The sequence below is a fragment of the Nesterenkonia aethiopica genome (assembly GCF_039534665.1).
Classification (GTDB): Bacteria; Actinomycetota; Actinomycetes; order Actinomycetales; family Micrococcaceae; genus Nesterenkonia; species Nesterenkonia aethiopica.
Map to the genome: position 1 here is coordinate 1 of NZ_BAAAVT010000014.1, position 56,997 is coordinate 56,997.

Consider the following 56,997-nt stretch of genomic DNA (forward strand, 5'->3'; position numbering starts at 1 on the left):
GTCCTGGTGCGCCGCGCGTTTGGTCGGGTCGCGCCGCGATGTCCAGGCTGCATTGTCGTTCGGGGCGAATGTCGAAGAGACGAGGGCGCCCTGGAGCTTCATCGACTTGCCAACCATGTTGATCTTGCCCTGAAGTGGCATAAGGACTGCTTGCACCTGTTTTTCCTTGCGTCCACCATCCTTCGGTTCGACATGGAGCGCGGCGTGGATCCGCTTGGCCTTTGCGCACCGTCGTGCGAACTCGTAGGCGTCGCCGTCGTTTTCAGACCGAGACCAGATATGCAGCATCCCGAGGGTTCCGCTGATTTTACTAGCAAGAGTTGCAACGAGGTCCTGGGGTTGGCTGGCCCCGGGGTACGTATAGTCCTTCACCTCGATGAGCCAGAGCTCGTCATTCTTAAGGAGTACGATGTCGCACCCTTTGATGCCCCACCCTTTGACGTCGTTGTACTGGGCGCTGTCATCGAAGATGTGCACGGCGTCAGCATTGGGAAAGGTGAAGTAGATGCCGTCAACGAGAACTTCGGTGGACATGCGTATCACCTGGAGAGATAGCGCAGCGACTGCTCGGCTTCAGCCTCGAGCGCTGCGATGAAGTCGAGGTCGTCGAGGTCGTTGGCTGTGCTGACCTGTACGTCGGCACTACTAGCGTCGTCTCCACTCTGATCGCGAGTAAGACCAATGTAGCGTGTGGAGAAGTTCTCATCGGACGAAGACATCTGCAACTCGCGGAGGATGAACATGCTGTGCGTGGCGACGAAGATTTGGGATCCGCTCTTGGCAAGGTGGATCAGTGCGTGCGCGACGGCTTTTTGCGAGGCAGGATTGAGGTTGGCTTCTGGCTCATCCCAGAAAAGGTAGCCGCCGTTCAGGAGAACTCCGGACGAGATGAGGCGCACGATCATCGCGAGTTTCCGGTGGCCCTCGGCGAGCAGCGTAGCCTCCAGATTCCCGATCCCGGGCTGCCTGAGGAAGAATCGGCCACCTTCTTCGAAGACGGTCCCGCCTTGCAAGAGTGCCGAGAAGGGTTTGACAAGTGTGTTCGCGTCTTTGCCGCGTGGTCCCCGCAACGCGGGGATCTGCAACAGTTGGACCGTGTCGCGCCAGGTCTCTTCGAAGTTTGTCTCGCGGCTGTCGTATAGCGCTAGGAATGAGGAACCGAGCGATAGAAGTTCGTGCGTCGGAAGGAAGACGGGGGAGTCAGGGAGGTCCTTGGCAGGGTATGTCTCCGTAGCGACCTCGCGCTTGGCGGTGCTGGCGAAGCTGAAGACGAGGGGGTTACTGATTCCCTGATACTTGATGCCGACCTCGGCGCGGGTGCGGCCACGGGCGCGTCGGGTGAGACGCCCGAGTTGAGTCGGACGAAATACGCCGTCGAGCTTGGCAGCAATTTCGGTGTTGAGATCCCGCTTGGTCAGCTGGTCGGCATCGTGGAGCACCTTCGTGCCTGAATACAGCAACTTAAGGAGCTGAGACTTGCCCGCGGCGTTGTCGCCGACGACCACGTTGAGGTTCCGAGACAGGTCGATGTTCACGTCGTCGAAGGGGCCGAAGCGTGAGGCGGTCAGCTGTGCGATGGGATGAGTCGCCATAGCGCGAGTATACGTGTGCGGGAAGAAGCGATGGCTGTGGTGACTCCCCTGGCGCGCTAGCCTTCCGGCGTGCTCGAGGCCCGCCCGGCCCACTTGCAGTGTGCATCATGCGGCAGAACGTTCAGCAGTTGTGCGATGGACGTGGGCAAGAGAACTCCGCACAGTGTCCGAGGGTCGCTGTGACGACCTCCTCATTCTTCTCATGGCGGAGCTGGAAGATTCTCAGGCCCAGGCGCGTGTTGGACCGTGGGGCGTTGCTTTTCTCACATCTTTCACGAACGCTCCGGGAGCGCGGGCGGTCATGGGGCCATTTCGGCATCGTCGAGGGGGCGCTGGCTCACGCGTCGGTTCGTCGACGTCGACAACTGCCAACGCTGCCTGCTCGCCGCTGACTGCGGCTTCCTGGCTTGACCTCTACCGAACGTCTGAAGGGTCAGGAAGCCCCACCCTGGATGGATGGCCAACATCGAACCCTCCATGCTGGGTCTGCGATTCACGGGAACCGTGGGTGCATACAAGAGGACCGCGGCCGGGCCCGCCCCGCCGTCACCGACTGGCTGTGACGCCCGCCATGTGATGAGATGAAGGCTGTGACACGGGGTGCCGCGCACTGCGGCTGAGATGACACCCGTCGAACCTGATCCAGTTAGCACTGGCGAAGGGATTGTCCGGCATGTGCGGCGCTGATCCGCACGGCGCCAGACCCGGTGACCTCCATCGGTGTCCAGTGCGCATCGCCCGCGGGCCGCCTTCGCCTCGAGACGAGAGGCAACCATGAGCACCGACACGGCACTCAACGACGCCGCACCCACCAGCACCGCGTCCACCACCGAATCCGCCGCCGGCCCCCACGACGGCGCCCTGCCCCTGAGCGAGCAGGTCGTCGTCGTCACCGGCGGCGCCCGCGGCCTGGGCGCGGCCCTGACCGCCGCGTTCCTGCGCGAAGGCGCCCGCGTGGTGGTCAACTACCACTCCTCGCAGTCCGCCGCCGACGAGATCGCCGCCGCCCACCCCGAGCAGGCGCTCGCGGTGCAGGCCGACGTCCGCGACGCGGAGCAGGTCCGCAGCCTGATCAGCACCGCGCGCGAGCACTTCGGACGACCGGTGACCACGGTGGTGAACAACGCCCTGGTGGACTTCGCCTTCACCGGCGATGCCCGCTCCAAGGCCCACGAGATCACCGCCGAGGAGTTCGAGGCGCAGTTCGCCGGTTCGGTGACCGGCCCGCTGAACCTCATCCAGGCGGCCCTGCCCGGGATGCGCGAGGTCGGCCAGGGCAGGGTCATCACCATCGGCACCAACCTCTTCCAGCACCCGGTGGTGCCGTACCACGACTACACCGCGGCCAAGGCTGCGCTGCTCTCGCTGACCCGCACCTTCGCCGACGACCTCGGCCCCGACGGCATCACCGTCAACATGGTCTCCGGTGGGCTGCTGCGCACCACCGACGCCTCCGCCGCCACCCCGGAGGAGGTCTTCGACGCCATCGCCGCGGGCACCCCGCTGCGCAAGGTCACCATCCCGGAGCAGCTGGCTGACGCCGCCCTGTTCTTCGCCTCCCCGTGGTCGCGCGGGGTGACGGGGCAGAATCTGATCGTCGACGGCGGGCTGGTGAAGGGCTGAGCATGGGAGCGGTCGCACCGGAGGTCAAGCTGAACCTGTTCCTCTTCGGCGTCGGGCACCACAAGGCCGCCTGGCGCGCACCGGACTCTGCGGTGGAGCGGCTCGGCGACGTCGAGCACTACATCGAGCTGGCACGCCTCGCCGAGCGCGGAAAGCTCGACGCCGTGTTCTTCGCCGACGGCCACTCGCTGGGCATCGGCGCCGTCGAGGACGGACCCACCTGGTTCCTGGAGCCGCTGACGCTGCTCTCCGCCATGAGTCAGCACACCGAGCGGATCGGGCTGGTCAGCACCGTGTCTTCGACCTTCTGGACCCCGTTCCACGCCGCCCGGCTGCTGGCCAGCCTGGACCACATCAGCGGCGGGCGCATCGGCTGGAACGTGGTGACCTCCATGTTCGACGCCGAGGCGCAGAACCACTCCTATCCGTCCATGCCCGCTCATGCCGAACGCTACGGACGGGCTGAGGAGTTCATCGACGCCGTCACTCGGCTCTGGGACTCCTGGCCGCAGGAGTCCCTGCTCCACGATCGAGACGGACGCTACGCCGACGGCGGCCTGATCGCTCCCATCGATCATCAGGGTGAGCACTTTCAGGTGGCCGGCCCGCTGAACGTGCCGCGGCCGCCGCAGGGCCGGCCGGTGCTCTTCCAGGCTGGGGCTTCGGACCAGGGTCGAGACCTGGCCTCCCGCCATGCGGAGGCGATCTACGCGGCCGCCTATGACGCCGAGGCCGCGCGTGACTACAGCACTGACATCCGGCGCCGGCTCGCCGCCGCAGGCCGCGACCCCCAGGGCACGGCGATCATGCCCGGGCTGGTCACCTATGTGGGCTCCACCCTGCAGGAGGCACGCGCCAAGCAGGCCGCATTGGATGCACTGCTGCCCACCGAGGCCTCGCTCCGCCAGCTCAGCGTGTTCATCGGGCAGGACACCTCGGACTGGGAGCTGGACGCGCCCGTGCCGGAGCTGCCCCCGTTGGAGGAGTTCACCGGGCCGCAGGGTCGCTACGCGACGATCCTGCGGATCATCGCCACCGAGCGGCCCACTGTCCGGCAGCTGCTGGGCCGGCTGGCCGCCGGGGGAGGTCACTGCACCATGGTGAGCACGCCGGAGTCGATCGCCGATGAGATCGAACACTGGGTGGACTCGGGCGCCGCCGACGGCTTCAACCTCATGCCGCCGGCCTTGCCGGGGAGCCTCGAGGACTTCGTGGACCATGTGGTCCCGGAGCTGCAGCGTCGCGGACGGTTCCGCACGGACTACATCGGCACTACGCTGCGAGACCACCTGGGGCTGGCCGTGCCCGAACGGAGCACAGCCGTACCGGCTGCGGCGTTCAGTCCAGCGGGTGGCTGACCGGCAGGTCCTCGGCCAGCAGGTCGATCAGCTCCGCGGTCAGCTCGTCGTCGACGGCCAGCTCGGCGTCGTCGAGACGAGCGATCGGCGAGACCAGCCGCACGGAGGAGGCCAGGAAGACGTGGTCGGCGTCGAGCAGGTCCTGCGGCGTCAGCGGCCCATAGCCGAGATCCCAACCGGCCTTCTCGGCGGCGGCGAAGATCGCGCCCTGGGTGGTGCCGGGGAGGATCCCGGTCTCCAGTACCGGGGTGATGAGGCGGCGGGCTCCGTCCGCGCCGCGGGTGACGATCAGCACCGTGGAGGTCGGGCCTTCCAGGACCTGGCCGTCGGAGGTGGTGTAGATGACGTCGTCGAAGCCGTGGTCCTTCGCCCAGCGCAGGGAGGCCATGTTCACCGCGTAGCTGAGGGACTTCGCCCCCAGCAGCAGCCAGGGTGCGCGCTCCGCCGCCGTGGAGTCGTAGCCGCGGTCCAGCAGCGTCACCGCCACCGGCTGCCCGCGGGTGGCGCGCATCGCGTCGGTCACCGGGGTCAGCAGCGCCCAGTAGGTGCCGGCGAAGGCCGGGTCGTCAGAGGCGGGCTCACCCTCCACACCACGGGTGGCCACCAGCTTGATGGTCAGCTCCTCGGGCAGGGCGCCGCGGGTGCGGTACTCCTCGAGGCCCAGCTCGACGGCGGCCCGCCAGCTGGCCGCCGGCGGGAGGCCGATGTCCAGGATGTCGGCCGACCGGCCCAGACGCTCCAGATGCGCCTCGAGCTTGCGGATCCGCCCGGCCTCCGCATACATGGTCTCGAAGACGCCGTCGCCGCGCACGGCGCCCAGGTCCGTGACCCGCAGCTGCGGCTGGTGCGGGTCGAAGACCAGACCTTCAGGGTGCTCGACGTCGATCCGCACGGCGACGGCGGCGACGGAGTCCTCGTGGAAGTGCTCAGCCATGCCCCTCAGCATAGGGGTCTGGCCGGTGGAGGAGAACATCTGACACCGTAGGATGGTGAGCTGGACGGCGCCCTGATCAGGGCGGAGGGACGCAACAGACAGGGCGGGACGAGCGATGCTGTGGCCACTGAGCGGCCTGGGGATCGAGGGGCTGCCGCAATGGATCGTGCTCATCATCCTCATCTTCGAGGTCGGTGTGCGCCTGGCCGTGCTCGGCATCATCCCGGACAACAGGCGCCCCAACACCGCCATGGCGTGGCTGCTGGCGATCTTCTTCATCCCCGTCGTGGCCCTGCCCCTGTTCCTGATGATCGGCCGCAACAAGCTCTCGGCGCGCCGACAGGAGCGCCAGCGCAGCATCAACGCGGCCCTGCTGGAGGCCACCAGTCATATGGACCTCTCCGACCAGCTGCGGGACAAGGACGAGCAGCTCGGCGCCACGGCGGCCCTGAACAGGAAGCTCGGCGCCTTCCCGCTGCAGGAGGGCAACCGGATCGAGCTGATCTCGGACTACAAGGCCTCCTTCGACTGGATGGTCCAGGCCATCGACGAGGCCGAGGACTATGTGCACGTGCTGTTCTACATCGTCGGTGACGATCCCGAGTACGCCGGCCCCGTCCTGGACGCCCTCGAACGCGCCTCCGCCCGCGGCGTGCAGGTCCGCTTCCTCTATGACCATCTGGGCACCCTGCGGGTGAAGGGATATCGGCGCCTGAAGCGCCGACTGAAGCGGTCCAGCATCGAGTGGCACCGCGTGCTGCCCATCCGCCCGCTGCGCCGCCGGTTCTCCCGACTGGACCTGCGGAACCACCGCAAGATCGTCGTCGTCGACGGCAGGCACGCCCTCACCGGCTCCACCAACCTCATCGAGCCCCATTACCAGCGCCCGTCCGCGGCACGGATGGGACGGGAGTGGGTGGAGCTCAACGCGGTGATGACCGGCCCCGCCGTGACGGGGCTGGACATCGTCTTCGCCTCCGACTGGTATGCCGAGACCGGAGAGAACCTCGGCGAGCACCTGCTGGTGGACCCAGAGGCCGACGAGGCCGCCGTCGGAGGTTCTCTGGCCCAGGTGGTGCCCTCCGGCCCGGGGTTCCCCGACGAGAACAACCTGCGGCTGTTCAACGACCTCATCTACCAGGCCACCGAACGGCTGGTGATCTGCACCCCGTACCTGGTGCCGGACGACTCCCTGCTCTACGCGGTCACCAACGCCGCCCACCGCGACGTCGAGGTCATCCTGCTGGTCTCCAAGAAGGCCGACCAGTTCACCGTTCAGCACGCCCAGCAGTCCTACTATGAGGCGCTGCTCAACGCCGGGGTGCGGATCTTCCGCTACCCGGACCCGGATGTGCTGCACGCCAAGTTCATGATCATCGACGACGACGTGATGGTCATCGGCTCCTCCAACATGGACATGCGGTCCTTCTCGCTGAACCTGGAGGTGACCCTCATGGTGGTCGACGAGCAGAAGGTCCGTGAGGTGGAGGAGGTCTTCGCCTCCTACATGGCGATCTCCAGCGAGCTGCACCTCGAGGACTGGAGGCAGCGGCCCTGGCACGTGCGCTACTTGGACAATGTCTTCCGCCTCACCGCGGCCCTGCAGTGACGTGTCCTCACGGGCGCCTCGACACATGAGGTACCCTCAGAGGCTGTCCGTGCTCAGCTGAGCAGATGCTCTAAGCTGGAAGGCGCTCGCACACCAGACATTCATCCAGGTGAGGCCACCAATGGAGGGGCGATGATCCGAGATCGCACGCCACCGACGACGTCGGCGGCCGGTGCACGGCGCATCGCCATGCCCTCGGCTCTCCTGGCGGCCGTGCTCGGGCTCACCGGCTGCGGCTCGGACGGGGAGGGTTCCGAAGCACGGGACACCTATGCCGCCGTCTCCTCCGCCGAGGATGCCGAGCACGACGACGGTGAGGATACGGCAGAGGACGCCTCCGCGGGGATGAGCGAGAGGGACGTCGACGACGAGGCCGCGGCCCGGCTGGATGCCCTCAGCGAGGATGAGTTCCGCGAGCTGCTGCTGGAGGAGGACGAGCTTCCCTTCGAGCCCGACACCTACGTGGAGGAGTCCGGGGCAGAGTACTTCCACCAGCACATCGGCGTCACCGGGGACACCTACGTCACCGGCTTCGGCGATGAGGAGTGCACCCGGCAGATGGACGGGATCAACGAGCGCCTGGTGGGCCAGGACCCCCAGGACGGACTGATCCGGCAGGCCTCCCGCGCGACGGAGACCGGGGAGGAGCGCCTCTACCTGTGGATGCTCAGCTACGCGGAGGCCGTGGACACCGAGCCCCTCTGGGATGACGTGCTCGACGCCTGCGAGGGCCGTCGTCTGGAGGACGGGGCCGACACCATCGACTTCTCCGCGTTCGCCGCCGCAGGATTCCGCGGGCTCACCATGGAGATGGGCGTGGAGAACGGCTCCGACGTCGTCGAGATGGACGGGTACTCCGCCACCCGCGACATGGGCCGCAACCTGCTGATGATCAGCGCGGTCAACGTGGACGCCGCCACCTTCGAGGACGTCCTGACGGCTCAGGCCGCCAAGATCGACGCCCGGCTCGGCCGCTGAGCCCGCCGCCGGTTGGGCTCGCCTCCGGTTGGGCTCGCCCCGTCCAGATTCCTGAGCCCCTGCCATCTTCACGGGGCGCAGGGATCTGCGGGGGGCGGGAGCGGCGTGCGTGCCCCTCACCGCGAGGGGAACTCGACTCCGAGGGCGCCCAGCACTCCGGCAGACTTCGTGACGACCTCGTCCCACTCGTCGGCCGGGTCGGAGTCTGCGACGATCGCGCCTCCCAGCCCCAGGTGCAGGAGCGCCTCATCCTCCTCCGGGCGCCCTGGGGCGATGACCAGCGTGCGGATCAGCACCGAGAGGTCCGCGGCCCCGGTGGTGCTGAAGTAGCCTGCCACACCGGAGTAGGGGCCCCGCGGCCCGGTCTCCAGGCGCTGCAGGATGTCCATGGTGGAGATCTTCGGGGCGCCGGTCATGGACCCGGGTGGGAAGGCCGCGGCGACGACGTCGGCACGCGGCACCTCCGGGCTGATGCGCGCGCTGACGGTGGAGACCATCTGATGGACGGTCGGATAGGACTCCACGGCACAGAGACGCTCCGTGCGCAGCGTCCCCGGCACCGCGTGGATGGAGAGATCGTTGCGCACCAGGTCGGTGATCATGACGTTCTCCGCCCGGTCCTTCGGATGCGCGGCCAGCTCCTGGCGCAGCCGCGCGTCGGCTTGGGGATCCGCGCTGCGGGCTCGGGTGCCCTTGATGGGCTCCGAGCGCACCGTGCCGGCGACGTCGATGCTCAGGTAGCGCTCCGGAGAGGTGGACAGGACATCCACCGCGCCCGCACCGCCCGCACCGCACAGCCGCAGCAGCTGGGTGAACGGCGCCCGGTTGGCGGCCCGCAGCCGCCGGAACAGGGAGAGTGCGTCCAGCTGATCCGCAGGGGCACGTGCGGTCACCGCCGTGGTCAGACACACCTCGTAGGTGTTGCCCTCGTAGATCTCCCGCTGCGCCCGCGCGATCATCGCCAGGTAGTCCTCGCGGCCGTCCCGGACACTCAGCTCCTGGATCTGTGGGGGCTCAGCCTCCGGCGCCGTCGGCTGCGATGCGGGGGAGTCGGGCCCGGCGGCCAACACCTCGTCCCAGGCCAGCGCCGCTTCGCGCAGCCAGGCCGGGTCCTCGCCCAGGGACTGCACCTCCACCTGGCCCGCGGCGTGATCCAGCACCACCGCATGCGTGGCGCGGAAGAGGTGGGCGTCGTCGGCGGCGGGCCGCGCCGCGTGGGGAGCCTGCTGCTGCAGGTCCGGGGAGCCGACCTCTCGGCGCAGTTCGTAGCCCAACCAGCCGACCCAGCCGAGCTGGAACGGCTCCGGGGGGTCGTCAGGGTGGTCCTCTGCGAGGTCCTCGGGGTGTGTCGCCGCGCCCGTGTGCGGCCAGGCCTGGCGCAGCCACCGGAAGAATCCGCCGTCGTGCCGTCGCCAGGGCGCCAGGGCGGAACCGGGCCGGTGCTCCACGGTGACGCCGCCGCGATGCCGCACCTCCAGGGCGTGCTCGCCGCAGGAGAACGCGAGGATGCTGCGTCGGCTGCGCGCCGGCGCGGCGGTGCGGGCGTGGTCGCTGGAGTCGAGCAGGGCCGCCGGCGCATCGGGCCGGGCGGCGGCGAGGAGGGCGAAGAGCAGGATCGCCGCATCCTCGGGCGGCTGCTGTCCGGGCGGAGGAGCGGGAAGCCGGTGCCGGTGCACCGCCGGCGGGACGACGACCTCGGCGGGGTGGGACTGGACCATGGGAGCGTGTCAGTCGTCCCTGCCGAGGAGCCGACGACGCCGCAGCAGGTGGTGGCCGCCGTCGTAGAGCATCCAGATGCCGACGGCGATCTGCACCACGGACAGCCACGTGGCGCTGTGTCCGATCCACAGGAAATAGGCGCCGGTGGCCGCGATGCAGAAGCCCGCGATCACGGTGAACCAGGACAGGCGGCTGGTCTGGACGGTCCGCTCGGGCGGCTGGCCGGAACGGCGGCGCGAGGGGTCGGCGGGCATGGTCACCAGTCTACTGGCCACCCGATACGATGACGGGCGTGACAGAGGACCCCGTTTCCGCCGAGACTCGCCGCGGCCGGCCCCGCAGCGCCGCGTCCCACCAGGCGGTGCTCACCGCCACGGCCCGGCTGCTGACCTGCGGGGAGTACGAGTACGACGATGTCACCGTGGAGCGCATCGCCGCCGAGGCCGGCGTGGGCAAGCAGACCATCTATCGGTGGTGGACCAACAAAGCCGGCGTCGTGCTGGAAGCCGTGCTGACCGGGCACCTGCGTCTGGACTTCTCTCCGGTCCCCGAGACCGGAGATCTGCGCGCCGACCTGCTGGCCTGGGTGAGCGAGACCCTGGACGAGACCTTCACCGAGGGACACCGCTCGATGGCGCGCAGCCTCATCTCAGCCCTGGTCACCGGAGGGGCGGAGACGGACAGCCTGCTGGCCGCGTCGCAGATCTGGGAGGAGTCCCCGGTGGCGGACCGCCTGCGGGCCGAGCGCGACGTGGGGCGCCTGCGGGCTGATCTGGAGCCCAGTGCGGCGGCCGCGGCACTGGCGAGCCCGCTGGTGCTGCGCCTCATCACCAGCGGCCGCCCGCAGGACTCGTGGGCCCATTCGCTGGTCGACATCGTCCTCGACGGGGCCTGGGCCCGCTGAACCGCGTGCGGCGGATCGGCGGGAGCCGTCGTCTGCGCCCTCATGCTGTGATTCTCCTCACGGATGGCCTCTCTGTGCCCTCTGGGCATTTATGAGACGACTCGTTCCGTTTATTCTGGAGGGGCTGACGCGTGTCACCCGCGTCGTCCCCTCCTGCCCACCCCTCCACGGAGACGGAACCCACCCATGGCAAGACTCCTCCACCGGCTCGGTCTCTTCGCCGCCCGACGCGCCAAGACGGTCATCGCCGCCTGGTTCGCGGTGCTGGCGATCGCCGTGACCTCCTTCCTGTCCTTCGGCGGCCAGCTGACCGACCAGATCACCCTCCCCGACCTCGAGACCACCAGGGTGGCCGACCGGCTCGCCGAGGAGATCCCCGACGTCGGCGGCGGCAGCGCGATCGCCGTGCTCCAGACCGAGGACGGCGCGTCGTTCACCGACGAGCAGATCGAGGAGGTCGCCGCACTCAGCGAGGAGCTCGAGGCGCTCGAGCCGGTGGACGGCGTCACCGATCCCTTCGTGGCCGCCGCTGAGCGCGCCGACGGTGAGGCGGAGCTCCAGGACGCCCGGGAGGAGCTCGACGCCGGTCGTGAGGAGCTCGACTCCGGCACGGAGGAGCTGGAGTCGGGAGAGGAGCAGCTCGACGCCGGCCAGGATCAGCTCGACGATGCCCAGGAGCAGCTGGACGCCGCCGTCGCCGAGGCCCAGGCCGGCGGCTACTACGAGGCCGCCCAGGAGGAGCTCGACGCCCAGCAGGCCCAGCTGGACGCCCAGCAGACCCAGCTCGACGACACCCGCGCCGAGCTGGACGACGCCCGCGAGGAGATCGCCTCCGGAGAGGCCGAGCTCGCCGACGGGGAGGCCGAGCTGGAGCGCGGCGAGCAGATGCTCGAGCTGACTGAGGCGGCGCAGACCGTCTCATCCGACGACGACGTCGCCATCCTGACCGTCACCTTCCCGGAGGAGCTGCAGGCCGTCGGCACCGACAGCCTCACCCTGGTCTCGGACACGCTCGCCGAAGCGCACATCGACGGTGTCGAGATCCTGCCCTCCAGCGAGCTGAACTTCGAGATGCCTCACCTGTTCAGCACCGCCGAGGCGATCGGACTGATGATCGCCGCCGCCGTGCTGCTGGTCATGCTCGGCACCCTCATCGGTGCCGGGCTGCCACTGCTCAACGCCCTGGTCGGGGTGGGGATCGGAGTGGCCGGAACCATGTCCCTGTCCGGCTTCGTGGACATGATGAGCGTGACCCCCATCCTCGGGCTCATGCTCGGTCTCGCCGTCGGCATCGACTACGCCCTGTTCATCCTGCACCGTCACCGCACCCAGATGAAGGACGGCATGGAGCTGCGCGACTCCATCGCGCTGGCCAACGGCACTGCGGGCAACGCCGTCGTCTTCGCCGGGGCCACGGTGATCATCGCCCTGCTGGCGCTCAATGTCACCGGCATCGGATTCCTCGGGCTGATGGGCTCCATCGCCGCCGCCTGCGTGTTCATCGCCGTCCTGATGGCCGTGACCATGACCCCGGCGACCCTGTCGCTGGCCGGGCGCCGCATCCTCGCCCGCCGGGAACGCCGCTACATCGGCCTGCGGAAGGGCCGTCGAATCACCGAGCCGATGAAGACTCCGCGTGCCCTGGGGCTCGCCGCACTGGCGATCATCGGGCTCTGCGTGCTGGCCATCCCCACCTTCTCGCTGCGCCTGGGTCTGCCCGACGCCAGCTCGGACCCGGCGGACTCCACGTCATACCAGGCTTACCAGGCCACTGAGGAGGCCTTCGGCGCAGGGCAGAACGGACCGCTGCTGCTGGTGGCGGACCTCCCCGAGGGGCTCAGCGAATCGGAGGCCCAGGACCTGCAGGTCAGCGTCGCCCAGGAGCTCGACGCCCGTGACGACGTCGCCGCCGTGGTGCCCGCCGCGCTGAACGAGGACCACGACGTCGCCGTCCTCCAGCTCATCCCCGACGAGGGGCCGGCCTCCGAGTCCGTGGAGCAGCTGGTCCACGACCTGCGTGGCCCCGAGGCCCTGACCGGTGAGGCCGTCGACGGCGTCGAACTCTCCGTGGCCGGCATGACGGCGGCGAACATCGACATCTCCGAGGTCATCGCCGACGCCCTGCCCCTGTACCTGGTGGTCGTCGTCGGACTCTCCCTGCTGCTGATGATCATGGTCTTCCGGTCCATCCTGCTGCCGGTGGTGGCCACGCTGGGCTTCGTCGGGTCCTTCGCGGCCGGGCTGGGCGGCGTCGTCGCCGTCTTCCAATGGAGTTGGCTGGGGGACCTGTTCGGTATCACCGAGCCCGGGCCGATCCTGACCTTCCTGCCGATCATCATGGTCGGGATCCTGTTCGGGCTGGCCATGGACTATCAGCTGTTCACCGGCTCAGGGATGCGAGAGGCCTACGCCCACGGGGACTCCGCCCGGCTGGCGGTGCGCAAGGGGCTCCATGCCGGCCGCTCCGTGGTCACCGCCGCCGCGCTCATCATGGGCTCGGTGTTCGCCGGGTTCATCTTCACCGACGAGCCTATGGTCACCTCGATCGGCCTCGCCCTGGCGCTCGGTGTGCTGCTGGACGCCTTCGTGGTCCGGCTGGTGCTGGTGCCGGCCCTGCTGCACCTGGCCGGCCCCGCCGCCTGGTGGCTGCCGAGGTGGCTGGATCGGATCCTGCCCGATGTCGACGTCGAGGGCTCTGCGCTGGAGCGTCAGGTCCTGGAGGTGGACGAGTGGAGCGGCGCCGGCGGTTCCGCCGACGCTGCGGAGCAGGACTCCTCGCGGGTGCCGGAGACCGCCGACGCCGGGCGCTGACGTCCCGCCCCCACGCATCGAGTGGCCGAGAATCCCCTCATCTACCCGGTGACACGCCGTGTCGCGGGGTCAGATGCCGGGATTCTCGGCCACTCGATCTCGGGGGAGGGGGCGGCTCAGGCGGAGCCGCGAGGGTCGACGTCGTCGTCCCCGGCGAGCGGCTCCTCCAGCAGCTCGAACACGCCGTCGATGATCCGGTTCGGCCGGAACGGGAAGTCGGCGATGTCGGCCCGGCTGGAGAGGCCGGAGAGCACCAGGATCGTGTGCATGCCGGCCTCCATGCCGGCGACGATGTCGGTGTCCATGCGGTCGCCGATCATGGCCGTCTGCATGGAGTGGGCACCCAGGTGGTTCAGGGCGGAGCGGAACATCATCGGGTTGGGCTTGCCCACCACGTAGGGGTCGCGCCCGGTGGCCTTGGTGATCAGTGAGGCGATCGCGCCCGTGGCCGGGAGGACTCCCTCGGAGCTGGGTCCGGTGGCGTCCGGGTTGGTGACGATGAACCGGGCGCCGTCGTTGATGAGCCGCACGGCCTTGGTGATCGCCTCGAAGCTGTAGTTGCGGGTCTCGCCCACCACCACGTAGTCCGGGCTGGTCTCGGTCATGATGAAGCCGGCCTCGTGCAGGGCCGTGGTGAGTCCGGCTTCGCCGACCACGTAGCAGCTGCCCTGGGCGTTCGACTCCGGCGAGATCTGGTTGGCCAGGAAGGTCGCGGTGGCCAGGGCGGAGGTCCAGATCCGGTCCTCCGGGACGACCAGCCCCGAATGCCGCAGCCGGGCGCTGAGGTCCCGCGCAGTGAAGATCGAGTTGTTGGTCAGCACAAGGTAGGGGAGGTCCTGGCGGCGCCACTGCTCCAGCAGCTCAGCCGCCCCCGGAAGGGCCTCGTGCTCACGGACGAGCACGCCGTCCATATCGGTCAGCCAGCATTCCACAGAGTCACCGTTCATGGCCTCATCCTATGCAGTCTGCCTGCCCCTGCCCAGGACGCAGGTCACGTACCCGTCTGCGAGCCCGTCCCTCTCGTCGCCCGCGCCCGCGCCGGTCCTCGTGCCCTTGACGGGACTCGAGCCTCTGTGGTTCATTAGTGCAGTAATGAACCACAGAGGTAGTGGACTGGACTATGCTGGGCGGGCTCCTGAAGGAAGGTGAGGCAGTGGAAGAAGGTCGCGCACTCTTCGTGCAGATCGCCGAGCAGATCGAGGCGTCTGTGCTGGACGGCACGCTCTCCGAAGGGGAGCGGGCGCCGTCGACCAATGAGCTCGCGACGTTCCACCGCATCAACCCCGCCACCGCCGCCAAGGGGATCAACCTCCTGGTGGACCGCGGAATCCTCGTCAAGCGACGGGGTCTGGGCATGTTCGTCGCCGAGGGGGCCCGCGAGGTCCTCCGGGCGGAACGTCGGCAGCAGTTCGCCGAGAACTACCTCGAACCCCTGCTCGTCGAGGCCCGGGCGATCGGGCTGACCACCGAGACCGTCCTGGAGATGATCCGCAGCCGCGGATCTCGCTGACGGTCACCACAGGAGAGGAGGCGCCCCATGGGCACCGCCATCGACGTCCGCGGAGTCACGCGGCGCTATCGGAGCACGACGGCACTGGATCAGGTGTCCGTCAGCTTCGAGAAGGACATGATCCACGGGCTGCTGGGCCGCAACGGGGCCGGCAAGACCTCGCTGATGTCCGTCATCACCGCGCAGGACTGGCCCAGCGAGGGCGAGATCCGCGTGCTCGGCCACCGGCCGCAGGAGAACGAGCAGGTGCTGCCGAACATCTGCTTCGTCCGGGAGGAGCAGCAGTACTTCGACGACGCCAAGGCCCACCACGCCTTTCGGGCGGCCGCGATGGCGTTCCCGAACTGGGACCAGGAGCTCTGCGACCGACTGGCTGAGGAATTTCGGGTGCCGGAGAAGACCCGGATCAAGAAGATGTCCCGCGGGCAGCGTTCCGCCGTGGGGGTCATCATCGGGATCGCCAGCAGGGCGGAGGTCACGTTCTTCGACGAGCCCTACATGGGGCTCGACGCCGTGGCGCGCCAGCTCTTCTATGACCGCCTGCTCGAGGACTACGCTCAGCATCCCCGCACGATCGTGCTGTCCTCGCATCTGATCGACGAGATCGCCCATCTCATCGAGAACGTGGTGCTCATCGACCGCGGCCGCATCATCCTCGACGAGCCCGTCGAGCAGCTTCGGGACCGGGCGGTGACGCTGGTGGGGCGCGCCGACGCCGTCGCGGAGATCGCCGCCGGACGAGAGGTCCTCCACGAGGAGGCGATGGGCCGCATGGCCCGGGCCACCGTCCTGGGAGCGCTCGATGACGGAGAGCGTCGCCGGGTGGAGGAGCTGGACATCGACATCGTGCCGGTGTCCCTGCAGCAGCTGGTGGTTCGACTGACGGCCCGCGAGCAGAAGGAGGGGGCCCGATGAGGTCGACGATGCAGCAGACCACCGAACCAGAGACCATGGACGGAGCGAAGGAGCGCAGCATGGCCCCGACGACGACGACGGCGCAGCAGGCCGGTCGACGCGACGCTGACGCGCGCGAGCATCAGAAGTCCGGGCACTCCAGCTACGCCCGAATCCTCCCGGCCTTCCGGCTGCAGTTCGTGGTGCCGCAGCTGATCTGGGTGCCGGCCATCGTGCTGGCGGCTTCCTGGGGCCTGGCCGTGGGTATCGGACTGTGGATCTCCGCACTGGTGGACGACCGGGTGCCGGTCGAGGAGCCCATCTATACCGGCGCCGCGCAGGCCGTGCTGTGGTGCCTGGTGTTCATGGCGGCCTATTCGGGCACTCATACGTTCCCGTTCGCCCTGGCGCTGAGCTACAGCCGCCGCGTGTACCTGATCGGGGCGCTCCTGGCGTTCCTCGCCGTCTCCCTGGGCTATGGGGTCGCCGCAGCCGGCGGGGCCGCCCTGGAGGAGGCCACGGACGGGTTCGGCGCCCATGTCTACGTGTTCGCGCTGCCGTATCTGCTGACGGACGGGTTCATCGCCCTGGGGGCGATGGCGACCACGGCGAGCATGCTCGTGATGCTGGCCGGCTTCGGCGCGGCGATGCTCTATAAGCGGTTCTCCGTGACCGTGACATGGACGGTCATCATCGGTCTCGTGGCGGTGCTGGCCGTCGCGGCGATGCTGCTCTGGCAAGCCGACGCCTGGCCGACCGTGTGGCAGTGGATGACCGAGCAGACTCCCTGGCGCATCGCCGGATGGCTGGTGACGCCGGTGGTGGCGCTGGCCTTGGTGGACTATTGGCTGATCCGTCGCGCCACGCCCTGAGGCCGACGGCGGTGTGCCGTGTGGAGTGGGGCAGCGCGGCGCCGCTGAAGCCCTGCGAGCAAGAGAGAACCCCGAGCTGACCAGCGTGAGGGGGGACGCATATGAGCGGTCAGCTCGGGGTTCTCGAATCACTCGCACCTTGATGAGGTGATTCCTACTCTAGGAAGCCACCTTGATGGTTCCCCCGATAATCCCTGGGAGTTTCCTGGGAGTAGGTGACCGGTGGGTGAACTTCGCTGGCACAGGCTGCGTCACAGTGCATCGCACCAGGTCAGGGGCGTGAAGCTGGGACGCTGTCGGGCGCGGTGATCTCCCGCACACCAGGGACTCAGCCCTCTGCGGCTTCCGGGCGAGGAGTGCCGGGGTGAAGCATGATGTGGCCGCCCTCGATGGTCACCAAGTGGGTCCGGACCGGGGTCATCGCCGGAGGGGTCTCGGGGGTACCGGTGCGCAGGCAGAATGCGGAGGCGTGCATGGGGCACTCCAGCGTGCAGTCCTCCACGAATCCGTCGGAGAGTGAGACCGACTCGTGGCTGCACTCGTCGTCCAGGGCATAGAAGCCTCCGTCCTCGGCGTGCACCACCGCGATGTCTGCCTCATATCCTGAATCTTCGGCGTCGACACGCATGACCTCGCCCTCCTCCAGGGAGTCCATAGGACCCAGGTCGAGAGGGGTGCGGACGACGTCGGCGTCGGGGGACTGGGGCATCAGGGGGCCTTTCCACGGGATCGGGGGCGCCGGCGGGCAGCCGGCGGGCTGGGGTGTCGTGCGGGGATGTGTGAGGTGTTGTGCGGGGCCATTGTCTCAGGGTGGGGCATCGGTGATCGCCATGCGGGCCGGTGCGCAGCGAGCCGACGGAGGAGGAGGGGCCGTCAGTGGCCGCGCAGGCGCTCCAGCTGGCGGCGCTCACGTTTGGTGGGACGCCCGGTGCCCCGTTCGCGGACGGGCAGTCCGACGTCGCGGGGCCGGATCCGCTCCTCCGAGTGGTCTCGGTAGGCCTTCTGGGCCACGGGGGCACCCACGCGCTTGGCGGGGGTGTGCACGACCTCCAGGACCAGCTCGTGTCCGGGGCGGCGCACTCGCACCACCGTGCCGGGTGTGACCTTCACGGAGGCCTTCACCGGGTCGCCGTCGATCTTCACGTGTCCGGCGCGGCAGGCGGTGGTGGCCGCCGAGCGCGTCTTGAAGATCCGCACCGACCACAGCCAGGCGTCCACACGGACCGGTGCTGTCGGGGCATTGTCAGCCATAGGACCAGTCTACGGGGTGGCCCTGGGGTGCAGCTGGCCCTGCGGCAGGGCAGGTGGTGCGTGGCCTGGTGTGTTCGCCCGGGAGCAGACAGACGCAGACCCCGTGTCAGAAGCGCAGAGGGGGGGACGCTGCTGCCTGACACGGGGTCTGCTGAATCACTCGCACCTTGAAGAGGTGCCCCCACACTAAGGAGCGACCTTGAAAGGTCAATGGACACTTCCTGGGAGTCTCCTGGGATTTTCTGTCCGGGGGCCTGTGCTGGGTGGGCGGGTGGGCTCAGGGGCGCCGTCGGGAACCTGCCGGCGGGGCGTGTCAGGGTCGTCCACGGTGTGTCACGTTCTGATTACGATGTCGCTTCAGTCCCCGGTCAGGCTCCCGTCGAGCAGGGCCGGAGTGGAATAGTAGGGAGCCGAGGGCAGTGCGGCGACTTCGACGATTGTCCTGCGGTAGTGGCATTCGACTCCCGCACTGCCCTCCATCCTCGCTCCCGGCGCATCCCTCCCGGTGCCGGGAACAGCGTCGAGCCGGATCGCCACTCCGCAGACCGGCCGCTCGGAACGGCGGCGTGCCTCACCGAGCTGACCTCGGAGGACTGCGGTTTCGGGGCCTCGCTCACCCCCGGAAGAAACCTCACAGGCGCGCCGCCAGGGTTGAACCTGAGGTCGAAGCTTGCACAAGAACTCCTTGCTCTCGCCTGTTCGGCTGAGGTTACAGTGGTGCCGACCTGGCGCAGGACCGGTCCCGGACGCTTCCCATCGTGAACGGACCGAACCCGCATTGACGGCCAGGTCGCCTGCCAGCCTGACGGACGACTGTGACCAGCATCCCCGCACGGCGCTGAGAGGCCCGCTCGGGTCCGGTGCTCCCATCACCGGACAAGACCCGAGATCGGCTGACCACGCTGTGTGCGCATCGTCTTGAGGGGACCGTTCCCTGTGAACGTCTAGTGAGGAATCCGCTGTGCCGAAGAAGATCTCGACGGCCGTCGCCGGCTCGCTCGCCGTCGGCCTGACCCTGCCGCTGCAGACAGGCGTCGCCCATGCCGCGACGTCGCCCGCCCCGCCGACCGTGCCGGGGGCCCCCGGTCATGGCTCGCTGGCCTCGACCATGAGCCTGGCCGAGCTGCTCGACGGTGTCGACGTCTCCGCCGACGCTGCGACCCCGGCCCCTGTGACGACGGCTGCCGTGCCGGCGTCGAACGCCCCGACAACTGACGACGGCGAGGTCGCCTCGGCGCCAGAGCCGGGCCTCCACCAGCCGACGACCTTCCTCAACGCCCGCACGGGTCCCTCCATGGATGCCGAGGTGGCCTTCGTGCTCGAGCCCGATGAGCTCGTGCAGGTCACCGGCGAGGAGCAGGGCTGGGCCGCGATCGACCACGACGGTGAGACGCTCTACGTGGGGCCGAGCTACCTGAAGCCGGCCACGGCCGAGGCCACGACTTGGCTGAACCTGCGTGGCGGGCCCGGCATGAGCCACGAGGTCCTCCGCGTGCTGGACCCCGGCTTCCCGATGCAGGTCCTCTCCGGACCCGAGGACGGCTGGTACGAGCTCACCGTGGCGGGCCAGACCGGCTGGGCCTACGGCGAGTACCTCTTCTTCGGGGCCGGCTCCGCCCAGAGCGTGGGTGGCGCCGACGCCGAGGCGCCTGCCGAGGCCCCCGCATCCGAGGAGGCGACAGAGTCTGGTGAGGATGCCGAGACGTCCTCCCACAGCCTGGACGACTACCTGCCCGGGACCCGCGGGCTGGTGGAACAGCTGGCCGCCCAGGAAGGACTGAGCCCGGAGGCTTTCTTCCAGCAGCTCCTGGCCGACCCTGATGTCCTCGACGACGACGGCGTGCTGGACCACGCGGCGCTGCAGGCCCGTCTGCCCGAGGCCGAGCCGGCCGGCGAACCCGACCCTGGTCCGGCGGAGGAGCCCGCCCCGGAGCAGGTGGACGTCGCCGACAAGCCGGCAGAGAAGCCTGAAGCCGAGCCCGACGCCGAGCCGGCCGCCGAGGATGAGGCTGAGGCCCCGGACGCTGACGAGGAAGGCTCGCAGGGTTCCCTGGATGACTATCTTCCCGGCACGCGAGGCCTGGTGGAGCAGCTCGCACAGCTGGAGGACACTGAGGCTCAGCGGCTCTTCGATGAGCTGATGGCCGATGATGCGTTCCTGGATGAGGATGGTCTGCTGGACCATGACGCGATCCAGCAGCGTGTGGATGAGCTGACCCCGGAGCCGGAGCCGGAGCCGGAGTCGGAGGCCGAGGATGAGGCTGACGCTGACGACGAGGCTGACGAGGCTGACGAGGCTGAGGCTGACGATGACGAGGCCGATGATGAGGCCGATGACGAGGCCGAAGAGAGCGCGCCGGCTCACAGTCTGGATCAGTATCTGCCGGGGACTCGCGACCTGGTGGAGCAGCTGGCTCAGCTGGAGGAGACCGAGGCTCAGCGGCTCTTCGATGAGCTGATGGCCGATGATGCGTTCCTGGATGACGATGGTCTGCTGGACCACGAGGCGATCCAGCAGCGTGTCGATGAGCTGACGCCGGAGCCGGAGCCGGAGCCGGAGCCTGAGCCTGAGCCGGAGGCTGAGGATGAGCCGGACGTCGCGGACGAGGGTGACGCCGACGACGAGGCCGATGACGAGGCCGATGACGAGGCCGAAGAGAGCGCACCGGCTCACAGTCTGGATCAGTATCTGCCGGGGACTCGCGATCTGGTGGAGCAGCTGGCTCAGCTGGAGGAGACCGAGGCTCAGCGGCTCTTCGATGAGCTGATGGCCGATGATACGTTCCTGGATGAGGATGGTCTGCTGGACCACGAGGCGATCCAGCAGCGTGTCGATGAGCTGACGCCCGAGCCCGAGCCCGAGCCCGAGCCCGAGCCGGAGCCTGAACCCGAGCCTGAGCCTGAGCCGGAGGTCGACGAGCCTGAGTCTGTGGTGGCCGGCCACACGCTGGACGACTACCAGCCTGGAACCCGCGGTCTCGTGGAGCAGTTGGCGGAACTTGAGGGGGAGGACCTGCAGAGTCTCTTCCAGACGTTGATCGGGGACGACTCCTTCACCGACTCATCCGGTGTGCTCGACCACGCCGCCCTGCAGGCTCGCGTCGACGAGCTGACGCCGGAGCCCGAGCCTGAGCCTGAGCCTGAGCCTGAGCCTGAGCCTGAGCCTGAGCCTGAGCCGGAACCGGAGCCCGAGCCGGAGCCCGAGCCGGAGCCGCAGCCCGAGCCGCAGCCCGAGCCGGAGCCGCAGCCTTCGGGGTCGCCCTCCTACAACTCCGTCTGGGACCGCCTGGCCATGTGCGAGGCCACAGGCGATTGGAGCATCAACACCGGCAACGGCTACTTCGGCGGCATCCAGTTCTCGCAGCAGTCCTGGGAATGGGTCGGCGGCAGCGGTGCCCCGCATGAGGCCTCCAAGTACGAGCAGATCGCTCGAGGCTATGAGCTCTGGAAGATCCAGGGCTGGGACGCCTGGCCCGGCTGCAAGGCCAAACTGGGGCTCTCCGGCGACCCGGGCGGCGTCGAGAACTACGAGATGGGCAGCAACGCCCGCACCGCCTCCAGCTCCGCGAACATCTGGAACGCCAGCTTCAGCGTCCCGCTGCGCGAGGAGGCCGACTCCTCCAGCGAGAAGCTGGCCCAGATCCCGCGCGGCGCCGACGTCGAACAGCTCGGCACCGACGGGGACTGGATCCACGTGCGGTTCACCGACGACGGTGAGGCGCTCACCGGCTGGGTGAACACCGGCTACCTCTCTCACGCCTGAGAGTGCTGGCGGTGTACGCTGGGACCGCTGAGTTCTCAGCGACATCGTCTGCCCTCTGTGGCACCCCATGCGACGGCTGCGGCGCCCTGTGCGCCGCAGCTGGAGTGTGAATCCTGTGCGTCGCTGACCACAGTCCTGCATGACGGCGTACGGCGCCGGCACAGCTCTTCAGTTCGCGGGAAGAGCCGTGCCGGCGTCGTCGTCGTGTCAGGCCCTGCTCCTGCATCCAGTGGCCGAGAACCCCGGCATCTGTCCGCTGGCACGTCGGTCAGGGGCCCGAGGTGTCGTCATGCGTGACCACTGGATGCCTGCTGCGGTCGTAGACTGCAGGCGATCCGTCGGAAAGGGGCCGCATGTCGCAGGAGATACGACCGCTGGAGGCGCTGGCCGACCAGCTTGAGCAGGTCTCGGCCGGCTACGCGGCGAGATTCGGGCTGCATCGAGACGGGGACTGGTTCATGCTCAAGCTCCAGGAGGAGTTGGGAGAGCTGACCTCCAGCTACGTCGCGCTCACCGGCCGTGCTCGACCTCGTGAACGCGACGACGCCGCCGATCGCCAGGCCTTCGAAGAGGAACTGGCTGATGTGCTCGCTCATGTCCTGTTGCTGGCCCGACATGCAGGGATCGACGCCGACCGCGCAGTGGACGACAAGTGGCTGCGGTGGTTGGGCGACTCTGCCGACGTCTGACGTGCCACCCCACCCATCCAGTGGTCACGAATCCCCGCATCTGCCCGATGACACGCCGGTCAGGAGCCCGAGATGTCGTCATTCGTGGCCACTCGATGCAGTGAGTACCTGTCCTCACCGGCGGGGCAGCAGCGCCTCACGCCAGTGCTTCTCATGCGCACGCACATAGGAGGTCACCGCGGACCAATGCGCGCCGTGGCCCGTGAGGTACATGCTTCCCCACGGCTCGCGGCCACTTGCGTGGGACTCGCACAGCAGCCGGTGCATGGCCGCCGTGCGGTCGCCCATGGCTTCGGGGAGGGCGGATCGCAGCGTGCAGTCCGCGCCGTATCCGTCGACGAACGCGGCGAGTCGGGCAGCCGCCGCCTCCGGATCCTCCGCAGGGTCGTTCGCGGTGAAGGCCTGTGCGGAGTAGGCCAGGTCCCAGAGCCGACTGCTCGGTCCTGCGCCGTCCCAGTCGATGAACACGAAGCGCTCGCCGATGACCAGGTTCCAGGGGGCGAGGTCGTTGTGACAGATCAGCTCGTGCTCCCGGGCTGGGATGACGTTCTCCCAGGGCGCACCCTCGGCAGGACGGTGCTGTGCGGCGACGTCGTGGATGCGCCGCACCAACGCGCCCACTCTGTGCAGCTCGTCAGAGGTGAGTCGACGAGCCTCGACCGTGGGACCAGGGATGAACTCCAGGATCTGGCGGCCTCTGCTGTCCCGGCCCAGCACCCGGGGCACGTCGACGCCATGGTTCCCCAGATGGGTCAAGAAGGCGTGGACGCTCGCCGTCGCAGAGCGCCACGGTTTGCGGACCGTGCCACCGATCTGGACGACGCCGTCGCTGACATTGCCGCCGGTCAGCGGCTGCTCAAGATCCACAGCACCAGGCTAGTGCGTCGCCCCGACCATCCAGTGGTCACGAATCACGGGATCTGCCCGATGACACGCCGGTCAGGAGCCCGAGATGCCGGGATTCGTGGCCACTCGATGCGGAGGTGTCAGCGGAAGCGGACCTCCACGGCCTCGCCGTGGGCGGGAAGACCCTCAGCTGCGGCCAGCGCGGTGACGTGGCCTGCCACCTGGTCCAGGCCGTCCCTGCCGTAGTGGATGACCTGCTGGGAGCGCAGGAAGCTGGTCACGTTGAGCCCCGAGCTGTAGGCCGAGGCGCCGCCGGTGGGCAGCACGTGGTTGGAGCCTGCGCAGTAGTCGCCCAGCGACACCGGAGTGTAGGCGCCCAGGAACACCGCGCCGGCGTTGTGGATCCGGTCGGCCAGAGTGGCGTCGTCGCCGGTCATGATCTCGAGGTGCTCGGCTCCGTAGGCGTTGGCGACGTCGACCGCCACGTCCAGGGAGTCGACCACCAGCACCGCCGACTGCGAACCGGTCAGAGACTGCTTCACCCGGTCAGCGTGCGGGGTGCGTGCGGCCTGCTCCTCGACGGCGGTCATCACCCGTTCCGCGAAAGGCATCGAGTCGGTGACCAGCACCGCGGCGGCGAGCTCGTCATGTTCTGCCTGGGAGATCAGGTCCGCGGCCACCAGAGAGGGATCGGCGGACTCATCGGCGAGCACCATGATCTCGGTGGGCCCGGCCTCGGCGTCGATGCCCACCACGCCCTGCACGGCCCGCTTGGCGGTGGCGACGAAGATGTTCCCCGGCCCGGTGATCAGCTTCACCGGCGGGCACACCAGGTGCCCGGCGGCGTCGCGGGCGCCGTAGGCGAACATTCCCACCGCCTGAGCGCCGCCGACGGCGTAGACCTCCTCGATGCCCAGCAGCTGGGCGGCGGCCAGGATGGTCGGGTGGGGGTAGCCGCCGAAGTCCTTCTGCGGCGGCGAGGCGATCGCCAGGGAGCGGACCCCGGCCACCTGGGCGGGCACCACGTTCATCACCACTGATGACGGGTACACCGCCTGGCCGCCCGGCACATACAGGCCCACCCGCTCGATCGGGACCCACCGGTTGGTGATCCGGGCATCCGGCCCGGGGGAGACCATGGAGGCGGCCGGCAGCTGGGCGGAGTGCACCTCGCGCGCGCGGGTGATCAGCGTCTCCAGGGCGGCACGGACGGTGCCGTCCAGGTGGTCGAGAGACTCCTCAAGCTTCCACTGCGGCACCCGCAGCGCCGGCGGGCGGACGCCGTCGAACCGTTCGGAGAGCTCGGTGAGGGCCTCCACGCCTCCGTGCCTGACCTTCTCAAGGATCGGCGCCACGGTCTCGACGGTGGCCGAGATGTCCTGCTCGGCGCGGGGCAGCACGGTGCTGACGTCCGCGGCGCTGCCACGGAGATCCTTGAGGGTGAGCATGTTCCTCCTTGGGACCGGTCGGATTCACCGCCCATTCTCCCCCGGGGAGGCGCGGGACGCAGAATCTCATGACGCCGCCGTCGGGCGAAGCGACCGGGCGGCATGCAGGCTGTCACATCGGCTCACGTCCGGTTGCGCTCCAGGTGTCGGTGACACCATGCTGGATGATCGCGGTCCGGCAGTCGCCGACCGCCCACCATCCGACGCCCCGAGGAGTGCCGTGACTGCGGAAGAGACGCTCGAGCCGACACCGGACGAGGATCTGAACACCATCGTCGAGGACAACGTCCCGGACGGGGTCCAGTCGCTGATGGCCGATGCCGGACCCATCCTGGGGATCTTCATCGGTGTCGCCGTCACCCTGGTGGTGGCCCTGGCGATCACCGTGGCCTCCTCGGTGGTGATGAAGCAGATCTTCCGCCGCACGCCGGAGGCCACGCGGGCCATCAACCGCACCCGGCTGCCGCTGTTCCTCACGCTGACGGTCTTCGGCACCCGGGTGGCGGTGCGGATCGCGGCCACGGAGGAGTCCTGGCAGCCGGCGGTGTCGTTCGTGCTGTTCATCCTCATCGTGGCAGGCATCGCCTGGTGGGCCATGCGTGTGGTGCGCATCGTCGAGGCACTGGTCCTGGCCCGTTACGCCGGTGACGGTGAGATGGAGGACCGCCGGGGGCGTCGCCTGCGCACGCAGGTCTCACTGATCCGCCGCATCCTCACCGCGGTGATCATCACCCTCGCGGTGACTGCCGTGCTGCTGATGATCCCGGAGGTCCGGGCGCTCGGAGCCGGGCTGCTGGCCTCGGCAGGTGTGGTCTCCGTGGTGGCCGGCCTGGCGATGCAGTCCACGCTGAGCAACGTCTTCGCCGGAATCCAGCTGGCCTTCACCGACTCGATCCGCGTCGGTGACGTCATCGTCATGGAGGACACCTTCGCCACCGTTGAAGACATCACGTTGTCGGTGGTGGTGCTGAAGGTCTGGGACGAGCGCCGGGTCATCTACCCCTCCAGCTACTTCGTAGCCACCCCGTTCGAGAACTGGACTCGGGTGGGCACTGAGCTGTTCGGCACCGTGGAGCTCGACGTCGACTGGCGCGTGCCGATGGACCAGCTGCGTGCCCGGCTGAAGCGCCTGCTGGAGTCCACCGACCTGTGGGACGGCAAGGACTACTCGGTGCAGGTCACCGAGGCCACCGGCGGCATGGTCAAGGCCCGTGTGGTGGTCTCGGCCCGCAACTCCGGCGAGCTGTGGGATCTGCGCTGCCTGGTGCGGGAGGACCTGGTCAACTACCTGCGCGCCGAGCATCCCTACTCGGTGCCCACCCAGCGCATGCTGCTCTCCCACGAGGAGGCCCTCGACGGTGCGCCCCACCATGTGCGCACGGGCCAGTTCAACCAGGTGGGGGACGACGACGGCGCCCGCCGCGGCGACACCCGCGAACAGCCCGTGGTGCCCGGCACCCCCGAGCGGCGCCCCGAGGATCACGCCGGCGCCTGGCGGCTCAGCCCGGAGGAGCAGGAGCTCCTGCGCCGGTACGGCTCCGCCGGCCACCAGGCTGAGGAGACGGCACAGGAGACGACCCGGGAGACGACCGGGGCGACGTCCGGAAGGGCGGATGCCTCGCACGCCGCGGAGTCGGAGCATACGGAGGAGACCCCGCTGACGCAGGCCGGCGAGGGTGCCTCCGTGTTCACCGGCTCCATCACCGCCGTCGAACGCAACCGCGAATTCTCCGGCCCCGGTGAGGAGGCGTACCGGGAGCGCCGGGAGCGTCAGGAGGACGGCGCCCTGGAGGAGGACGGCACGGAGCCGCGCGAGAAGCACAGAGCCCGGCCCGACGACGGCGACTGAGCCGCCGCGGACGGCCGTCCGGCTGCGGCGAGGCCTCGGGTGTCGCCCCAGGTCACGTGGTGGTGTCGACATGGCATCAAGCCGATGACAGCGGGCGCTGGGCGGTTCCCGCGCGTCGCGACATCCCGGTACGGTGGCCGGACCTGTGCCCCCGACCTGGAGCTGAGTGATCACGATGGTTCCCCGAGGACCGGACGCGCGCCGCACGCCATGGCACGACCGCCCCGCCGCTCTGCTGGGAGCGGGCCTGGTGGCGCTGAGCCTCGCAGCCTGCGGCCCCGGCGACGAGACTCCGGATGAGGACCCCGACTCCGTGGTGGAGGAGGAGACGGACCCGGACGAAGCCCCGACAGATGACGACGCCGATCCTGACGATCCCGATCCTGATGACACCGCTGACGACGTGCCCGAGCCGGAGGAGGTCGAGGCGCCTGACGCAGCCGAGGGCCCTGATGCAGAGGCCCCTGAGGCGGAGTACCGCGAGCACCGGGAGGGGCTCAGCGACGACCGCTTCGACACCGAGCCGCGGGAGAGCGCCGGATTCCCGGACGCCCTGGTCCCGCCGCCGGAGGATGAGGACCTGCTGCTCGGTGAGGTCAGACTGGGCGCGCATGACGGCTACGACCGTGTGGTCTTCGACCACGCCGGCACCGGCTTCCCGGGGTGGCGGACCGAGTATGTGGACGAGCCCACCCAGCCGGGCAGCGGGCACCTCATCGAGATGGACGGGGACGCCTACCTGGCGGTCCACGTCACCGGGCTGTGGCCCGGCAACGCGGGAGAAGACCAGGGCCACCTGGTGATGGAGACCGACTGGGCGCACCTGGACACGCTCGTGGAGGGCACCGCGACGACGATCGTCTTCGAAGGCGCCGCCAGCTACTACATCTCCCTGGACCAGGTGCGCGACTACGACGTGTTCGCCATCGAAGACGGCTCACGCCTGGTCATCGACATCCTGCACTGACAACGGCGCCGGACCAGCGTCGGACCAGCGCCGGCCCAGGTCACTTCTTCAGCGGATTCCGTCCGTTGAGCTGCATGCTTCCCGACGGCGCCGGCGTCTGCCCGTCGGAGCCCTGCCCGCTGGAGCCCTGCCCGCTGGAGCTCCGCCCGCCGGCCTCGGGCAGCGGAGTCCTCGGCACCTCGGAGGTCGGAGTCTCCGAGTCGGCCACCTCCACGGCACCGTCGGACGCTTCGGCGCTCTCCTCGCCGCGACCGCGGCTGTCCTGGGCCTTGGCGGCCTTGTAGGCGTCCACGGTCCGGATGGCTTCGGTGGTCGGCTCGGCGGTGCCGTCGTGGTCGCGCCGCGGGCCGCGCTCCAGCTGGGCGATCGCCTCACCTTCGGTGGGCGCACCCACCCGCCGCTCCATGGCCCAGCGGACCATCGAGTCCGGGACGAACTTCAACGAGGCGGTGAGCATCTGGTAGCTGCGCGACGGCACGCAGGTGGAGGCGCCTTGGGCGTTGGCTGCCAGCGCCTCCCGGACGACGTCGTCGGCGTCGAGCCACATCCACCGTTTGGCGCCCTTGACCTTGATTCCGGAGCGTTCGTGGAACTCGGTGCGCACCAGGCCCGGGCACAGAGCGGTCACGGTGACCCCGCGGCCGCGCATCTGCTGATGCACGGCCTTGCTGAAGTTGATGACCCACGCCTTGGCCGCCGAGTAGGTGCCGGTGGGGGTGAAGCCTGCCACCGAGGCCACGTTGATGATGCGGCCTCCGCGACGTCGGACCATGGCCCGTGCGGCGGTGTGGGTGAGCTCCATCGTGGTCTGCACGTGCAGGCGCAGCAGGTCCCGCTCCTCGTCGAGGTCGGACTCGAGGAAATCTGTGGGGAGGCCGTGCCCGGCGTTGTTCACCAGCAGGTGCACCGGGTTCCGCGCGTCCGCCAGGCGCTCCTGGACGGCGCCGACGCCGTCGTCGGTGACCAGGTCGGCCACCAGGACGGTGGCGCGCACCCCGTACTGGGAGGCCATCGATTCGGCCTGGGCTCGCAGGCGGTCGGCGTCGCGGGCCACGAGCACGAGGTCATAGCCCTGGGCGGCGAGCTGGCGGGCGAAGGCCGCACCCAGCCCGGCGGTGGAGCCGGTGATCAGAGCGGTGTGGGAACTCATGTCAGTATCCTAGATCGACAGGCTCCATGGGTCGGACCCACACGTTCAGCCGGTGTTCAGCTCCACCGGCCGGGAGCCTGTGATGGCCGTCAGCGGCGGCCAGGCCGCTGACGACCCGGACAACATGACACGAGATCGGGACATTGTTACCGCAGCACCGTGCTGCGAAGGAGGGGTTCACCGTGCGCTGGCGACAGAGGACCGAGTGGGGGCCGAGGTCGCTCGGAGACGACGAATGGGCCGTGCTCGAGGCGCAGATCGACGCCGACGACCTCGAGGCCGTGGAATACGCCGTCGAAGAGCTCACCGGATTCATGGACGCGTTCCGGGAAGACGTGGACGGCCATCCCATGGTGGGGGTCACCGACGGGCAGCTCAGCGTCACTCAGGAGTACACCGAGAACCGCCGGGGGCGACGGGTGCTGCAGGTGACCTTCTACGCCTCGGGCCCCGTGGGGGTGGCCCAGCCGCACGCGTTCGACCGGCTCGGCTCCGCGGCCGGCTCGTTGGTGGACCATCTGCAGGCGGATGGCATCGTCGTCTCCGAGATCCGCTGGTCCGAGCACCCCTATCGGAAGCGCGCATTCTGAGCCCCCGTGCCCCCGTGCCCCCGTGCCTCTGAGCCTCTGAGCCTCTGAGCCTCTGAGCCTCTGAGCCTCTGAGCCTCTGAGCCTCTGAGCCTCTGAGCCTCTGAGCCTCTGCCGCTCAGGCGCCGTCGTAGGAGGGCGCGGTCGGGCGGCCCTTCTCCACGATCTGCGCCAGCATCGGGCACACCAGCACGGTGATCGCCCCGCCGGTGACCATCACCGAGGCCACAGTGGGGTCGATCAGCTCGGAGGGGACGGCGATCTGTGTGACGGCCACGATGATCGGCAGGCCCGTGGAGGCGTAGAGCCCCAGCGCGAGGCGCTCGCGGACGGTGCCCAGTCCGGAGTGCGTCTCGGTGAGCTGTTCGCGCAGGAACACCGGCAGCCCGCGCACCACGAGGATGGCCACCACGAAGCCCAACAGCATGGGCCACTGGGCGACCACCGACCCCAGGTCGATCCCCATGCCGCTGGTCACGAAGAACACCGGGATCAGGAAGCTGAACCCGATGACCTCCACCTTGTGCACCAGCGTGTGCCCGTGCTCGGGAGCCATGCCGGAGAGCACGGCGCTCAGCAGCATCCCGGCGGCGAAGGCACCGAGGGCGACGTCGAGTTCCAGCACGGCGGTCAGCAGCATCAGCGTCAGCAGGATCAGCACGGTGAAGCGCAGCGTGGTCTGCATCGTGGTGTTCGCCCCGACCGCCATGGCCCGCCCCAGCAGCGGAATGCGGGTGAACAGCCGGTGCGGCACCAGCACCACGACGACGGCGGCCGCCGCGAACCCGACCAGCACCAGCGCCGCCCCGAGCGTGCCCCGGGTGGAGAGCAACAACGACATGGCCACGATGGGTCCCAGCTCGCCCAGCGCCCCGTGCAGCATGGTCGCCCCGCCCAGGGGTGAGCCGGCGGCGCCCGAGTCCTTGAGGATCGGCAGCAGGGTGCCCAGCGCGGTGGAGGTGGAGGCGATGGCGAACACGATCGCCACATGCGTCTGCCCCTGGGTGACCAGCAGGCCTGCCCCGATGCCCAAGGCCAGGCAGATCACCCAGGTCAGGGCGGCGGCGCGCCCCTGCCGTCCGCGCATCTGGCCGGTGTTGATCTCCAGTCCCGCCAGCAGGAACAGGAACCCCATGCCCAGTTCGCGGAGGAAGCCCACCGCCTCGGTCTGCTCCGCCAGCTGCAGCCCGAAGGGACCGATGAGCATCCCGAGCAGCAGCAGCAGCCAGACGACATCGGGGATCTTGCGGCGCGTGGCCAGCGCCAACAGCGGGGCGAGGAACGCGGCCGCGACGATCCACCAGGTGGAGAGCAGATTCTCCACGAGCATGTGTTCACCCATGCAGCAGAGCCTACGCGCGGATGCGTCCGTGGGCCTGCGTCGGCGCCGCGGAGGTCAGATCTCGCCGAGCCTGCGCAGGTGGTCCAGCTGGGCGGCGGCGATCCGTGTGGTGACCCGCTGCGGGACCGGGCTGTCCTCGCCGTACAGCATCCGGCCCAGCTGCTCCGGGTCCTCGGGCGCAGCGGGTGAGGAGGCCGTCGTCGTGCCCTGCCGGGCCTCCGCGATGAGCGCCCGGACCTGATCCAGCCGTTCGTGGCGGTGCGCCAGGTACCGGCGGGCGGTCTTCGCCAGCGACGGTTGGGCGGGGCCGTGGGCGGGCAGCATGAGCGCGTCACCGTAGCCGATCAGACACTCCAGGCTGGCCAGGTAGTCGGTGAGCGTGCCGTCCGGGTGGTCGAGCATAGTGGTGCCGCGGCCCAGCAGCGTGTCACCGGTGAGCATCATCGCGGCCGGTCCGGCGGGCCCCGGGCCGAGACGTTCGTCCCCGGACTCGGCGACGAGCTGCGCCTGCGGCAGGAACAGGCTCACGGAGTCTGAGGTGTGGCCGGGGGTGTGCACCAGCTCCACCGCCGCCCCGCCCAGGTCGATCCGCTCGCGGTCGCTCAGCGGGTGCGGGAAGAGGCCGTCGGCGCCGGGGAGGCATTGCTCGGGGTCGAATCCGCGGACCGGGGCGCCGGTCCGTTCCGCCAGGGCCGGTGCGGCTCCGGTGTGGTCCCGGTGGCGGTGGGTCACCAGGATCTGGGTCACCGTTCGCCCCGCGACGGCGGTCAGGATCGCCTCGACGTGCTCCGGGTGGTCCGCCGGCCCCGGGTCGATGACGGCGAGGGCGTCCCGGCCGGCGAGCACATAGCTGGTGGTGCCGTCCAGGGTCATGGGAGACGGGTTCTCACAGAGGAGCCGCTGCACGGACAGCGGCGCAGCGGCAGGTCGGGACGTCGTCGTCGAGGTCATGGCACCACTGTAGGACGGAGGGGAGGTGGGACGCGTGGCGACGCTGTTCCACCGGATGGGGTGACGTCGTAGGCTGGCCCCATGGCACCCGCACAGGAGCGCACCACGGAGAGCGCTGACACCGTTGACCCGCAGCCCACCGCCGGCACGGAGCATTCCACCGCCGGAGCGTATGTGACCGGTGAGGAGTTCACTCGGGACACGAACTACATCGAAGACCGCGTGGTCGCTGACGTCGACGCCGTCCGGGCCGCTGCCCGGGAGGAGAGCTCGACCATCGGGGACCCGCGGATCGCCGGGCTCACCGAGGGGGCCGAGGCCTGGCCGGTGGAAGCCGGTCGGTACCGGCTGGTGGCGGCGCGGGCCTGCCCGTGGGCGCACCGGTCCATCATCGTGCGCCGGCTGCTGGGGCTGGAGGACGTCATCTCCCTGGCCACGCCGGGGCCGGTGCATGACGTCCGCTCCTGGACCTTCGACCTCACCGAGGACGGCCGCGACCCCGTCCTGGGTACCGAACGGCTGCAGGAGAACTACTTCGCTCGGTTCCCCGACTACCCGCGGGGCATCACTGTGCCCGCCCTGGTGGACATCCCGTCCGGCGGCGTGGTCACCAATAACTACCCGCAGCTGACGTTCGACCTCTCCACCCAGTGGCGGGCCCACCACCGCGAGGGTGCGCCGGACCTGATCCCTGACCACCTGGTGGAGGACATGCTGCCGGTGATCAAGCGGATCTTCACCGAGGTCAACAATGGGGTCTACCGGTGTGGATTCGCCGGCTCCCAACGTGCCTACTCGGAGGCCTACGAGCGGCTCTTCACCGCCCTGGACTGGTTGGAGGAGCGGCTGGCCGACCGCCGGTACCTCATGGGTGACCACATCACCGAGGCCGACGTGCGGCTGTTCACCACGCTGGTGCGCTTCGACCCCGTCTACCACGGGCACTTCAAGTGCAACCGCACCAAGCTCACCGAGATGCCGAATCTGTGGGCCTACGCGCGGGACCTGTTCCAGACGCCCGGCTTCGGCGACACGGTCGACTTCGACCAGATCAAGCGCCACTACTACGTGGTGCACGAGGACGTGAACCCCACGCAGATCGTCCCGGAGGGACCGGAGCTGGGGAGCTGGCTCTCCGCCCACGGGCGGGAGCGGCTGGGAGGGTCTCCCTTCGCCGAGGGTGCGACGGCGCCCGGCCCGCTGGCCGCCGAGGAGGTCCCGCCCGGGGCGAATCCGCTGCACGGCTGAGCCGGCGGTGCCGCACTCATCGAGTGGGGGATTCTTCGCGGTGCGCGTCCGGATCCGGCCCTCTGGTCACGAGAATTTCCCCGACGGATGCGCGGCTCGGCGCCGGCGGCGCTCGCCTCAGCGGTAGGTGCGGATCACTTGGGAGTCGTCCTGGCCGATCAGCCCGGCCTCGGCGGCCTCGGCGTACTTCGCCTGGGCGGCACGCAGCAGCGGGGCGTCGAGATCGTGGGCGGCGGCGATCTCCGCCACCAGCCCGGAGTCCTTGACGAAGATCCCCACCGCGCTGCGCACCTCCGGATCACCCCCGGCGAGGCTTTCGAGCATCCGGGGGCCACGGTCGGCGAGCATCCAGGACGCCGCCGCCCCGGAGGAGACCGCGTCGAGGACTGCCTCCGGCTCCAGGCCGAGCGTCTCCGCGAGGGCCAGGGCTTCGGCGGCGGCGACGATGTGCACCGAGCACAGCAGCTGGTTCACGGCCTTGAACGCCTGCCCGCGTCCGACTCGCTCGCCGCAGTCGACCACGGTGCCCATGGTGTCCAGCAGATCACGGTTTGCGGCGACGTCGTCGGGTGCGCCGGAGGCGAAGAGCCGCAGCGCGCCCTTCTGGGCCCCGGCCACACCGCCGGTCACCGGCACGTCCAGCAGCCGGATCCGGCGCGCGGCAGCGGGAGCCTCGAGGGCTCGTACCGCCTCCGGGCCCACCGTGCTCATCACGAGCAGGCTGGCCCCCGGGCGCATGCGCGCCAGCAGGCTGGGTGACGCCTCGTCGTCGCCCAGAACGGCCGCTTCCAGCTGCTCCGGGGTGGCCACCATGACGACGACGGCGTCGGCGTCCTGCGCGGAGTCGGGAGCCTCCTCCGTGGCCAGGCCGAGCTCAGCGGCCAGTGTGCGGCGGGCGGGGGAGGGGTCCACTCCGGTCACCTGATGGCCGGCGCGAGCGATCTGTTCGGCCATGGGCAGGCCGATCGCGCCGACACCGACGAAGGTGACGCGCAGGGCGGGCTGGGGAGAGGTGGTGGGTGTGGCGCTCATGGGTCGCTCCTGACAGATGGTGGGCGTGATCCGCTTCACAGGACGGCGCCTATGATGTTAGCGTATGTGAACCTAGCGTGCGAGGTTCACAGATCGCAACATCCGGTGTCCGCCGTCGCGGCGCCACAGGGCCCACCAGAGAGCAGAGTTCACCAGAGAGGGGCGCAGGATGCCGCTTCGACTCGGCGTCATCGCCGATGACTTCACCGGCGCGACCGACATCGCCGGTTTCCTCGTGGCCGCTGGGCTGCGCACCGTTCAGCTGAATGGGCCTCTGCAGCTCAACGAACCTCTGCAGCACAACAGTCCCGTCGAGCCCGACGGGTCGCCCCGGGCCCAGACCCCGCAGGACGCGCACGGCTCGGCGGCGGATCTCGCCGCCGCTCTCGGGCTGCCGGCCGACGTCGATGCGGTGGTCATCAGTCTGAAGTCGCGGTCCATCCCGGCGTCCGAGGCCGTCGCGCAGAGCCTGGACGCGTGCCGTCTGCTGGAGGCTCTGGGAGCAGAGCGGATCCAGTTCAAGTACTGTTCCACCTTCGACTCCACCGCGGAGGGCAACATCGGTCCGGTCACGGACGCGCTGCTCGATCACCTGGGGGAGGACCTCACCGTGGTGGTGCCGGCCCTGCCCGTCAACGGACGCACCGTCTACCAGGGGAATCTCTTCGTCCACCACCAGCCGCTGCACGAGTCCGGCATGCGTGACCACCCCGTGACGCCGATGCGGGACTCTGACCTCCTGCGGCTGATGGAGGCGCAGAGCGCCGGGCGTGCGGTGAAGGTGCCGCATGCCGTCGTCGCCCGCGGCCCCGAGGCGGTCCGTGAGGCGCTGCAGGAGGCCCGGGTCGACGGGGCCCGGTACGCGGTGATCGACACGATCGACATGGACCAGCTGGACATCATCGGGGCGGCCGTCCAGGATCTCCGATTCGTGACCGGCGGGTCCGGGATCGGCTCAGGCCTGGCCCGCAGCCTCACTGGCGCGGCGTCCGGAGTGCCTGGTGCCGGCTCCGGTGGCACGGAGGCCTGGGGCTTCACCTCCGGAGCCGCCGTGGTGCTCTCCGGGTCCTGCTCGGAGATGACCAACCGGCAGGTCGAGGCATACCGCGCGCAGGCGCCGAGTCGAGGCGTCGACGTCGACCAGGTCATCGCCCGCGGCGCGGAGTACGCCGCGGAGACCGCCGCCTGGGTGCAGCAGACCCAGCACGACGCCGAGACCGCCCCGCTGGTCTACGCCACCGCCCCTCCGGAGGAGGTCCGCGCCTGGCAGGACCGCCACGGAGCCGCCCGGGTCTCCGCCGCCGTCGAAGAGTTCTTCGGCCGTGTCGCCGCCGCCGCGCGCGAGGCCGGCACCACCCGGTTCATCGCCGCCGGTGGGGAGACCTCGGGGGCCGTCACCCAGGCGCTGGGCGTGGACGGCTTCGAGGTCGGCCCGCAGATCGCCCCGGGTGTGCCCTGGACACGGACGCTCGCGGACGGCCCGGACCGTCTCGACCTCGCGCTGAAATCCGGAAACTTCGGGGACGAGGACTTCTTCGCCGCAGCTCAGCGGATGGTTCCCGCGACCGCCGCTGACCCCACCCCTGACACTGCCTCCGGGAGATGACATGACCCGCTTCGCCGCCAATCTGAGCATGCTGTTCACCGAGCTGCCCTTCCTGGACCGTTTCCAGGCGGCCGCCGACGCCGGCTTCACCGGCGTGGAGTACCTGTTCCCCTACGACCACGACGCCGCCGTCGTCGCCGAGGCCCGCCGCGCCGCCGGAGTGGAGCAGGTGCTGTTCAACATGCCCCCGGGCGACTGGTCCGTCGAAGAGCGCGGCCTGGCGACCCTGCCGGGACGGGAGGAGGAGTTCCGCGCCGGCGTGGAGACAGCCCTGCAGTACGCGCACGTCCTCGGCTGCCGTCGGCTGCACGTCATGGCCGGGGTTCCCGGAACGGATGCGGGGTCTGCACAGCAGATCCGTGAGCTGTACGTGAGCCGTGTGCGGTACGCCGCGGAGCAGGCCGCCGCCCACGGGGTCACCGTGCTCGTCGAGCCCATCAACACCCGTGACATGCCCGGCTATCACCTGGATTCGGTGGAGCTGGCCCGGGAGATGATCGCCGAGATCGACCACCCCGCGGTGGCCCTGCAGCTGGACCTCTACCACGCGCAGATCATCCAGGGTGACCTGTCCGAGCTCATCCGGGCCACGGCGGACATCACCGCGCACGTGCAGATCGCCTCGGTGCCGGACCGCCACGAGCCCGACGGAGGGGAGCTGGACCTGCAGCACCTGCTGGGCGTGCTGGACGAGGTCGGCTACACCGGGTGGATCGGAGCCGAGTACCGGCCCGCCGGAGAGACCACAGCCGGGCTCGGCTGGCTCCACCGGTTCCAGGGGGAGGCCCGATGATTCCCGACGAACGCCGCCGTCGCCTCCTGCACCTGGTCGAGGAGGAGGGCTCGGCCAGCATCGCTGCGCTGACCCAGACGCTCGGGGTCTCCCATATGACGGTCCGCCGGGACATCCGGCGCCTGGAGGAGGCCGGGCGGCTCGTCTCCGTGGACGGCGGGGTCGCCCTGCCCTCGCGCATCGCCCTGGACGCGACCCACCAGACCAAGCTCGGACTCCGGCCCGCGGAGAAGGAGGCCATCGCGGCGCGAGCCGCCGCCTTGGTCGGCGCGGGCGACGTCGTCTACCTCGATGCCGGGACCACTATGCTCGCCCTGGCGCGCCGACTGGTCCGGATGGCCGCCGACGGCGCCGACGGTCCGGGCGACATCATCACCAACGACCTGGCCGTGGCCGCCGCCGCGGGGGAGCACCCGCAGGCCCGGGTCCATGTGCTGGGCGGCCAGCTCGACAGCGCCAACCTCTCCACGCAGGGCCCTGTGACGGCCGCGGAGATCGACGGCTACAACATCGACATCGCCTTCGTCTCCGCCTCCTCCTTCGACCTGCGGGGACTCTCGGTCCCCTCGGATGCGAAGACCGTGGTCAAGCGCGCGCTGGTGGAGAACGCCGCCCACAGCTACCTGGTCACCGACAGCAGCAAATACGGCCGGGTCGCCGCCTTCAAGGCCGTGCCCCTCGGCGCCTTCGACGGCCTCGTCTCCGACCCCGAGCTGCCCGAGGCCGCCCGGGAGCGTGCCCGCGATCTCGGCGTGGACCTGCTGCTGACCGACCCGCCCCACTGACCGACCCGCCCCCACTGATCGACCCGCCTTTGAAAGGACCACCCATGAAAGCCCTCGTCACCGGAGGGGCCGGCTTCCTCGGAAGCCGTGTCATCACCGCCCTGCTGGAAGCTCACGATGCCGGCCACCTCGCCGTCGAGGTGGACGAGGTCGTCTCCCTGGACCTCGCCGAATGCCCCCTCGACGATCCGCGAGTGCGCTCCGTGGTGGGCGACGTCGGGGATCCCAAGGCCCTGGCCCAGCTGGTCGACGCCGAGACCTCGGTGATCTACCACCTGGCTGCAGTGCTCTCCGGCGGCTCGGAGGACGACGTCGACCTCGCCCTGGAGGTCAACGTCGACGCCACCCGGAACCTGCTGGAGGCCGCCCGCGCTGTCGGCACCGCCCCGCGGTTCGTGTTCACCAGCTCCATCGCCGTCTTCGGCGGGGAGATGCCCGACGTCGTCCCCGAGACTCAGGGGGTGCAGCCCGAGTCCACCTACGGGGCCACCAAGGGGATCGGGGAGCTGCTGGTCAACGAGTACTCCCGCCGCGGCTTCGTGGATGCCCGCATCTGCCGTCTGCCCACCATCTCGGTGCGACCCGGTCGGCCGAACACCGCCGTCTCCTCCTTCGCCAGCGGCATCATCCGCGAGCCGCTCCAGGGTGAGGAGGCGGTGTGCCCGGTGCCGCGGGACACCCGGCTGTGGCTGTCCTCCCCGGACACGGTGGTGGCGAACCTGGTGCACGCCGCCCGGCTGAATCCCGAGCACCTGCCTGCCTGGCGGGTGCTGAACCTGCCCGGGGTGACCGTCACGGTCGCCGAGATGCTGGACGCCCTCGAAGCGGTCGGCGGTGCTGAGGCCCTGGCCCGGGTCTCCCATGAGCACGACGAGCGGATCAGCCGCATCGTGAGCTCCTGGCCCGGAGCCTTCGACGTGGACCGGGTCCTGGCGCTGGGCTTCCGCCCCGACGCCAGCTTCGAGGACGCCGTGCGGCAGTATCACGCCGAGTTCGTCGACTAGATCGAGGCAGCCGAGTCCATCGGCTGAGAACAGGACTCCGTCCCGGTCCCGGGACGGTCGTGTGTCAAGGAGGACACCATGACAGAAGAAGCTGCAGGTCTCACGGAGATCACCGCCGTCGTCGGCCTCGCCGCCGCCGTCGCGCTGCTGATCTTCCTGGTGCTGCGGACCAAGGTGCACGCGGTGCTGGCCCTGGTCATCGCGGCCTCGATCGCCGGGCTGGCCGCGGGGATGGCCCCGGCCGCCGTCGTGGACGCGATCACCACCGGATTCGGTGCGACCCTGTCGACCATCGGTCTGGTGATCGGACTGGGCGTGATGATGGGCCGGGTGCTGGAGGCCTCCGGCGCGGCCGAGAAGCTCGCCGTGACGCTGATCCGCTGGCTGGGGCGCAAGCGAGAGGAATGGGCGCTCGCCGGGGCCGGGTTCATCATCTCGATCCCGATCTTCGTGGACAGCGCCTTCGTGATCCTCTCGCCGCTGGTGAAGTCGTTGAGCCGCACCTCGGGGCGCTCGCTGCTGACCCTGGGCATCGCGCTCGCCGGCGGGCTCACCGTCACCCACCATGCGGTGCCGCCCACGCCGGGGCCGTTGGGCGCGGCCGGGATCTTCGGGGTCGGCGTCGGGGAGATGATCCTCTGGGGCGTGGTCCTGACCATCCCGGCGCTGCTGTGCGTGGTGCTCTACGCCAAAGTGATGGGCCCGCGCATCGAGGCGATGATCGAGGCTGACACCGGGGAGAAGCTCTCCCCGCAGGAGGCCTTCGCCGAGTTCGAGGAGCGGGCGGAGGAGCGGGAGCGCGAGCTGCCGTCGCTGGCGATCTCGGTGATGCCGATCTTCGCGCCGATCGTCCTGATCTTCCTCAACACATTCTCCACCAATCTCACCGAGGCCGAGGTCATCTCGCTGCCGGACTGGTTCGTGCAGACCGCCGCCTTCCTCGGGAACCCGGTGATCGCGCTGCTGATCGGTGTGCTGATCGCCATCTACGGTCTGACCCGCGGGCAGGACCGCCAGGGTACGATCGCGGACCTGGAGAAGGGCGTGGAGTCGGCCGGCATCATCCTGCTGGTCACCGGTGCCGGTGGTGCCCTGGGTGCGGTGCTGCGCGAGTCCGGCACGGGTGACGCGATCGGACAGTGGGCGGCCGGACTGGCCCTGCCGGCGGTGCTGATCCCGTTCGTCATCGCCACGCTGGTGCGCGCCATCCAGGGATCCGGGACCGTCGCGATCATCACCGCCGCCTCCATTTCGGCACCGATCATGGCCCCGATGGAGGTGAACATGGTGCTCGCCGCCCAGGCCGCCTGCCTGGGTTCCATGTTCTTCGGGTACTTCAACGACAGCCTGTTCTGGGTCGTCAACCGTATGCTCGGAGTCAAGAACGCCAAGCACCAGATGCTCACCTGGTCGGTCCCGACGACGATCGCCTGGGGCGTCAGCCTGGTCACCCTGCTGGCGGTGAGCGTCGTCGCATGAGAACCGGGTGGGGTCGAGATGTGCCGGATCGAGCGGGAAGGACCACTGCGTGAGTGACTCTGAGCTGCGTCGGCAGCTGGTGGAGATCGGGGCGAGCCTGTTCGACAGGGGGTTCTCCGTGGGCAGTGCGGGAAACCTGAGCGTGCGCACCGCCGATGGGTTCCTCATGACGCCCACCAACTCGTCCTTGGGGCGGCTGAGCGTGGATGAGCTGGCGGAGCTGGACCACCGGTGGCGGCATGTGGGAGGTCCACGGCCCTCCAAGGAGGTGGTCATGCACCGGGCGGTCTATGAGACTCGTCCCGAGGCGCAGGCCGTGGTGCACCTGCACTCCACCTACGTCACCGCAGTCAGCTGCCTGGCGGAAGACGGCCCGACGATCCCTGCGCTGACGCCGTACTTCGTGATGCGGGTCGGCCGGGAGGTGCCCACGGTGCCGTACTACCGTCCCGGATCCGCTGAGGTGGACGCCGAGCTGCGAGCCGCGGCGGCGCAGGGTCCCGCCGTGATCCTGGCCAACCACGGTTCCATCGTGGCGGGAGAGACGCTGGAGTCGGCCTCGAACGCGGCGGAGGAGCTGGAGGTCTCCGCCCAGCTGGCGTTCCTGCTGAGGGATCGGCAGGTGCGGCCGCTGACCGAGGACCAGATCCAGGAGCTGCTGGACTGAGCTCGGCCGCGGCTCATCGATCGGGGGATTCCTCGTGGTCCCAGGGCCGGACCAGCCCTGGGACCACGAGGAATCCCCCGATGGATGCTGCAGAGCCTGGTGCGCGATAGTGTGATGGGTGGTGTCCCAACGTCTTCCGAGGAGCTCGTGCATGTCAGCGTCAGATGAACTCGACGGCCCGTTCGAGAAGCGGTTCGTAGCCCTGGGCGACTCGTTCACCGAGGGTGTCGGGGACATCGACCCCTCCAGCCCCAACGACTGCCGGGGATGGGCCGACCGGGTCGCCGCCCAGCTGATCGCGAATGACCCCTCCTGGGGATACGCCAACCTGGCGATCCGGGGCAAGAAGCTCACGCAGGTCATCGACGAGCAGCTCGAGACCGCGCTGGCGATGGAGCCGACCCTGGTGACCCTCTACGCCGGCGGCAACGACATCCTGCGGCCTGCGGTCAACATCGACGGACTCATGGCGCGGTACCGCCACGCGGTGAAGAAGCTCGTCGACACCGGCGCCCGGGTGGTGCTGTTCACCGGCTTCGACTCGGCCAAGGCGCCGCTGTTCAACATGACGCGCGGGCGCACGGCCATCTACAACGAGCACGTCCGCAAGATCGCCGACGACCTCGGCACCGACCTGGTGGACTTCTGGCACATGAAGCAGTTCCAGGACTGGCGCTACTGGGACGTGGACCGCATGCACCTGGGCATCGCCGGGCACACGGAGATGGCCAAGCAGGTCCTGGAGGTCCTCGGCGAGACCGATGAGATCGAGGACCCCGAGATCGACGAGCTGCCGCCCCAGACGCTGGTGGAGCGGACCGTGGACCACGTCAGCTGGGGCCGGGAGCACCTGCTCCCGTGGGTGAAGCGTCGGGTGACCGGCCGCTCCTCCGGCGATGACATGTCCCCGAAGTACCCGGAGCTGACGTCCCGCGTGTGGTGACCCCCTGCCGAGGACTCCGGGCATCGTGTCCGGGTCTCCTCAGGGTCGTCTCCGGGTTCCCTGTCGCCCGGAGGCGATGTCCTCCCGCCTGCGCCGGCGCCTAGTGTCGGAGGTATGGAAAGACATGACTCGGGCAGGCCGCGCGGCGGCCTCGCCCTGACCCTGCGGTGGCTGTTCTCCGCCGTCGTGATCCTGCACGCGCTGATGGTGCTGGCCCAGCCGTTCCTGGCCGGCGGATCCCTCGACGGCCACGCCGTGCCGCTGCTGGCCCACGCCGCCGTCGGCGGCACCCTGATCCTGGTCTCCATGGTGCTGGTGGTGCTGGGCGTCCTGGCCTGGATGCCGGGCGGAGGCAGCGCCTGGGCGCCCGTGATGGCCCTGGGGCTGGTGATCCTGGAGATCGCACAGGTCTCGCTCGGACACCTGCACCTGCTGAGTATCCACGTGCCGTTGGGCGTGGTCATCACGCTGCTGGCCGCTGGGCTGTGCCTGGTGGCGCTGCGAAGGCCGCGTCCCCACTCCCGGCGCACCCGGACCACCCTTCCCGCTCGGCACGACGTCGACCCGGTGAGCCACCCCCTGGCCCGCCCCGTCCCGACGGGAGGTCCCCATGGTTGAGATGGACCGTCGCCACCTGCTGCGGTGGGGAGCCGCCGGCGGGGGCACCGCGGCGCTGGCCGTCGTCGCGAGCCTCTCCGGCTGCGGGTTCGCGGAGATCCGCACCCCCCGCAGCACCGCCGGCCAGGTGGACTTCCGGAACCCGCTGCACATCCCACCGTTGGCGGAGCCTGTGATCGACGAGCAGAGCGACGACGGCGCTCACCGGATCTTCGAGCTCACCGCGCAGACCGGCAGCTCGCAGATCGTGGATGCCGGGCCCACCGAGACATGGGGGATCGACGGCGACCACCTGGGTCCGACCCTGCGGGCGAGCCGCGGCGACTTGGTGGAGATCCGGTTCGCCAACGCGCTGCCGGAGGCCACCAGTCTGCACTGGCACGGTATGCGCCTGCCGGCGGAGGCCGACGGCGGCCCACACCAGATGGTGGAGCCCGGTCAGACCTGGGAGCCGTCCTGGCGCATCGACCAGCCGGCGGCCACCCTCTGGTACCACCCGCATCCGCATGGGCAGACGGAGGCTCACGTGCACCGGGGGATCGCCGGGATGTTCATCCTCGACGACGACGAGGAGCAGGCGCTGGACCTGCCGCGGGAGTACAGGGTCGATGACGTGCCGCTGATCCTCCAGGACCGCAGCTTCGACTCCGCGGGCCGGATGGTGGAGACCTCACATCGGAACAACGGCATGCTCGGAGACACCGTGCTGGTCAACGGGACGGCGGAGCCCGTCCTGGACGTCACGGCTGTGCGCACCCGGCTGCGAGTCCTCAACGGCTCGGGGGCGCGCAGCTACGCCGTCGGGTTCGCCGACGGAAGGCCCGTGACGATGATCGCCTCCGACGGCGGCCTGCTTCCGGCTCCGGTGGAGCTGGACAGAGTCACTCTGACTCCTGGGGAGCGTGCCGAGATCCTGGTGGACATGGAGCCCGGGGAGGAGGCGGTGCTGCGCTCCTTCCCGCAGGAGCTGGGCATCACCCGGGGCATGGCCGACACCACGGGGTCCCGGGATGAGCTGGACCTGCTCCTGCTGCGCGCCGCGACGACGCTGCGCCCGGCACCGCCGATGCCGGAGCGTCTGGTCCCGCTGGAGTCGTTGGAGGAGCGCGAGGCGGGCACCGTGCGCGGCTTCGAGCTGCGCACCAACCGGATCAACGGGCGGCTGATGGACATGGACCGGATCGACGAGGTCGTCACGGCCGGGACCATCGAGATCTGGGAGGTGTGGAACAGCCACGGCCAGCCGCACAACTTCCATGTCCACGACGTCCAGTTCCAGGTGCTCACCGTGGGCGGGCAGGCCCCGCCGCCCGAGCTGGCCGGCTGGAAGGACACCGTGTACCTGCCTCCGCATGAGCCGGTGCGGCTGATCATGCGTTTCGGCGAGCACACCAGCACCGAGGTCCCGTACATGTACCACTGCCATCTCCTCTGGCATGAGGACCAGGGCATGATGGGCCAGTTCGTGGTGGTGGACCCTGGAGATGAGGACGACGTCGACGTCGCGCCGCGACTGGATCAGCCGGACCTCGGCTCCGCTGAGGAGCACGGGCACTGAGGTTGCGCGAGGGGCGCCTCAGCGCACCCCGCGCATGAGCCGTACCAGCTTCGGCGAGGCCACGGCCAGAGCGGCGCCCAACACCACGCACACCCCGCCCAGGGTGATGAAGTAGGCGACCTCCTGGCCTGCGGTGTAGAAGCCGGCCAGGATGCCCGCCAGCGTGGTGCCCAGGGCGATGGACAGGTAGAACAGCGCCAGCATCTGGGTGGTGAACGCCACCGGGGCCAGCTTGGTGGCCACGGACAGGCCGATGGGACTGATCAGCAGCTCCGCCCAGGTGACCAGCAGCAGGATGCCGACCAGCGCCAGCAGCGGGGTCCGCTCCAGGGACTCCAGAGGGATGAACAGCAGATAGGCGATGCCGATCACCACCAGCGCGCCGCCGAACTTCAGCGGAGTGGAGGGCTGCCGGTCTCCCATCGTCGTCCAGAGGGCGGCGAAGACTGCGGCGAAGAGGATGATGAACAGCGGGTTGATGGACTGCACCCAGCTGGCGGGCATGTCCCAGCCGAAGATGCTGCGGTCCAGGCGCTGCTCCGAGTAGACGGCGATGAACGTGAACTGCTGTTGGAACAGGGCGAAGAATGCGGTGGAGGCGATGAACAGCGGGATGAAGGCCACTACGCGGCTGCGTTCGTCGCGGTCGACCTTCGGTGAGGTCAGCAGCACCACGAAGTAGATCACCGCGGCCACGATCACCACTCCGGCGATCACCGTGGCCAGGTTGGCCGCGGTGAGCACGCCGGTGGCGAAGAGCCCGGCGATCAGCACGACGGCGGCCAGCGTCCCGAAGCCGTACCGGCGGCGCAGCGCGGCCGGCAGCGGGTTGACCACCGCATGGGCGGAGTCCGGGAGCCGGCGGCGGCCCTGCGTGTAGACCACCAGCCCGATGACCATGCCGAGCGCGGCGGCGCCGAAGCCCCAGTGGAATCCGATGCGGTCCTGCAGCAGCCCGGAGAGCAGCGGGCCGATGAGCCCGCCGATGTTCACACCCATGTAGAAGATGGAGAAGCCGGCGTCGCGGCGCGGGTCCTCACGGGCGTAGAGGGTGCCGACTAGAGATCCGGCAGCGGCCTTCACCCCGCCGGAGCCCACGGCCACGCAAAGGAGGCCTACGGAGAGGCCGGCCGCACCTGGCAGCACCGCCAGGGCGATGTGGCCGATCATCACCAGCACCGCCGAATGGAACAGCGTCCGCTCGGCGCCGATCAGTCGGTCGGCGATCCAGGCGGTGAGGATGGTGGAGAGGTAGACGGCGCCGCCATAGGCACCGACGAGGCTCAGGGCCAGCCCCTGGTCGATCCCCAGGCCGCCGTCGGCGACCGAGAAGTACATGTAGTAGGCGAGGATGCCCTGCATCCCGTAGAAGGAGAAGCGCTCCCACAGCTCGACCGAGAACAGGTTGAACAGCATCCGCGGATGCCCGAAGAAGGTCTTCCCCTCATCCGCCGCGGGGACCTGCGACGGGTTCTGATGAATGGTGGTCATTTTTCCCATGGAATCGCATGCTGAGCTAAAGCGCTAATCCGGACGTTTCCTGGATGCTCGCTCGCCAGGGGTGATGTCGGCACGATCGCAGGTCAGAGGCGATCAGGAGGGGGTGGACGGCGCGACGGAGTGACGTGCGAGACAGCTGTGGCCGGCCTCGTCACCCGAGGCCGGCCACAGCTGCTGCGTGGGGGAGAGGCAGGGGGGATGCGCTCAGCCGAGCACGGCGGCCAGGGTCTCCTCCCAGAGGCCCAGGGCCTCGTCCACCTCGGCCTCGGTGACCACCAGCGCGGGGATGAGGCGCACGTTCTGCCCATACATGCCGTTGTTCAGCAGCAGCAGGCCGCGCCTGGCGGCCTCCTGCTGGACCGCAGCCGCCGTCGCCCCGTCCGGCTCGCCGTCGGCGTCGACGAACTCCACCGCCAGCATCAGGCCGAGTCCCGTCACCCCGGCCACCCGGGCATGCTGCTCACCGATGCGCTCCAGGCCGGCCCGCAGCTGGGTGCCGCGGGCGGCGGCGTTGTCCACCAGCCCTTCCTCCTGGATGACCTCAAGCGTGGCGGCGGCTGCGGCGCAGGCCACCGCATTCGCCCCGTAGGTGCCGCCCTGGGAGCCGGGCCAGGCCTTGGCCATGAGGTCTTCGGAGGCGGCGATGCCGGAGATCGGGAAGCCGGAGGCGATGCCCTTGGCGAACATCATGATGTCTGGGGAGACGTCGAAGTGGTCCTGGCCCCAGAATTCGCCGGTGCGGCCGAAGCCGGTCTGCACCTCGTCGAGGATCAGCAGGATGCCGTGCTCGTCGGCCCGCTGGCGCAGGCCCTCGAAGAATCGGCGGTTCCCGGGCACGTAGCCGCCTTCGCCGAGCACCGGCTCCACCAGGAAAGCCGCGGTGTCCGACGGCGCCGACTGGGTCTGCAGGACCAGGTCCAGCTCCCGCAGGGCGAAGTCCGTGGCCTGCTCCTCGTCGAAGCCATAGGCCCGGTAGTGCGTGGGGTTCGGGAAGGGGGAGACCACCACACCGGGCATCAGCGGGGCGAAGCCGGCCTTGAACTTGGTGCCGGAGGTGGTCAGCGAGGCCGCGGCGACGGTGCGCCCGTGGAACCCGCCCTGGAACACCACGATGTTCGGCCGTCCCGTGGCCTGGCGGGCCAGGCGCAGTGCTGCCTCCGCGGCCTCCGAGCCGGAGTTGGCGAAGAACAGGGAGTTCAGCCCTGCCGGCAGCACCTCGCCGAGGCGTTCGGTGAGACGCTGCAGCGGCTCGTGCATGATCGTCGTGTACTGGCCGTGGATGAGCTTCCCGACCTGGGCCTGCGCGGCCTCCACCACCTTCGGGTGGCAGTGGCCCGTGCTGGTCACCCCGATGCCGGCGGTGAAGTCCAGATGGCGCCTGCCCTCGGCGTCGTAGAGGTTCACGCCTTCGCCGTGGGTCGCCACCACGGGGGTCGCCTGCTTCAGGAGGGGGGAGAGAGCCGTCACCGGTGCACCTCATTCTGATTGTTGACAATCCGTCCGTGGCCTAGGCTACTCGGTGGGGGTGCGGATGTCAGCCCGTGGCCGGGATGGCCATGGTCGGCGTCGTCGCACCCGTGACCGGCCCCGCGGGGCGGGCGTATCGTGAGCACCACGTCGAGAGACCGCGTGTGAGGCCAGGCGAGAGGCCTGGCTGCAGATCTAGCGTGAGAAGGAGTCCAGATGACAGGCACCACCGCTGAGACCGTGACGCCGCACCGGGAGGCCGACGTGGTCGCCCAGGCGCCGAAGCAGCTGTTCATCGACGGCCAGTGGGTCGACGCCCGGGGAGGGCGCACGCTCGACGTCGTCGACCCCTCCACCGGAGAGGTGCTGTGCGCCGTCGCCGACGCCAGTGAGGAGGACGGCTGGGACGCGCTGAAGGCCGCCGAGCGCGCACAGGCCGATCTGGCCGCCCTGCCGCCGCGCAAGCGGTCCGACATCCTCATGCGCACCTTCGAGCTGATCCATGAGCGGATCGACGACCTCGCCCTGCTGATGACCCTGGAGATGGGCAAGCCGCTGGCCGAGGCCAAGGGGGAGGTCGCCTACGCCGCCGAGTTCTTTCGGCATTTCGCCGAGGAGGCCACCCGCATCGACGGCGGCTACCAGACGGCCCCCGCCGGCGGCTCGCGGTTCCTGGTGACCCGCCAGCCGGTGGGGCCCTCGATCCTCATCACCCCGTGGAACTTCCCGCTGGCGATGGGCGCACGGAAGATCGGGCCCGCGATCGCGGCCGGCTGCACCTCAGTGACCAAGCCCGCGGCCCAGACGCCGCTGTCCATGCTGGCGCTGGGTGAGATCCTCTCCGAGGCCGGCGCTCCGGCCGGCTCGGTGAACATCCTGGCGACCTCCACCTCCGGGAAGGTCATGGAGCCGCTGATCCGCTCCGGCATCGCCCGGAAGCTCTCCTTCACGGGCTCCACCTCGGTGGGGCGGAAGCTGCTGGAGCAGTGCGCGGACCGGGTCCTGCGGACCTCCATGGAGCTCGGCGGAAACGCCGCGTTCGTGGTCTTCGAGGACGCGGACCTGGATAAGGCTGTCGACGGCGCCATGCTGGCCAAGATGCGGAACTCCGGGGAGGCCTGCACGGCGGCCAACCGGATCTTCGTCCACCGCAGCGTGATCGAGGAGTTCGGTCGCCGGCTCACCGAGCGGATGTCCGAGCTGACGGTCGGCCGCGGCGTCGACGACGGTGTGAAGGTCGGCCCGATGATCGATGCGAACCAGCGGGACAAGGTCGACGAGCTGGTCCAGGACGCGATCTCCGGCGGCGCACGTGTGCTCACCGGTGCCGAGGCGCTCGACGGCGGCGGATTCTTCTACCGGCCCACTGTGCTCACCGACGTCCCGGAGTCCGCACGGATGCGGGATGAGGAGATCTTCGGGCCGGTGGCGGCGCTGACTCCCTTCGACAGCGAGGAGGAAGTCGTGGCCGCGGTGAACTCCACCGAGTACGGCCTGGTCAACTACGTCTACACCGAGTCCCTGCGGCGCGGACTGCGCGTAGCCGAGTCCGTGGAGTCCGGCATGGTGGGGCTCAACCAGGGCGTGGTCTCCAACCCGGCCGCACCCTTCGGCGGGGTCAAGGAGTCCGGGCTGGGTCGCGAGGGCGGACCCACCGGCATCGACGAGTTCCTGGAGACCAAGCTCATCGGCATCGCGATGGACTGATCGGACTCATCACCGCCTCGAGTGGCGGATTCACTGCGGCGGTCGGGCGCGATCGGCGATTTCGCAGCAGTGGATCCGCCACTCGACGTGTGATGGGGCGTGGGGAGCTGGGCTAAGGGCGTGGAGTTGCCTCGAGAGGGGGCTCGCCGTCGTCGGGAATGGATGCCGCAGCACCTCTGTTGGACAGGACATGAAAAGTTGAGTCGACTCGACTCAAGTCAGTTTGACACCACGATTCCCGGGGTGGATACTTGAGCCTGGTTCACTCAAGCAGACCTGCGCTCCACCCCGGAGCGAGACCGTCCATCGAAGGGAGTCCCCTCATGTCCCGTGCAGTCGGCATCGACCTCGGAACCACCAACTCCGTCGTCGCCGTCCTCGAAGGTGGCGAGCCCACCGTCATCGCCAACGCCGAGGGCGCCCGCACCACCCCGTCCGTCGTCGCCTTCTCCAAGGACGACGAGGTCCTCGTCGGCGAGATCGCCCGCCGTCAGGCCGTCAACAACCCGGACCGCACCATCGCCTCCGTCAAGCGCCACATGGGCACTGACTGGAAGAAGGAGATCGGGGAGAAGACCTACACCCCGCAGGAGATCTCCGCCCGCACGCTGATGAAGCTCAAGCACGACGCCGAGTCCTACCTGGGCGAGGACGTCACCGAGGCCGTCATCACCGTGCCCGCCTACTTCAACGACGCCGAGCGCCAGGCCACCAAGGAGGCCGGCGAGATCGCGGGCCTGAAGGTCTCCCGCATCGTCAACGAGCCCACCGCCGCCGCGCTGGCCTACGGACTGGACAAGGGCAAGGAGGACGAGCTCATCCTCGTCTTCGACCTCGGAGGCGGAACGTTCGACGTCTCGCTGCTCGAGGTCGGCAAGGACGAGGACGACTTCTCCACCATCCAGGTGCGCGCCACCGCCGGTGACAACCGCCTCGGCGGCGACGACTGGGACCAGCGGATCATCGACTGGCTGGTCCAGCAGGTCAAGAGCAAGGAGGGCGTGGACCTCTCCAAGGACAAGATCGCCGTGCCGCGTCTGAAGGACGCCGCCGAGCAGGCGAAGAAGGAGCTGTCCTCGGCCACCTCCACCGACATCAACCTGCAGTACGCCGCCATGACTGAGAACGGCCCGGTGCACGTCAACGAGACGCTGTCCCGCGCGAAGTTCCAGGACATGACCTCGGACCTGCTGGACCGGACCAAGAAGCCGTTCCAGGACGTCATCACCGAGGCCGGCGTGAAGGTCTCCGAGATCGACCACGTCATCCTGGTCGGCGGCTCCACCCGTATGCCCGCCGTGGCCGACCTGGTCAAGGAGCTCTCCGGCAAGGAGGCCAACAAGGGCGTCAACCCGGACGAGGTCGTCGCCGTGGGTGCGGCCCTGCAGGCCGGTGTGCTCGCCGGTGAGCGCAAGGACGTGCTGCTGATCGACGTCACCCCGCTTTCCCTGGGCATCGAGACCAAGGGCGGCGTGATGACCAAGCTGATCGAGCGCAACACCGCGATCCCGACCAAGCGCTCCGAGGTGTTCTCCACCGCCGAGGACAACCAGCCCTCGGTGGCAGTCCAGGTCTTCCAGGGCGAGCGCGAGTTCACCCGGGACAACAAGGCCCTGGGTACTTTCGAGCTGACCGGCATCGCCCCGGCTCCGCGCGGTGTGCCGCAGATCGAGGTCACCTTCGACATCGACGCCAACGGCATCGTCCACGTCTCTGCCAAGGACAAGGGCACCGGCACCGAGCAGTCCATGACCATCACGGGCGGCACCTCCCTGGACAAGGAGGACATCGACCGCATGGTGGCCGACGCCGAGGCCCACGCCGAGGAGGACAAGAAGCGTCGCGAGGCCGCCGAGCAGCGCAACGCCGCCGAGACCACCGCGTACTCGGTGGACAAGCTGATCAAGGACAACGAGGACAAGCTCCCCGCCGAGGTCAAGGACGAGGTCCAGGCCGACGTCGACGCCCTGAAGAAGGCGCTTGAGGGCGAGGACAACGATGACGAGATCAAGTCCGCCTTCGAGAAGCTGCAGGCCTCCCAGACCAAGCTGGGCGAGGCGCTGTACTCGCAGGCCGGTGCTGACGCCGCAACCGACGGCGCGCCCGCCGGCGACGCCTCCGGCGAGGACGAGGACATCGTCGACGCCGAGGTGGTCGACGAGGACGCCGACGAGAAGAAGTGAGAGGTCGTCCCTGATGGCAGAGCAGGACCAGAACCCGGAGCGGGACGGCGCGGACCGTCCTGAGTCCGAGGAGCCGATCCGCTTCACCGACAAGCGCCGGATCGACCCGGAGACGGGCCGGCCGCGCCACGTGGAGGGAGAGACCGGCGCCGAGGAGAAGGAAGCCGCTGCGGGCTCCGGCACAGCACCGGCCGACCCGGTGCAGGACCCGCTGGCCCAGGCCGAGCAGATCCTGCGCGACCTGCCGGCCGAGGATGCCGAGGACTCCGAGGCCGGGGATCCGGTGAGCGTCGCCGACGCCGCCGGAAGCCCGGACCCCGGAGCGGACCCCCTGGTGGCTGAGGAGCCGGAGCTCGAGGAGGTCCCCGCGGACCAGTCGAGCGCCGGTGACCGCGAGGCCGAGCTGCAGGCCGACCTGCAGCGGCTCCAGGCGGAGTACGTCAACTACCGGCGCCGCGTGGAGCGGGACCGGGCCGTGGAGCGGGACCGCACCGTCGGTCACGTCATCACCGGCCTGATGCCGGTGCTGGACGACATCCACGCCGCCCGGCAGGCCGGTGACCTGGCCGACGGGCCCTTCGCGGCCATCGCCGCGAAGCTGGAATCGCTGCTGCAGCACCAGGGCCTCGAGCGCATCGACGAAGAAGGCGTGCCCTTCGACCCGTCGGTCCACGAGGCGCTCATGCAGCAGCCGCACCCAGAGATCCCCGCCGACCACGTGGCCGCGGTGCTGCGGGCGGGCTACCGCCACGGCGACCGTGTGCTGCGCGCGGCCCAGGTGATGGTCTCCACCGGCCCGGCCGAGTGAGCCGAGCCTGACTCTCCGTGCCGACGGCCCGCACCGGGCCGTCGGCACGGATCGGCCGACGCCGTCGTCGCGGAGCGTCGCAGCCCACGACGTCGGCATACAGACAGCGCACCACGCGCAGGCCCCGCCCGGCGGGGTCGCAGAAGAGAAGCAGGGAGGGAGGCGCCGTGGCCTCGCAGGATTGGATCAACAAGGACTTCTACGCCATCCTGGGCGTCTCCAAGGACGCGTCCGAGGACGAGATCAAGAAGGCCTACCGGAAGCTCGCCCGGACGTACCACCCGGACAAGAACCCGGGGGACGAGGCCGCTGAGCAGAAGTTCAAGGATGTCTCCGAGGCCCACACCGTGCTCTCCGACAAGCAGCAGAGGGAGCAGTACGACGCCATCCGGGCCATGGGCTCGGGCGCCCGCTTCTCCGGAGCCCCGGGCGGCGCCGGCGGCGCCTCCGGATTCGAGGACATCTTCGGCGGGCTCTTCGGCGACGCCGGCGGCTTCGGCCGCGGGGGTCGAGGCGGCCCCGACTTCTCCGACATCTTCGGTGGCATGGGCGGTCGGTTCGGCGGCGGCTTCGGCGGGGGCGCCCCGGCCAAGGGCGCCGACCGCACCGCGAAGACCACCATCTCCTTCGCCGGGGCCGTCCGCGGCACCACGGTGGGTCTGCGCGAACCGGACGGCAACGTCATCGACGTCCGGATCCCCGCCGGGGTGAAGGAGGGCCAGAAGGTCCGCGTCAAGGGCAAGGGCCAGCAGGGACCCGGCGGCGCCGGCGACCTGCTGGTGGAGGTGGCGATCACCCCGCACCGGTTCTACGAGCGCGACGGTGACGACATCCGCATCCACCTTCCCGTCTCCTTCGACGAGGCCGTGCTGGGCACCACCGTCCAAGTGCCCACCGTGCACGGGGAGAAGGTGCGGATCAAGGTCCCTGCCGGCACCACCTCGGGCCGCACCCTTCGGCTGAAGGGGCACGGGGTCCGGCGGAAGTCCCACCAGGGGGACATGCTCGTCGTCGTGGACGTGCAGGTGCCCCAGGACCTCTCCGAGGAGGCGGTGGAGGCCGTGAAGGCCTACGCGGAGGCGACTCGCGACGTCGACCCCCGCGGCGACCTGGACGCCCGGGCCGCCCTGTGACCGGGCCCGCCGCTGCGGGATGATGGAGAGACGAGACCGACCCGCCCCGGCGCGGCCGGGCGGGAACGGAGGAGGTGAGCAGCAGTGGCCAGGAGACGTCGCTCCGAGATCGCCGGGGAGGACCCGCGGCTGATCGAGGCGGAGCACCGGCATGCTCCGCTGTTCGTCATCTCCGTGGCCGCCGAGCTGGCGGACATGCACCCGCAGACGCTGCGCCAGTACGACCGCATCGGCCTGGTCACCCCGCGGCGCCAGGGCGGCCGGCACCGTCGGTACTCGCCCTATGACATCGAACAGCTCCGGCAGATCCAGCAGCTCTCCCAGGAGGGCGTCTCCCTGGAGGGCATCCGGCGGATCATCGAGCTGCAGAACCGTGTGGAGGAGCTCGAGGAGACCGTGGAGGAGCTGCGCTACGAACTCCGCGAGGCTGAGCGGCACTCCACCAAGCCACGGGTCTTCGCCGTCGGCCCGCACGGCGACGTGGTCACGGTGGCCCGAGGCCGCCGGGCCCGCACCAGCACCCAGGCGCTGGTGCTCTGGGACCCGCGCCGCCGCTGACCGGGTGTGTTGCCCGAGTACCCGCCCCGCACACCCTGTCCCGCCCACCCCGTCGAGCGGTGATCTGTGCGTCAGGAGGGGTCAGGGGCGGGCGGCGACGTCGGCGAGCAGTCCCGCCAGCAGCGCCGTCTGCGGCGCGATCTCCGAGACCAGAATGTGCTCATGGACCGCATGCGGCCCTTCGCCGACGGCACCGAGGCCGTCGAGGACCGGCAGCCCCAGGGCGGAGACGAAGTTCGCGTCGGAGGCTCCGCCCACCGCGGCCGGGGTGATCCTCCGCCCCAGACCTGCGGCCAGGCGCTCCACCCGGTCCATGGCCGCTCGGGAGGCCGGGGTCGGATTCATCGGGGGCCGATTGGCATCCACCGCGATCTCCAGTCGCAGCCGAGGGTCGGCGGCATGGGGCTGCGGCAGCCGCAGGGCGCGCAGACCCTCGGCCACCCGGTCCTGCTCGGCCGCTTCGGTCACGCGCACATCCACCTGGCAGGTGGCCTGACCGGCCACCACATTGCGGCTGGTGCCCCCGTGGAAGGTGCCCACGGTGACGGTGGTCCCGTCATCCGGGGAGGCCAGGGCGACGATGTCGGGCACGACGGCGGCCAGCGCGTGCACCGCACTGGCCCCCTTCTCCGGTTCCAACCCGGCATGGGCCTGCACGCCGTGCACGGTCAGGTCCGCGAAGACCATGCCCTTGCGGCGGTCCTTGGGCTGACCGGCCGCACTGGGCTCCGGCACCAGTGTCAGCGCGGACTGCGCCGCGGCGGCCTCGATCGCCGGGCGCCCCGCGGTCGAACCGATCTCCTCATCGCCGGTGAGCAGCAGCCGCAGCGGAGCATGCGGCACTCCGAGCTCGCGCAGCGCGCGCACTGCCCAGAGGGTCTGGACGATGCCGAACTTCATGTCCAGCACGCCCGGGCCGGTGAGGCGGTCGCCCTCGGCGGTCAGGGGCCAGCCGGTGATCGTGCCGGCTGGCCAGACCGTGTCGTAGTGGCACACCGAGAGTACGGAGCTCTCCAGCTCCGTGATCTCGCCGCCGTCGACGTCGCGTCCCGGCCACCGCAGATCCAGCACGTCGCCGTGGACGCCGCCGTCGGTGCGGGCCTCGGCCTGCGGCTCACCGAGGCGTTCCACCGCCAGGGTGCGGATCACCTCCAGCCCGGCGTCGAGCAGCGCCTTGTCATGGCTGGGCGTCTCCGCGTGCACGATGCGCCGCAGGTCCTCCAGGAGGTGCTCCTGGTGGGTGGCGGCGTGGTTCCGCAGCGCCGGCATCGGGATGCCGGCCACGGCGTCGGGGCGGGCAGACGTCGTCGGGGTGCTCTCCATCGGGGTCCTGTCTCTCCTGGTCATGGTCGTCTCCTCAGCGCACCGGCACTCCGGGCCCGAGCGGGATCCCGAGGGCCCACCACAGCACGAAGAACAGGAACCAGGCGCACAGCAGCGCCACGGAGACCGGCAGCGTCAGGGAGACCAGGGTGCCGATTCCGGCCTTCGGGTAGTACCGCTGCAGATACCCCAGCACCAGGGCGAAGTAGGGGCTCATGGGGGAGATGATGTTGGTGGGGGAGTCCCCGATGCGGAACAGCATCTGGGTGACCTCCGGGGAGGTGCCCACCAGCATGAGCATGGGCACCAGCACCGGGGCCATGAGGGTGTACTGCGCAGACCCCGAGGTGATGGTCAGGTTGAACAGCGCGACCAGCAGCACGACGCCGGCGAACATCACCACCACGGGCAGGTCCAGCCGCTCCAGCAGGTGGGCGCCCTCGATGGCCAGCACCATCCCGATGTTCGACCAGCTGAAGTAGGCGATGAACTGGGCTGCCGCGAAGAACAGCACCACCACGCCGGAGAGCTCCTTGATGGAGCGTCCCATCAGCTCCGGGATGTCCCGCGGGCGGGTGATGGTGCCAGCTGTGACCCCGTAGGTGACGCCCACCGCCAGGAAGGCCAGCGCGATCGGCACGGCGATGTCGGTCAGCAGCGGGGAGTCGAGCACGTCCCCGCTCTCGGCCTGGAACGGCGAGCCGGGCAGCAGCAACAGAGTGAAGTACACCGCAAGGAAGCCTGCCAGCGCCAGCAGGGATGCGCGCAGCGCCGCGACCTCTCGGCGGGTGTAGGTCAGCAGGGAGACCTCATCGGTGATCGCCGTCCCGCGACCGCCGTCATCGAGGTCCCGGCCGGCCGCCAACACGGCGGTGGCCGCTCCACCGGTGGCGTCCTCCTCATGCTTCATGCGTTCGGTCATCCTGACCAGCAGCAGCTCGGTGACCAGCGTGACCACCAGGGCGAGCACCACGGCTGAGGCCGCGGAGAAGAAGTAGTTGGCCACCGGGGAGACCACATGATCCGGGTCGATCAGCTGGGCCGCCGAGGTGGAGATCCCGGCCAGCAGGGGATCGCTGGCGGTGATCAGCAGGGACGCGTTGTAGCCTGCCGAGGCGGAGCCGAAGGCGACGACGGCGCCCAGTACCGCGGAGCGGCCGCTGGCCTTGAACGCCGCCGCCGCCAAGGGGATCAGGATGACGTAGATGGCGTCCGAGGCGACCGAGCCGGTGACACCGGCCAGGGCGACGGTGAAGGTCAGCCAGCGGCGCGAGACCCGAGAGACCACCACCCGGATGGCCGCGCTGATCAGGCCCGAACCCTCAGCCACCGCGACGCCCAACATCACGGTGATGATCAGACCCAGCGGCGGAAAGGTCACGAAGTTCTCCACCGCATCGGTGACCATGCGCTGGAACCCCTCCGGCGTGAGCAGGCTCTGCACGGCGATCTGCTCGCCGTCGGCCGGGTTCTCCGCGCCGACTCCCAGGGCCTCCAGGATGGCGGAGAGGACCACCACGACCACGGCGAGGATGATGAACAGCCAGAACGGATGCGGCAGCAGGTTGCCGAGGCGTTCCACGACCCGCAGCGCCCGGACCAGGAATCCGGGGCGATCGCCGGCGCTGCGCGATCTGCGGGAGCGGCGGGTCGGGGTGACGGTGGTGGGCTCTGACATGGCGATTCCCTTCCGCCGGCCCCGGGGTCCAGGGGTCTTCCGGCGTGACGACCTTGCAGATCGCGCCAGTCTAGTCAGAAGGTGGTGATTCGGTAAACGAACCATCTCTGCCCGGGAGGGCCCTCCGGTGGGGAATTCCTCGAGGTCGCCGCGCAGATCAGCGCGATGCACCTCGAGGAATTCCCCACCGGATGCCGGAGTCGCCGAGCTCAGCGCTGCGGCGCCGGGTCCTCCTCGGGCTCGACGGCCTCGGAGCCCGCCGACCCGCCGTCGCCCTCGGAGCCGCCCGGGCCCTGATCTTCGCTCGCTGCCTCTGGCCCGTCGCTCGCTGCCTCGGCTGAGACCACCGGGATCGAGGAGGTCGCCAACGACGTCGCCGGGGAGTAGTTCTCCATGTCCCCGTGCCAGTCCTCGTCCTCCTCCGGGGTCCAGCCGTCCTCCCACGTCCCGGTGGTGAAGTCGTAGCCGATCGGGTCGCCGTTCTCGTCGGTGCGCTGGTACCACTCGGTGTACATGTCGTCCTCCGAATCCACCCCGGCGCCGGCGCCCAGCCCCGGCTCGGTGGGTGCCACCTGCAGGGTGAAGTCGTCGCCGTAGCGGTCCACGCCGTCGATCACCGCGTCCCGCAGCGCCTTCTCCGCGTACTTGGTGCGCAGGGCCCGCGGGTCGGTGCGCACGTCGCGCAGCCACGCGATCATGATCAGCAGCATGATCACGGCGAAGGGCACCGCCGTGACCGTCACCAGGGACTGCAGCCCCTGCAGGGCGGTGTCCCCGCCGGTGAGCAGCATGACGACGGCGACGCCGGTCATCACCAGTCCCCAGAAGACCACCACGGACTTCCGCGGGTTCAGGTCGCCGCGGGTGGAGAAGATGCCCATCACCACGGAGGCGGAGTCGGCGGAGGTGATGAAGAAGATCGCCAGCACCACCATGATGACCGCCGGCAGCCACTCCACATACGGCAGGTGGTCGATGATCGTGAACAGCACCTCGGCGGCGGGCATCTCGTCGTTGAAGCCCTCCAGGCCCTCCCGGTACATCCAGATGGAGGTTCCGCCCATGATCCCGTAGGCCACGAACAGCAGGGAGCTGGGGATCAGGATGACGCCCAGGATGAACTGGCGGATGGTGCGACCCCGGGAGATGCGGGCGATGAAGACCCCGACGAAGGGCGACCAGGAGATCCACCAGGCCCAGTAGAACACCGTCCAGGCGGACTGGAAGTCCATGGTCTCCTGACCCCAGGAGGCCGAGCGG

The 56,997-nt window shown here is 69.6% G+C and carries 48 protein-coding genes and 1 riboswitch (1 of these 49 only partly in view); of the genes, 29 read left to right on the forward strand and 19 right to left on the reverse strand.

All coding sequences use genetic code 11. The features are described 5' to 3' along the window. Both ABD658_RS11085 and ABD658_RS11090 read right to left on the reverse strand, forming a co-directional pair. Positions 1 to 534, reverse strand: a 534-nt coding sequence (locus ABD658_RS11085) for a hypothetical protein (protein WP_344744555.1), incomplete at its 3' end; no start/stop codon positions are given. Between the two features lie 5 nt (positions 535 to 539). Continuing rightward, complete coding sequence (locus ABD658_RS11090; RefSeq protein WP_344681494.1) at positions 540 to 1,592, reverse strand: AAA family ATPase; 1,053 nt, start codon at positions 1,590 to 1,592, stop codon at positions 540 to 542. Between the two features lie 586 nt (positions 1,593 to 2,178). Continuing rightward, positions 2,179 to 2,274: riboswitch (TPP riboswitch) on the forward strand. A gap of 92 nt (positions 2,275 to 2,366) precedes the next feature. Here ABD658_RS11090 and ABD658_RS11095 point away from each other — a divergent pair. Together ABD658_RS11095 and ABD658_RS11100 are read left to right on the forward strand one after the other, a co-directional pair. Further along, positions 2,367 to 3,215, forward strand: a complete 849-nt coding sequence (locus ABD658_RS11095) for a 3-oxoacyl-ACP reductase (RefSeq protein WP_311025198.1) — start codon at positions 2,367 to 2,369, stop codon at positions 3,213 to 3,215. Between the two features lie 2 nt (positions 3,216 to 3,217). Further along, entirely contained in the window at positions 3,218 to 4,573 is a 1,356-nt protein-coding gene (locus ABD658_RS11100) for an LLM class flavin-dependent oxidoreductase (protein ID WP_344681492.1), read from the forward strand. Here ABD658_RS11100 and ABD658_RS11105 read toward each other — a convergent pair. Beyond that, positions 4,554 to 5,507, reverse strand: a complete 954-nt coding sequence (locus tag ABD658_RS11105; protein WP_344681490.1) for an aminotransferase class IV — start codon at positions 5,505 to 5,507, stop codon at positions 4,554 to 4,556. The two genes, ABD658_RS11100 and ABD658_RS11105, sit on opposite strands and share 20 nt — an antisense overlap. Before the next feature lie 115 nt (positions 5,508 to 5,622). Between ABD658_RS11105 and cls the strand changes: the two genes are divergently transcribed. Both cls and ABD658_RS11115 read left to right on the forward strand, forming a co-directional pair. Then, a complete protein-coding gene (gene cls / locus ABD658_RS11110) occupies positions 5,623 to 7,116 on the forward strand; it encodes a cardiolipin synthase (protein ID WP_311025201.1) in 1,494 nt (497 codons plus the stop codon). 132 nt (positions 7,117 to 7,248) lie between these two features. Continuing rightward, the gene (locus ABD658_RS11115; protein ID WP_344681487.1) at positions 7,249 to 8,094 is read left to right on the forward strand and encodes a hypothetical protein; all 846 of its coding nucleotides are present in this window, start codon (positions 7,249 to 7,251) and stop codon (positions 8,092 to 8,094) included. 116 nt (positions 8,095 to 8,210) lie between these two features. Here the strand turns inward: ABD658_RS11115 and ABD658_RS11120 are convergent, their stop codons facing one another. Both ABD658_RS11120 and ABD658_RS11125 read right to left on the reverse strand, forming a co-directional pair. Beyond that, positions 8,211 to 9,812 carry an anthranilate synthase component I family protein gene (locus tag ABD658_RS11120; protein WP_344681485.1) on the reverse strand — a complete coding sequence of 534 codons (1,602 nt, stop codon included), beginning with the start codon at positions 9,810 to 9,812 and terminating at the stop codon, positions 8,211 to 8,213. A 9-nt stretch (positions 9,813 to 9,821) separates the two neighbouring features. Next, on the reverse strand, positions 9,822 to 10,067 hold the full coding sequence (locus tag ABD658_RS11125; protein WP_070158600.1) for a hypothetical protein: 246 nt from the start codon (positions 10,065 to 10,067) through the stop codon (positions 9,822 to 9,824). Between the two features lie 38 nt (positions 10,068 to 10,105). Between ABD658_RS11125 and ABD658_RS11130 the strand changes: the two genes are divergently transcribed. Further along, complete coding sequence (locus ABD658_RS11130) at positions 10,106 to 10,717, forward strand: TetR/AcrR family transcriptional regulator (protein WP_344681483.1); 612 nt, start codon at positions 10,106 to 10,108, stop codon at positions 10,715 to 10,717. Between the two features lie 186 nt (positions 10,718 to 10,903). Further along, positions 10,904 to 13,528 (forward strand): MMPL family transporter, encoded by a 2,625-nt coding sequence (locus ABD658_RS11135; RefSeq protein ID WP_344681481.1) that lies wholly within the window; start codon positions 10,904 to 10,906, stop codon positions 13,526 to 13,528. Positions 13,529 to 13,644: 116 nt separating this feature from the next. On the opposite strand, the gene ABD658_RS11140 is transcribed toward ABD658_RS11135, so the two are convergent. Next, the gene (locus ABD658_RS11140; RefSeq protein WP_344681479.1) at positions 13,645 to 14,475 is read right to left on the reverse strand and encodes an HAD-IIA family hydrolase; all 831 of its coding nucleotides are present in this window, start codon (positions 14,473 to 14,475) and stop codon (positions 13,645 to 13,647) included. A 206-nt stretch (positions 14,476 to 14,681) separates the two neighbouring features. Here ABD658_RS11140 and ABD658_RS11145 point away from each other — a divergent pair, with 206 nt between their 5' ends. Genes ABD658_RS11145 through ABD658_RS11155 form a run of 3 tightly spaced genes read left to right on the forward strand, consistent with a single transcriptional unit; the run spans position 14,682 to position 16,804 of the window. After that, on the forward strand, positions 14,682 to 15,038 hold the full coding sequence (locus ABD658_RS11145; RefSeq protein WP_344681477.1) for a GntR family transcriptional regulator: 357 nt from the start codon (positions 14,682 to 14,684) through the stop codon (positions 15,036 to 15,038). Between the two features lie 27 nt (positions 15,039 to 15,065). Continuing rightward, complete coding sequence (locus ABD658_RS11150) at positions 15,066 to 15,953, forward strand: ATP-binding cassette domain-containing protein (protein WP_344681475.1); 888 nt, start codon at positions 15,066 to 15,068, stop codon at positions 15,951 to 15,953. After that, positions 15,950 to 16,804 (forward strand): hypothetical protein, encoded by an 855-nt coding sequence (locus ABD658_RS11155; protein ID WP_070158605.1) that lies wholly within the window; start codon positions 15,950 to 15,952, stop codon positions 16,802 to 16,804. Before ABD658_RS11150 ends, ABD658_RS11155 begins: the two co-directional genes overlap by 4 nt. 328 nt (positions 16,805 to 17,132) lie before the next feature. Here ABD658_RS11155 and ABD658_RS11160 read toward each other — a convergent pair whose 3' ends face one another. Then, complete coding sequence (locus ABD658_RS11160; protein ID WP_083277238.1) at positions 17,133 to 17,513, reverse strand: bifunctional 3-phenylpropionate/cinnamic acid dioxygenase ferredoxin subunit; 381 nt, start codon at positions 17,511 to 17,513, stop codon at positions 17,133 to 17,135. Positions 17,514 to 17,677: 164 nt separating this feature from the next. After that, positions 17,678 to 18,055, reverse strand: coding sequence for an RNA-binding S4 domain-containing protein (locus tag ABD658_RS11165; protein WP_070158606.1), 378 nt, complete (start codon positions 18,053 to 18,055; stop codon positions 17,678 to 17,680). Positions 18,056 to 19,016: 961 nt separating this feature from the next. On the opposite strand from ABD658_RS11165, the gene ABD658_RS11170 reads away from it, so the two are divergent. Then, the gene (locus ABD658_RS11170) at positions 19,017 to 21,818 is read left to right on the forward strand and encodes an SH3 domain-containing protein (RefSeq protein WP_344681471.1); all 2,802 of its coding nucleotides are present in this window, start codon (positions 19,017 to 19,019) and stop codon (positions 21,816 to 21,818) included. 353 nt (positions 21,819 to 22,171) lie between these two features. Beyond that, positions 22,172 to 22,507 carry a MazG nucleotide pyrophosphohydrolase domain-containing protein gene (locus ABD658_RS11175; RefSeq protein ID WP_344681469.1) on the forward strand — a complete coding sequence of 112 codons (336 nt, stop codon included), beginning with the start codon at positions 22,172 to 22,174 and terminating at the stop codon, positions 22,505 to 22,507. A 114-nt stretch (positions 22,508 to 22,621) separates the two neighbouring features. Here ABD658_RS11175 and ABD658_RS11180 read toward each other — a convergent pair whose 3' ends face one another. Then, complete coding sequence (locus tag ABD658_RS11180; RefSeq protein ID WP_344681467.1) at positions 22,622 to 23,374, reverse strand: phosphotransferase; 753 nt, start codon at positions 23,372 to 23,374, stop codon at positions 22,622 to 22,624. 119 nt (positions 23,375 to 23,493) lie between these two features. Then, positions 23,494 to 24,801, reverse strand: coding sequence for a histidinol dehydrogenase (gene hisD / locus ABD658_RS11185; protein WP_344681465.1), 1,308 nt, complete (start codon positions 24,799 to 24,801; stop codon positions 23,494 to 23,496). Positions 24,802 to 25,021: 220 nt separating this feature from the next. Between hisD and ABD658_RS11190 the strand changes: the two genes are divergently transcribed. Further along, positions 25,022 to 26,650, forward strand: a complete 1,629-nt coding sequence (locus tag ABD658_RS11190) for a mechanosensitive ion channel family protein (protein ID WP_344681463.1) — start codon at positions 25,022 to 25,024, stop codon at positions 26,648 to 26,650. 175 nt (positions 26,651 to 26,825) lie between these two features. Beyond that, entirely contained in the window at positions 26,826 to 27,617 is a 792-nt protein-coding gene (locus tag ABD658_RS11195) for an AMIN-like domain-containing (lipo)protein (RefSeq protein WP_344681461.1), read from the forward strand. Positions 27,618 to 27,657: 40 nt separating this feature from the next. Here the strand turns inward: ABD658_RS11195 and ABD658_RS11200 are convergent, their stop codons facing one another. After that, on the reverse strand, positions 27,658 to 28,767 hold the full coding sequence (locus tag ABD658_RS11200; protein ID WP_344681459.1) for an SDR family NAD(P)-dependent oxidoreductase: 1,110 nt from the start codon (positions 28,765 to 28,767) through the stop codon (positions 27,658 to 27,660). Between the two features lie 182 nt (positions 28,768 to 28,949). Between ABD658_RS11200 and ABD658_RS11205 the strand changes: the two genes are divergently transcribed. Next, positions 28,950 to 29,357 carry a hypothetical protein gene (locus ABD658_RS11205; protein WP_070159200.1) on the forward strand — a complete coding sequence of 136 codons (408 nt, stop codon included), beginning with the start codon at positions 28,950 to 28,952 and terminating at the stop codon, positions 29,355 to 29,357. Between the two features lie 115 nt (positions 29,358 to 29,472). Here the strand turns inward: ABD658_RS11205 and ABD658_RS11210 are convergent, their stop codons facing one another. Together ABD658_RS11210 and ABD658_RS11215 are read right to left on the reverse strand one after the other, a co-directional pair. Next, positions 29,473 to 30,696, reverse strand: coding sequence for a cation:proton antiporter (locus ABD658_RS11210; protein ID WP_344681456.1), 1,224 nt, complete (start codon positions 30,694 to 30,696; stop codon positions 29,473 to 29,475). A gap of 54 nt (positions 30,697 to 30,750) precedes the next feature. Continuing rightward, a complete protein-coding gene (locus ABD658_RS11215) occupies positions 30,751 to 31,647 on the reverse strand; it encodes an MBL fold metallo-hydrolase (RefSeq protein ID WP_344681454.1) in 897 nt (298 codons plus the stop codon). Between the two features lie 81 nt (positions 31,648 to 31,728). Here ABD658_RS11215 and ABD658_RS11220 point away from each other — a divergent pair, with 81 nt between their 5' ends. Next, entirely contained in the window at positions 31,729 to 32,895 is a 1,167-nt protein-coding gene (locus ABD658_RS11220; RefSeq protein WP_344681452.1) for a glutathione S-transferase family protein, read from the forward strand. A 117-nt stretch (positions 32,896 to 33,012) separates the two neighbouring features. On the opposite strand, the gene ABD658_RS11225 is transcribed toward ABD658_RS11220, so the two are convergent. Next, positions 33,013 to 33,927, reverse strand: a complete 915-nt coding sequence (locus ABD658_RS11225; RefSeq protein ID WP_344681450.1) for an NAD(P)-dependent oxidoreductase — start codon at positions 33,925 to 33,927, stop codon at positions 33,013 to 33,015. Between the two features lie 169 nt (positions 33,928 to 34,096). Here ABD658_RS11225 and otnK point away from each other — a divergent pair, with 169 nt between their 5' ends. The 9 genes from otnK (at position 34,097) to ABD658_RS11270 (ending at position 43,380) form a co-directional block, all read left to right on the forward strand. Beyond that, positions 34,097 to 35,533 (forward strand): 3-oxo-tetronate kinase, encoded by a 1,437-nt coding sequence (otnK, locus tag ABD658_RS11230; RefSeq protein WP_344681448.1) that lies wholly within the window; start codon positions 34,097 to 34,099, stop codon positions 35,531 to 35,533. Position 35,534: 1 nt separating this feature from the next. Beyond that, positions 35,535 to 36,326, forward strand: coding sequence for a 2-oxo-tetronate isomerase (gene otnI / locus ABD658_RS11235; RefSeq protein ID WP_344681446.1), 792 nt, complete (start codon positions 35,535 to 35,537; stop codon positions 36,324 to 36,326). Further along, on the forward strand, positions 36,323 to 37,111 hold the full coding sequence (locus tag ABD658_RS11240; protein ID WP_344681444.1) for a DeoR/GlpR family DNA-binding transcription regulator: 789 nt from the start codon (positions 36,323 to 36,325) through the stop codon (positions 37,109 to 37,111). The genes otnI and ABD658_RS11240 overlap by 4 nt, the downstream gene beginning before the upstream one ends. 44 nt (positions 37,112 to 37,155) lie before the next feature. Then, positions 37,156 to 38,115, forward strand: a complete 960-nt coding sequence (gene denD / locus ABD658_RS11245) for a D-erythronate dehydrogenase (protein ID WP_344681442.1) — start codon at positions 37,156 to 37,158, stop codon at positions 38,113 to 38,115. Between the two features lie 78 nt (positions 38,116 to 38,193). Beyond that, a complete protein-coding gene (locus tag ABD658_RS11250; RefSeq protein ID WP_344681440.1) occupies positions 38,194 to 39,594 on the forward strand; it encodes a GntP family permease in 1,401 nt (466 codons plus the stop codon). A 49-nt stretch (positions 39,595 to 39,643) separates the two neighbouring features. Beyond that, positions 39,644 to 40,261 carry a 3-oxo-tetronate 4-phosphate decarboxylase gene (gene otnC, locus ABD658_RS11255; RefSeq protein WP_344681438.1) on the forward strand — a complete coding sequence of 206 codons (618 nt, stop codon included), beginning with the start codon at positions 39,644 to 39,646 and terminating at the stop codon, positions 40,259 to 40,261. Positions 40,262 to 40,412: 151 nt separating this feature from the next. Continuing rightward, positions 40,413 to 41,204: an SGNH/GDSL hydrolase family protein gene (locus tag ABD658_RS11260; protein WP_344681436.1), complete on the forward strand. Its 792-nt coding sequence runs from the start codon at positions 40,413 to 40,415 to the stop codon at positions 41,202 to 41,204. Positions 41,205 to 41,318: 114 nt separating this feature from the next. Next, positions 41,319 to 41,822 carry a hypothetical protein gene (locus tag ABD658_RS11265; RefSeq protein ID WP_344681434.1) on the forward strand — a complete coding sequence of 168 codons (504 nt, stop codon included), beginning with the start codon at positions 41,319 to 41,321 and terminating at the stop codon, positions 41,820 to 41,822. Then, positions 41,815 to 43,380 carry a multicopper oxidase family protein gene (locus tag ABD658_RS11270; protein ID WP_344681432.1) on the forward strand — a complete coding sequence of 522 codons (1,566 nt, stop codon included), beginning with the start codon at positions 41,815 to 41,817 and terminating at the stop codon, positions 43,378 to 43,380. The genes ABD658_RS11265 and ABD658_RS11270 overlap by 8 nt, the downstream gene beginning before the upstream one ends. Positions 43,381 to 43,398: 18 nt before the next feature. Here ABD658_RS11270 and ABD658_RS11275 read toward each other — a convergent pair whose 3' ends face one another. Both ABD658_RS11275 and ABD658_RS11280 read right to left on the reverse strand, forming a co-directional pair. Then, on the reverse strand, positions 43,399 to 44,871 hold the full coding sequence (locus ABD658_RS11275; protein ID WP_344681430.1) for a peptide MFS transporter: 1,473 nt from the start codon (positions 44,869 to 44,871) through the stop codon (positions 43,399 to 43,401). Between the two features lie 213 nt (positions 44,872 to 45,084). Continuing rightward, complete coding sequence (locus tag ABD658_RS11280) at positions 45,085 to 46,347, reverse strand: aspartate aminotransferase family protein (RefSeq protein ID WP_344681428.1); 1,263 nt, start codon at positions 46,345 to 46,347, stop codon at positions 45,085 to 45,087. 216 nt (positions 46,348 to 46,563) lie between these two features. On the opposite strand from ABD658_RS11280, the gene ABD658_RS11285 reads away from it, so the two are divergent. The 5 genes from ABD658_RS11285 to ABD658_RS11305 all read left to right on the forward strand — a co-directional run bounded on the left by ABD658_RS11285 (position 46,564) and on the right by ABD658_RS11305 (position 52,736). Beyond that, on the forward strand, positions 46,564 to 48,054 hold the full coding sequence (locus tag ABD658_RS11285; protein WP_344681426.1) for an NAD-dependent succinate-semialdehyde dehydrogenase: 1,491 nt from the start codon (positions 46,564 to 46,566) through the stop codon (positions 48,052 to 48,054). Between the two features lie 323 nt (positions 48,055 to 48,377). After that, positions 48,378 to 50,237: a molecular chaperone DnaK gene (dnaK, locus tag ABD658_RS11290; protein ID WP_344681424.1), complete on the forward strand. Its 1,860-nt coding sequence runs from the start codon at positions 48,378 to 48,380 to the stop codon at positions 50,235 to 50,237. 13 nt (positions 50,238 to 50,250) lie between these two features. Further along, positions 50,251 to 51,045: a nucleotide exchange factor GrpE gene (locus ABD658_RS11295; protein WP_344681422.1), complete on the forward strand. Its 795-nt coding sequence runs from the start codon at positions 50,251 to 50,253 to the stop codon at positions 51,043 to 51,045. Positions 51,046 to 51,212: 167 nt separating this feature from the next. Beyond that, positions 51,213 to 52,178, forward strand: coding sequence for a DnaJ C-terminal domain-containing protein (locus ABD658_RS11300; protein WP_344681420.1), 966 nt, complete (start codon positions 51,213 to 51,215; stop codon positions 52,176 to 52,178). 129 nt (positions 52,179 to 52,307) lie between these two features. Continuing rightward, positions 52,308 to 52,736, forward strand: a complete 429-nt coding sequence (locus ABD658_RS11305) for a heat shock protein transcriptional repressor HspR (RefSeq protein WP_311025303.1) — start codon at positions 52,308 to 52,310, stop codon at positions 52,734 to 52,736. Positions 52,737 to 52,817: 81 nt separating this feature from the next. Here the strand turns inward: ABD658_RS11305 and ABD658_RS11310 are convergent, their stop codons facing one another. The 3 genes from ABD658_RS11310 to ABD658_RS11320 form a co-directional block, all read right to left on the reverse strand. Further along, on the reverse strand, positions 52,818 to 54,083 hold the full coding sequence (locus tag ABD658_RS11310) for a M20/M25/M40 family metallo-hydrolase (RefSeq protein WP_344681418.1): 1,266 nt from the start codon (positions 54,081 to 54,083) through the stop codon (positions 52,818 to 52,820). A gap of 10 nt (positions 54,084 to 54,093) precedes the next feature. Then, on the reverse strand, positions 54,094 to 55,737 hold the full coding sequence (locus ABD658_RS11315; protein ID WP_344681416.1) for an AbgT family transporter: 1,644 nt from the start codon (positions 55,735 to 55,737) through the stop codon (positions 54,094 to 54,096). A 209-nt stretch (positions 55,738 to 55,946) separates the two neighbouring features. Continuing rightward, on the reverse strand, positions 55,947 to 56,997 hold the final stretch of the coding sequence (locus ABD658_RS11320) for a BCCT family transporter (protein ID WP_344681414.1). 1,130 nt of this gene lie beyond the right edge of the window; the window shows 1,051 of its 2,181 coding nt (coding positions 1,131-2,181); the start codon falls outside the window, past its right edge; it ends in the stop codon at positions 55,947 to 55,949.

What these genes read in the sequence shown, in the direction of transcription:
- ABD658_RS11295 (WP_344681422.1), top strand. Translation starts at nt 50,251, where the DNA reads ATGGCAGAGCAGGACCAGAACCCGGAGCGGGACGGCGCGGACCGTCCT.
- ABD658_RS11135 (WP_344681481.1), top strand. Translation starts at nt 10,904, where the DNA reads ATGGCAAGACTCCTCCACCGGCTCGGTCTCTTCGCCGCCCGACGCGCC.
- hisD (WP_344681465.1), bottom strand. Translation starts at nt 24,801, where the DNA reads ATGCTCACCCTCAAGGATCTCCGTGGCAGCGCCGCGGACGTCAGCACC.
- ABD658_RS11315 (WP_344681416.1), bottom strand. Translation starts at nt 55,737, where the DNA reads ATGTCAGAGCCCACCACCGTCACCCCGACCCGCCGCTCCCGCAGATCG.
- otnI (WP_344681446.1), top strand. Translation starts at nt 35,535, where the DNA reads ATGACCCGCTTCGCCGCCAATCTGAGCATGCTGTTCACCGAGCTGCCC.
- ABD658_RS11115 (WP_344681487.1), top strand. Translation starts at nt 7,249, where the DNA reads ATGATCCGAGATCGCACGCCACCGACGACGTCGGCGGCCGGTGCACGG.
- ABD658_RS11265 (WP_344681434.1), top strand. Translation starts at nt 41,319, where the DNA reads ATGGAAAGACATGACTCGGGCAGGCCGCGCGGCGGCCTCGCCCTGACC.
- ABD658_RS11260 (WP_344681436.1), top strand. Translation starts at nt 40,413, where the DNA reads ATGTCAGCGTCAGATGAACTCGACGGCCCGTTCGAGAAGCGGTTCGTA.
- ABD658_RS11150 (WP_344681475.1), top strand. Translation starts at nt 15,066, where the DNA reads ATGGGCACCGCCATCGACGTCCGCGGAGTCACGCGGCGCTATCGGAGC.
- ABD658_RS11250 (WP_344681440.1), top strand. Translation starts at nt 38,194, where the DNA reads ATGACAGAAGAAGCTGCAGGTCTCACGGAGATCACCGCCGTCGTCGGC.
- ABD658_RS11090 (WP_344681494.1), bottom strand. Translation starts at nt 1,592, where the DNA reads ATGGCGACTCATCCCATCGCACAGCTGACCGCCTCACGCTTCGGCCCC.
- ABD658_RS11165 (WP_070158606.1), bottom strand. Translation starts at nt 18,055, where the DNA reads ATGGCTGACAATGCCCCGACAGCACCGGTCCGTGTGGACGCCTGGCTG.
- ABD658_RS11285 (WP_344681426.1), top strand. Translation starts at nt 46,564, where the DNA reads ATGACAGGCACCACCGCTGAGACCGTGACGCCGCACCGGGAGGCCGAC.
- ABD658_RS11220 (WP_344681452.1), top strand. Translation starts at nt 31,729, where the DNA reads ATGGCACCCGCACAGGAGCGCACCACGGAGAGCGCTGACACCGTTGAC.
- ABD658_RS11270 (WP_344681432.1), top strand. Translation starts at nt 41,815, where the DNA reads ATGGTTGAGATGGACCGTCGCCACCTGCTGCGGTGGGGAGCCGCCGGC.
- ABD658_RS11120 (WP_344681485.1), bottom strand. Translation starts at nt 9,812, where the DNA reads ATGGTCCAGTCCCACCCCGCCGAGGTCGTCGTCCCGCCGGCGGTGCAC.
- cls (WP_311025201.1), top strand. Translation starts at nt 5,623, where the DNA reads ATGCTGTGGCCACTGAGCGGCCTGGGGATCGAGGGGCTGCCGCAATGG.
- ABD658_RS11140 (WP_344681479.1), bottom strand. Translation starts at nt 14,475, where the DNA reads ATGAACGGTGACTCTGTGGAATGCTGGCTGACCGATATGGACGGCGTG.
- ABD658_RS11105 (WP_344681490.1), bottom strand. Translation starts at nt 5,507, where the DNA reads ATGGCTGAGCACTTCCACGAGGACTCCGTCGCCGCCGTCGCCGTGCGG.
- denD (WP_344681442.1), top strand. Translation starts at nt 37,156, where the DNA reads ATGAAAGCCCTCGTCACCGGAGGGGCCGGCTTCCTCGGAAGCCGTGTC.
- dnaK (WP_344681424.1), top strand. Translation starts at nt 48,378, where the DNA reads ATGTCCCGTGCAGTCGGCATCGACCTCGGAACCACCAACTCCGTCGTC.
- ABD658_RS11160 (WP_083277238.1), bottom strand. Translation starts at nt 17,513, where the DNA reads ATGCCCCAGTCCCCCGACGCCGACGTCGTCCGCACCCCTCTCGACCTG.
- ABD658_RS11175 (WP_344681469.1), top strand. Translation starts at nt 22,172, where the DNA reads ATGTCGCAGGAGATACGACCGCTGGAGGCGCTGGCCGACCAGCTTGAG.
- ABD658_RS11215 (WP_344681454.1), bottom strand. Translation starts at nt 31,647, where the DNA reads ATGACCTCGACGACGACGTCCCGACCTGCCGCTGCGCCGCTGTCCGTG.
- ABD658_RS11195 (WP_344681461.1), top strand. Translation starts at nt 26,826, where the DNA reads ATGGTTCCCCGAGGACCGGACGCGCGCCGCACGCCATGGCACGACCGC.
- ABD658_RS11155 (WP_070158605.1), top strand. Translation starts at nt 15,950, where the DNA reads ATGAGGTCGACGATGCAGCAGACCACCGAACCAGAGACCATGGACGGA.
- ABD658_RS11310 (WP_344681418.1), bottom strand. Translation starts at nt 54,083, where the DNA reads ATGACCAGGAGAGACAGGACCCCGATGGAGAGCACCCCGACGACGTCT.
- otnK (WP_344681448.1), top strand. Translation starts at nt 34,097, where the DNA reads ATGCCGCTTCGACTCGGCGTCATCGCCGATGACTTCACCGGCGCGACC.
- ABD658_RS11125 (WP_070158600.1), bottom strand. Translation starts at nt 10,067, where the DNA reads ATGCCCGCCGACCCCTCGCGCCGCCGTTCCGGCCAGCCGCCCGAGCGG.
- ABD658_RS11240 (WP_344681444.1), top strand. Translation starts at nt 36,323, where the DNA reads ATGATTCCCGACGAACGCCGCCGTCGCCTCCTGCACCTGGTCGAGGAG.
- ABD658_RS11225 (WP_344681450.1), bottom strand. Translation starts at nt 33,927, where the DNA reads ATGAGCGCCACACCCACCACCTCTCCCCAGCCCGCCCTGCGCGTCACC.
- ABD658_RS11095 (WP_311025198.1), top strand. Translation starts at nt 2,367, where the DNA reads ATGAGCACCGACACGGCACTCAACGACGCCGCACCCACCAGCACCGCG.
- ABD658_RS11210 (WP_344681456.1), bottom strand. Translation starts at nt 30,696, where the DNA reads ATGGGTGAACACATGCTCGTGGAGAATCTGCTCTCCACCTGGTGGATC.
- ABD658_RS11200 (WP_344681459.1), bottom strand. Translation starts at nt 28,767, where the DNA reads ATGAGTTCCCACACCGCTCTGATCACCGGCTCCACCGCCGGGCTGGGT.
- ABD658_RS11100 (WP_344681492.1), top strand. Translation starts at nt 3,218, where the DNA reads ATGGGAGCGGTCGCACCGGAGGTCAAGCTGAACCTGTTCCTCTTCGGC.
- ABD658_RS11275 (WP_344681430.1), bottom strand. Translation starts at nt 44,871, where the DNA reads ATGACCACCATTCATCAGAACCCGTCGCAGGTCCCCGCGGCGGATGAG.